This window comes from Corynebacterium mucifaciens, assembly GCF_012396315.1.
GTDB lineage: Bacteria > Actinomycetota > Actinomycetes > Mycobacteriales > Mycobacteriaceae > Corynebacterium > Corynebacterium mucifaciens.
Map to the genome: position 1 here is coordinate 57,506 of NZ_JAAXPF010000005.1, position 56,995 is coordinate 114,500.

A 56,995-nucleotide genomic window follows, 5' to 3' on the forward strand; every position below is an offset into this window, starting at 1 on the left:
CGAGCGCGTCATGTTGTCGCGCAGGTAGTCGAAGCCGAGCTCGTTGTTGGTGCCGTAGGTGATGTCGGCGTCGTACGCCTTCTTGCGCTCCGCCGGGCGCATCTCGGACAGGATCACGCCCACCTCTAAGCCCAGGAAGTGGTGCACACGGCCCATCATCTCCGCGTCGCGTTTGGCCAAGTAATCGTTGACGGTGACAATGTGCACACCCTTGCCGGACAGCGCGTTGAGGTAAGCCGGCAGCACCGAAGTCAGGGTCTTGCCTTCACCCGTCTTCATCTCGGCGACGTTGCCGAAGTGCAGGGCGGCACCACCCATGATCTGCACCTTGTAGTGCTTCTGGCCCAACACGCGCCACGACGCTTCCCTGGCGGTGGCAAACGCGTCGAGCAGGATGTCGTCGAGACTCGCGCCGCCTTCCAGTTGGCCCTTGAACTCGGCAGTCTTGGCCCTGAGCTCCTCGTCGGTCAGCGCGGAGTACTCCTCGTCAAGCGCCATTACCTCATCGGCAATTTTGGCGAGACGCTTGACAGTGCGCCCCTCGCCGGCACGGAGCAGCTTTGACAGTCCAAACACGTGTGCAAAGTCCTTTACTACTGGTTGACAGGGCCAAAGTGGTACAACGGGCCATTGTACGCACGTCAGCGCCGGTGGGAACAACCTCTAAGGCACCTCACAGCAGAACCCGTACCAACGCACGATTGCCCGCCCCGCCCGGGAAAATCTGGGGCGGCGCGGGCAATAGACGCCGGGGCTAGTTGGTCTCGCCCTCCGGCGCGAGCTCAATCAATCCGTAGTCGTACGCGTGGCGGCGGTACACCACAGCCGGGCGGTTGGTCTCCTCGTTGATGAAGAGGTAGAAATCGTGCCCGACCAACTCCATCTCGCTGAGCGCGTCGTCCACACTGCGCGGGGTGTTGGGGTGCACCTTGGAGCGCACGATCTGCCCCGGGACCACGTCGTCGACCTGGCCCTCGTACGGGTCCACGTCGTACTTTCCGGCCTGGTCCGCTGCGCGCTGCTGGGCGGCCTTGGCATCCGCCTCCATCTCAGCAGCCAACACACCGGCGCCCTTTGGCGCGCGGTGGCCGGACAGCGCAATGTTGCGCCGGGCCTTGACCTTGCGCAGGGAGCGCTCCAGCTTGTCTACTGCGGCCTCGAGCGCCGCGTAGAAGTTTTCCTGCTTCGATTCAGCGCGGGCAAGGTGGCCCGATCCGGTCGCCGTGATCTGGATGCGTTCCGCCTCCGATTCGCGCCTGGGGTTCGGCTCGTGCTGCAGCTCCACGTGGAACGACGTCAACGTGGGGTCCAGCTTTTCAATCTTGGCCAGCTTGCTGTTGACCCGTTCCTGGAAGTGCTCCGGGACCTCCACGTTTCTCCCGGTGATGGTCACTCGAGCTTCCGGGCTGAGCGCCTCCCCCTGGCTCGGAGCGGCCGGCGCGGTGGTCTGGTTGCGGTCTGCAGAAGTCATCTGCGTCCTCCCTTGCGGTAGTAGGAACTGCGTCCACTTCCACCATATAACTGGTTATGACCAATTTCAGGCGTTTCGGTGAACCATTACGCCGCCGCTTAGGCGGCGCACAGGGTGACGCACGCCGCTACGTCCGCGCCGCGCGAGATGAGCAGCGCGGTGCTTGCCTGCAGCGTCGCGCCGGTTGTCACCACGTCGTCCACCACCACGATCCGCCCCGCAGGCACCCCGTGTATGCGCACCCGCCCCGCCAGGTTCAACCGGCGCCCGGCCTCGTCCAGCCCGGCCTGGTCAGCGGTGCGCGGGTCGAGGGCCAGCACCGGCGCCACGCGCCTGCCGCTTGCCCGGCACACCTGCTGCACCGGGTCGCCGCCGCGGGCGCGGGCGGAACGGGCCCGGGTGGGGGCGGGAACGAGCACGGTGTCACACGGGATATCGCCGCGCGCTTCCAGATAGCTCAGTGCCGCATTCAGGACGGCACCGATGTGGCGGCGCACCGCCACGTGGTTGCGCTCCTTCATGGCCAGGATGACGCCGCGGTGGGGGTCGGCGTACGGCCCGAGGGCAAAGACCGGCGCGTGCGGCGCGGTCTTTGGAAAGACCCGCTGCGGCGGCGCGGCGAGACTTAGCCGGCACGTGGGGCACAGGAGGTGACCCGGCCGACGGCACCCCGCGCACGCCTGCGGCAGGATAAGCTCCCCCATCTGCGCAAACACATCCCCCATCCGTTCCCCCCTCTCGGACGGCAACTCTAGCGCGAGGTGATCGGCAGCGCCCGCACACCTTCCAGGCCGGGCACCTCGCGCCAAATGGGATTGTCCGCACCGGAGGCCGGTACCTGCAGCAGCGCGTTGGCGTCGGTGACATAGAGCGTGTTCGGCGAGGCCGCCACCGCCACCACCGGCGCGGAAATGTTGCCCGAGGACATGGCCGTCATGGAGGACCCATCCTGCTCCACGCGCATGACCGGGGTGGACGTGGCGGTACCCACCAACAGGGATCCGTCCGGGCGCCACTCCGCGGAGATGACGCTGCCGTCCAACTCCTGCGCGTATTCGTAGACGTTGACAACGGAACGCTCACCGGAAGCTTCCCGCCGCACAATGCCGGTGTAGAGGCTGCCGTCGATCACCATGACCACCCGCGTGCCTGTGCGTGACAGGCGCAGCACCGAAATGTTGCCGTCCACCCCCTCGGGCAGCTCCACCTCGACCTCACCGGTTGTCAGTTTGCCGGTTGCCGCAGATTCGACGGTACGTAGGATTCGGGTGCCGTCGGCAACCGTCCACACCGCGGAGGCATCCGGCTCGAAGGTGGGGCGGGTGAACGTCCCGGCGCGCATGACCTCTTCCCCGGTGCCCCCGAGCATTCCTATGCGGAACACGTCGTCCGCGCCGTCCCCAGGTTTGCCGAAGATCGCGGCCCATTCGCCGTCGGCAATGTCCACCGCGGCCACGTCGTCTGCACTTCCGAGCGCGCCTTCGACCGGCTGCGTCGACCGCTCGTCCACACGCACCACTTTGCCCCCGGCCAGGGCGTACAGCGTGGTTTCGCCGACGGTTTCCACAAGCGGGCTGGCCGCGATGAAGTCGTCGGTGTCCAGGTCCGTGGCGCCGTCGAGAAGCGGCTGCCCGTCCGCCTCCAGCGTGTAGGGGCCGGTCACACCCGCGGTCGCGAGCGTCCAGACCACCTGTGCAGCGAAGCGGGCGCGCTCATCCTCGCTCACCCCCGCGAAACCGGTGAACGTGTAGGCCCCGTCTTGCTCGCCGGTGTAGGAGGCGCTAGACGGCAACGAGCTTGTCAGCGCCGGGAGCAAGCGCTCCGACGGGCCTTCCATGAGCAGCCCGATCAAGTCGCTGGCCAGGGTTTCCCGCTGCGAATGCACCCACCGGCGGTCCGTGACCAGCTCCCGGTCATCCTCGTCGAAGAAGTACAAGTTGTACGGCTGGTACTGGTTGCGCAGCTCGGTGCGCTCGAGGACGACGCCCTCCGGCAGCGAGGAAATCCGCCACTGCCCGTCAACCATCTCCATGTCGATGGTGGCCTCGTACGTGCCGCGCTCCGGTGTGTACGAACCGCCTTGGCGCACCGAGCCCACCACGGACCCGTGCACCGAATAGCTGCGCTGACCCACCGGCGACCCCGGGAGGGTGGTCATGCCGATGCTGTCCACCACGAGCTTCTGCCCGCTGGGATCCCAGGCCGCCGACGCGCCCTCGGTGAGGTAAGCGCGCGCCGCCTCGTAGTCCGCATCGGGCCTGGCGGACGCGGCGTAAAAGTCTCGCAGGAGCAGGTCCGGCGCCTGGTCTTTTTCCGGGCCCGCGGCCTGGGTCTCCGTCTCCACGGGGTTGAAGGAACGGATGACGTGCGGCGCGGAGTTCGTCGGCAGCGACGCGCACCCGGAAAGCGTCGCGGTCGCCGCCACCGTCACGCAGGCGAGCAGTTTACGTGCGTGCATCTGTGTCCTCCTGGGGCACTTGCGTATCGACGTCCTCCGGCTGCCCACCAGCCTGCGCAACCTCGGGCGCCTGGGCGAGCTCCACTCGCGGCGGCTCCAGCGGCAGCGGGGACTGCGTGAAGCCGGCTTCCAGGGTGCGCGGCAGCACCAGACGGAACTGCGAACCCACGCCGAATTCGCCGGCCGCGTCCAGCACTCCGCCGTGCAGCTGCGCATCCTCCCGCGCAATGGCTAGGCCGAGGCCGGTGCCCCCGGAGTGGCGTTTGCGGGACTTGTCCGCGCGCCAGAAACGGTTGAACACCAGCTCGTCCTCACCCGGCTTCAGGCCCACGCCTCGGTCGGTGACCGTAATGGCCACGGCTTCCTCGTTGGAGCGCATGCGCACGGTGACCGGGTTGCCCTCCGAGTGGTCGATGGCGTTGGCGATGAGGTTGCGCACGATCCGCTCGATGCGGCGGGCGTCGCCTTCCAGCGTCTGCGGCTCGTCCGGAATGTCGAAGACGACGTCCACGTCGAGCTCCTCCGCCAAGTAGCGCGTTTGCTGCCACGCGGATTCAACCGGCTGTCGTGCGTCCACGCTCGCCGTGGACAGCTCGGCGACACCCGCGTCGTGGCGCGAAATCTCGAGTAGGTCGTTGAGCAGGGCTTCGAAGCGGTCCAGCTCGCTGATCATCAGCTCTGACGCCCGCCTCGTCGCCGGCTCCAGGGAATCCTCGTTCGCGGCAATCATGTCCGCGGCCATGCGCACCGTGGTCAGCGGCGTGCGGAGCTCGTGGGAGACATCCGAAGTGAACTGGCGCTGCAGTGAGCCGTACTCCTCCAAGTTGCTGATCTGCTTGCTCAGCGCGTCCGCCATGTCGTTGAAGGACATGGCGAGAACGGCCATCTCGTCCTCACCGTCCACCGGCATGCGCTCGCGGAGGTGTCCCGAGGCGAAGCGTTGCGCGGTCCGCGACGCCGAGCGCACCGGCGCGACGATCTGCTGCGAGGCCAGCCACGAGATGCCCATCAGAAGGACCACCACAATCACCGCGGCAGAGGCCAAAATGCCGCGCATAAGCGCAACCGTGGAGGCCTCGCTCTCCATGTTCATGACCAGGTAGAGGCGAAGGTTAGGAATGTCAGAGTTGGTCGGGGTGCCGACAATCAGCGCGTCGTACGCCGAGCCGTCCGGGCGCTCAACCGCGGCGAACTGGTAGGCCACGTTACCGTCCATGACGTAATCGCCCAGCCGCCGGGGGATCTGGTACGCCTCGGGCGATGATGTCACCGAGCCGTTCGCGGCCTCCACCACCAGCACGGGTTCGTAGAAGCTCGCGGAGTCGCCGCTTTCCTGGGCGCGCTGCGTCAACCCGGCGCGCGCAGCGTTCAACCGGGCCTGCAGCGACGCCGACGACCCGGAGTTGGCAAGCTGGTACTCCACGGTGGCTCGAGCCCGCTCGATCTCCACGCTGGCCGTCTCGACCTTCGCCGCGGTAATGCGGTCGGTCACCACCGAGGCGAGCGCCAAGCCGAGCACGGACATCACTACTGCGGAGACAAGCAGCATGGTGCCGACGAAGCGCACCTGCAGCCGAGTAGACCAGGCGTGCCGCACCCGGTCGCGGCCACGACGTATGGCGTCCAGGTGTTACACCTCCGCCTTACCGGTCTTGTAGCCCACGCCACGGACGGTGAGGATGATCTCCGGGTTCTCCGGGTCGTGCTCGATCTTCGAGCGCAGCCGCTGCACGTGCACGTTGACCAGGCGGGTATCGGACGCGTTGCGGTAGCCCCACACGGATTCCAGCAGCTCCTCGCGGGAGTGCACCTGGTTGGGCTTGCGTGCCATCTCAACCAGCAGGTCGAACTCCAGCGGAGTCAGTTGGATTTCCTGGTTGCCGCGCGTGACAGTGTGCTGCGGCACGTCCACCGTCAGATCACCCACTTCAAGCACGTCCGCCGGGGTCTCATCCGTGCGGCGCAGGCGGGCACGGATGCGGGCAACGAGCTCCTTCGGCTTGAAGGGTTTGGTGATGTAGTCGTCCGCGCCCGATTCCAGGCCTAGCACCACGTCCACGGTGTCCGTCTTGGCAGTCAGCATGACAATCGGCACGGCGGACTCTTTCCGGATCTCGCGGCAGATGTCGATGCCGTTCATGCCCGGCAGCATCAAGTCCAGCAGGATGAGGTCTGGGCCGAAGGAATGGAACGTCTGCACCGCTTCCGCCCCGTCGGTGACAGAACTGGTCTGAAAGCCCTCGGCCTCCAGCACAATGGTCAGCATCTCGTTGATCGCCGGATCGTCATCCACCACAAGGATCTTCGGGGCCATGGGTCCTCCTTACTGCATGCCACTACCTGGCTAGTGCACCAGCTCGCTCATTGCCTGCATGATAACCGCCGGATCCGACGCGCGGATCCACCGGCTCACCCAGTTCGCCTCCGCCAACTCCGCGTACGCCTCGAACGTGGCAACCTGCAGCGCCACGTCGCGTTCATAGCGGTCGCGGGTGCGCGACGCGTCGCGCTCCTCACGGGCTGCAGCCCGGTCGCGGGCGACGTCCGGCGGGGTATCCACCAGCACCTGCAGGTCCGGCTGGGGCAGCTCGAGCTTGCCGAATTCGAGGTCGTGCACCCACCGCACGGCAGCCGGGTCCCCAGTACGCGCGCGCGTGTAGGCGGCGTTGGAGGCCACATAGCGGTCCAGAACGATGATCTTGTCGGTGGCGCCGGCGAAGCCGTCGAGAAGCTGTTTCGCCCCATGCCTGTCCAGAGCGAACAGCGTGGCCATTCCGAACGCGGAATCCGCCAGATCGCCCATCCGGCCGTGCAACGCGTCACTGGCAAGCTGCGCGTGCACGGATTCGTCGTAGCGGGGAAACGCGAGCGTCTCCGCGCCGAACCGTTCCTTCACGGCCGCAACCAGCGTGTGCTTGCCCGCCCCGTCAATGCCTTCGACTGCAACAATCATGCGGTTACGCCAGCGCCTCGAGGAACTGCTCCAAGTCAGCGTCCGTGTCAGCCTCCTCGAGCACCGCAGCGGCGGACTCCACGAGCTGCTCGTCCATCTCGTCCGGACGGCGGCGGATAAACGGGTACGCCTCCGCGATCTCGCCGGCGGAAAACGGCGCACCAGCCCAGATCGCAGCGATGGTCGCCGCAGCCTGGCCGTTGAGCAGGTCGTCTTCGGTGGGGTCGTCCTGCTTTGCTGCCAGCAGCACGGCGTCGCGGACCGCCTCGAAGATCTCCTCAAAGTCGAGGTCAGCCAGCTCGTCGAGGAAGTCCGTGTTGGTGTCGACCGTGAAAATCTGCTCGTCCCAAGTACTCACTGCGACGCTCCTTCCGTACATGGTGCGCGAGCAAACGCCCGCGCAAAGTGTTGTCCCCATCTATATACGGCATATCCCCACCCAAGGGCACGACAACGCGCGCCCGGCGGATTCCGCGGGGTTCCGCATTCTCCGATTGCGTGATATAAACGGAGCTGTAGGCGAAACGTTACCAAGTTGTAATGCAACGCACGTCGGACACGATCTGCGGGAGGAGGGGACTGTGGAAGGGACCGCACGCCGCGTAGCCGTGTTTCTCGGTGCAGGCGTATTGCTGGCAGCCCTCGTCGGAGTCACCGTCTGGGCCACCTCCGCGCCGGGGCAGAACAACCGTGCCGGGTTCACAGCCGAAGCGGCCGGGACCGCGGAACCGAGCTCGACGTCCGCGTCGCCGGGCGAAACGAAGCCACCCGGGTCCGCCGACCAGGGCAGCGACGACGACTCGCGCACCAGCCGCCAGCGTGACGGTGAGCCGGGCGACACTCGTGAAGCTGGGCAAACTGTCGCATCCGCGCCGTCGGGCTACAACGCGGCAAGCGACCCCTACCTGCCACCGCACGCCGTAGTGACGCGGGCGCCGCAATCGGGCCAAACCTCCCGCGTGTACCGGCCGTCCAACATCGTCCCGTCCACGGCCCTGCCCACCGCCGCCCAGGGAGGCACCCGTCCTACCGCAGAGCCGGCGCCCGCCAACCGACGACCGAGCACGCAGACCACTTCCCCGCAGACGCCGAGCGGCGGGGCCCAGCCCAGCGCGACCAAGCCGACTGCGCCCGCGACGCCAGCGCCGGAAAGCTCGACAACACAGCCGTCCGAGGCGGAGGAGCCGGTCCTTCCTTCCGCTCCGGATCCGGGAGCCGAGCCCGTGCCGGACGCCACGCAGGAAGCACACCAGGATGGGGCCAACTCCCCCGCAGCACCTCAGGCGCCGTCCGCCCTCCCCGCTGAGCAGCCAACCACCTCAGCACCGGCGCGCGTGGCCGGTAAGGAAGACGTCGCCGGTTACCCGCGCGAAACGCAGGCTGCGACAGCCCGCGACGTCATCGATGGCTTCATCGGCGCGGTGACGCAGTAGCCGGCTACACCGTCGCCACGAAGACTTGGGCGTTCTCGGAGGCGGTGAGGCGTACTGCACCGTTGCTCGCGGGTACCCAGGCGGCGTTTCCCTGGGTGAGGGCGAATCCCCCATCCACGACCTGCCCAGCGGTGCATAGCACGATCGCCGGGCCGTCCTTATCAATAGTGAGCGTCTCACCGCTGGCGAGCTCGTGCATGCTCACCGCGAAATTGTCCACCGGCATCTGGAACTCAACACGGCCGCCGCGCGCAGCGTGTTCGGCCCGCGGGTTCTCAAGCGTCGTGAAATCCAGCACGCGCACGAGCTCTGGCACGTCAACGTGCTTGGTGGTCAAGCCGCCCCGCAGGACGTTGTCGGAGCTCGCCATGACCTCCACCCCGAGGCCCGACAGGTAGGCGTGGAGTTGGCCCGCACGCAGGAACGCGGCTTCCCCCGGCGCGAGTGTGACCAGGTTGAGCAGTAGCGCGGCCAAGACTCCAACGTCGCCCGGGTACGCCTCGTTGAGCTCGAGGTAGAGCGCTGCGGCCTCTACCATCCATTCCGGGTGCTCCCCCTGTGCGACGAGCGCGCGGGCCGAGCCCTCAACCGCCTCGATCAGTCCCACCCGGGACTGCACTGGCAGCGAGATCAGGGTGGTAAACAGCGCGCGAAGGTCGCCGTCGCTGTCCGTGGGCAACAACGCGGCGTAACGGTCGAGTTCCGGGCAGGCGAGCGCCCGAAAATACGCAGCCGTGTCAGCCACCGGGCGGAAGCCGGCAAGCGCGCGAAACGGGGTGAGAGCGACAATCAGCTCCGGCTTCGGGTTCGGGTCCTTGTAGTTCCGGTCCGGGCTATTTAGCGCGATCCCCTGCGCGTTCTCCCGGTCGAAACCCTCTTCCGCCTGCTCGCGCGACGGGTGCGCCTGGATACTCAAGGGCGCGTCCGCGGCGAGGAGTTTGACCAAAAACGGCAGCTGATCACCGTACGCGGCGTGCACACGGGAGCCGAGCGCCGCGGCCGGATCTGCGGCGATGATCTCGTCCAAGCCGGTACCGCCCACCGTCGCCGGGGCCGCGGGGTGCGCACCGAACCACAGCTCCGCCTGCGGCTGCGGGCTCGGCGAGGGCTCGCCGCGAAGGTCTGCGAGCAACGTGTGCGAGCCCCAAGCGTAGGGGCGCAGAGCTCCTTCGAGGTGCTCCATGACTCTCCTTCTACTACTCGGCGGCGGTGTCGGCTGCGTCGGCCGTATCGGCCGTGTCGGCGGAAAGCGCCGTCGCAGCGTACGCCCGGGCCACCAGACGGGCCGCGCGAGCAGCGACGTCGGTGGAGTCCGTCTCCACGGCCTCTACCCGGCTACCTGCCGAAGCCACCGGATCGGCGACCTCGCAGGACCAAACAACGGTTGTCAAACCTACCAGTTCCGAGGGTCCGTCAATGTAGGGGTCGTAAAAGATGTCGTCTGTGGCCGGCGCCGGATGAGCCAGTTGAGCACGCTCGACGGCACCCGGCAGCTCGGCAGCATCCACCGCCGCGGACGGGATGCCGTTTACCGACCACAGCGCCGCCGCCAGTCCCGCGACAGCGCTGCCCGCGCGACCGATACCGGTGTGCAACACTCGGCCGCCGTCGGCGTGGCCACACAGCGTACGTGCCGGGTTGACTGCGGCGTCGCGGTGCGGGGATGCGGCCTCCAGCTCCACGTCCACCTCCGACGCGATGGCGTCGAAGCGTTCTGCGACTTCTGCTGCGGGACGGCGCAACACCGCCAGCACAGCGCCGACAACGGCGCAGGTGCGAAGGGCGGACGTGCCCGCCACGGCGGGCAGCGCGGGGATCACGGTGGTGGCCTGTGGTGCGTCGTCAAGCAACGGCCCCTGCGCCGGTCCTGCGAGGATCGTCTCCGCGCCGCGGTCGGAGGCCGTGATCAGCGCGCGCAGGTCCTCGTCGCGTCCTGCGTTGTCGCCCACGACCACAACGACATCGAGCGGGCCGACATAGGCGGGAAGGACATCGGCAACGACCACCGGCACCTCGAGCGGGCCGGCGAAGGCGCAGAGCGCACGCGCTGCAGCTGCGGCAATCGAGTCCGTAGCCAGCACGACCACGCTGCGCGGCTGCAGGCCTGTCAGCGCGGCCAGCGACTCTGCCGCCTGGCCTACCGCGCGGATCTGGGCGCCTTCGTGCGCGACGTCGAAAAAGAGGGCCTCTTCCCTGGAAATTCCGCTCATACAGCGCGAGCCTACGCGCGGTGCCTTAGGCGCGGATGATGCCGAGGATTTCCTCTGTCAGGGCGTCGACCTCTTCGCGCGTGGGCGCCTCTGCGTTGAGCCGCAGCAGGGGCTCGGTATTGGAGGCGCGCACGTTGAACCACGCTTTCGAGTTCCGCAGCTGGACAGTGACGCCATCGAGGGTGTCCACGGAGTCGGCCCGGTCGCGGAACGCATCCACCACACGCTGGGTCGCCGCAGCTTGGTCGGCCACCTCGGAGTTAATCTCTCCGGAGGCAGCGTAGCGGTCGTAGGCGGCCATCATCTCGCTCAGCGGCGCGTCTTGCTCCGCCAACGCGGCGAGCACGTGCAGCGCAGCCACAAGGCCGGAGTCCGCGTTGAAAAACTCTGCGAAGTAGTAGTGCGCGGAGTGCTCCCCGCCGAACAACGCGGAATGCTCCGCCATCTGCGCCTTGATGTACGAGTGGCCCACGCGCGTGCGGACAGCCTTGCCGCCCTGCTCCTCAATGACTTCCGGCACGGTGCGCGAGGTGATCAAGTTGTGGATGACGGTCGCACCCGGGTTGTCCGCGAGCACGCGGGAGGCAATCAGCGCGGTGATGGCGGACGGGGAAACGGCGTCGCCTCGCTCATCCACCACGAAGCAGCGGTCCGCGTCGCCGTCGAATGCCAAGCCGATGTCCGCGCCTTGCTCGACGGTGAAGCGTTGCAGGTCCACCAGGTTCTTCGGGTCCAGCGGGTTCGCTTCGTGGTTGGGGAAGGTCCCGTCGAGCTCGAAGTACAACGGGCGGATGTCCACGTTGCTCAACTCGCCGAGCACCGCCGGCACGGTCATGCCGGCCATGCCGTTCGCGGCATCCACCGCTACTACGAGCTTGCGGCGCGTCGGAACCGGTACCAGCTCGCGCAGGTAGGTGGCGTATTCGCCGAGGGCGTCGTGCTTCTCGACGACCCCAGGTTCCCCCGCGTACTCCGGCACCCCTTCGACGAGCATGCGGGCGATGTCGCTCAGGCCTGTGTCCGTGGACACTGGGGCGGCGCCCGCGCGGCAGAGCTTAATGCCGTTGTACTTCGCCGGGTTGTGGGAGGCGGTGAACATCGCGCCTGCGCAGCGCCGGGTCCCGGCGACAAAGTAGAGCTCGTCGGTGGACGTCAGCCCCAGAAGCGTCACATTCACGCCTTGGCTAGCAGCACCTTCGGCGAACGCTTTGGACAACGCCGGGGACGACGGGCGCATGTCGTGGCCGACTGCGATGCGGTCTTCCCCCTCGCCGCGCAGGATGCTGGCGAAGGCCGCTCCGGCGGTGCGGACAAAGTCTTCGTCGATGGTCTCCCCCACGACGCCGCGGATGTCGTACGCCTTAATAACGCTCTTCAGCGTGTCCGTTGTGTGCTCAATAGCCATGCGCGCCATCTTATCCCGCCCCTTCGACGCGCCTGGTGCCCCGCCCTAGTCTTCACTCTCCGGGTCAGGGACGACGCGCAGGTGGGAGCGGCGGGCAGCTTTGTGCGCCGCGATCTGCTCCTCCACGCGCTTAGTGCGGTGCACCGGGTGGTTGGAGGTGTCCGGGTTGTTGAAGTCCTTGTCCGCGGAATACTCGATCGGGTCCTGTCCGCTTTCCACCAACCCGGTGGTCACTCGCCCCGCCTCGCGCACCGCCTCCGCGAGCGCGGTGATGTCCGTGGTGTCGTCGTCCGCGGTGTCCGCGTCGTCACCATCAAGCTCGACATGCTCCACGCGCACCAGCTCCCACCCCACTGGAGCGGTGATATGCGCGGAATGGCGCTCGCACAGATCCCACGCGTGAGGGTCCGGGGCGGGTGCGAGCGGGCCGACTACTGCCGTCGAGTCCGCGTACGCGTAAATCAGCGTCGCCACGGCGGGCCGGCCGCACCCTGGGCGGCAACAACGACGGTAAACATTCACGGCGCCAAGTCTAAACCCCATGTTGAGATTTCGGCAGTGCGACGCGGCGCGCCCACGCCACCCCCGGGCGCACGGGCAATAGGCTTGCCTCTCATGACATCGACCGGCCCCTCGCATGTTCAACCGGCCCGCAACCGGCACGGCAGAGGAGTGCGTGGGCCTGTCTTACCGGTGGGCGTGCCGCGCTACCGCACGCGCACGGACGCCTTTGACCAGCTGGTCCTCGACGCGTACGCGCCACTGCACAACCAATTTTTCAACGAGCTTGCCGGGGTCGACTTGGCGGTGGACACGGTGCCCCGCATGCGGCTCAGCCCAGACATGACAGTCCTGCCGGACGAAATCATCGCCGATGGCCCGGTGCCCCTGGGGAGGGTGCTTCAAGCTGGCGTAGACAAGCGGGGCAACCCGACGCGTGCGCGCCTTGTGGTGTTCCGCATGCCCATCGAGCACCGCAGTGCACACACGCAAGAGCGGTCAGAACTCATCACATGGGTTCTGACCGCTCTGGTGGCGAACTACCTCAACCTCGACCCGCGGACGATCGATCCAGACTTTCCCTGGTAGGCCGCGCCGAGTCTGGCCGGTTAGCCGAGCTGCTTTTTCAGGCGGCGGCGCTCCCGGTCCGAAAGCCCACCCCAGATGCCGAAGCGCTCGTCGTGCTCGAGCGCGTACTCCAGGCACTCGTCTCGGACCGCGCAGGCTTGGCAGATCCGCTTGGCCTCGCGGGTGGAACCGCCCTTCTCCGGGAAAAACGCTTCCGGGTCGGTTTGGGCGCACAGCGCCTGGTCCTGCCACTCCTGCTCGACGGCGCCGAACAACTCGTCGAGGGTCATCCCTCCTGCGGCTGCGCCACGGAGGATGGCGTCTGCCTGGTTCTCCACGCCATCACCTTCCTTAGTTGCTTGTCGGACGTAAAAGAGTGGTGCCCGCATTTCCCGTCGAGCGGGCACTGCGGATGACACTGCTGTGATTACACACTGCAGCACTAAATAGCCGCAACCAGAATTTCCCACTCACGGGAACGCGCACCGCATTTCCCACGTCGCTCGTCACACGAGCCACATCTGTCACATGACCGCGCCGTTGGGGGTAAAGAGAGGGGGTACTACATGTAGTAGCGGGCGGGGATTCAGCAACTAATCCCGGGTTTCAGCGTGTCGCTTACGCGTCCGAGGAGAAACGCACTCCCGAGTCTGGGATTTCCACGCCCGGCCACACGCGCATCCCCGCCTGCAGCTCGCACCGGGCGCCAATTCGCGCGCCCTCGCCGATGACACTGTCGATGACGCGTGCGTTCGCCCCGATAGTGGCGCCCGCGGCGATGATGGAGTTGCGCACCATTGCGCCCGGCTCGATGGTGACGCCGTCAAAGATCACGGAGTCGTCCACCCGCGACCCGGCACCGATTTCGCAACCACGGCCCACAGCAGTGCCGCCGATGAGAATCACGCCGTGCGCGACGCCCGCGGAGTCGTCGACAAGCGATTCGCCCGTGCACCCCTGGAGCAGCGGCGAGTACGCGATGCCGCGCACCACGTCCGAGGAACCCTGCACGAAATCATCGGGACGGCCCATGTCGCGCCAGTAGGACGAGTCCACGTGGCCGACCACCTTCGCGCCCGCCGAGAGCAGACCCGGAAACGTCTCGCGCTCGACAGACACCACGCGCCCGGCCGGGATGTTCTCGATCACCGAACGTTTAAACACGTAGCAGCCGGCGTTGATCTGGTCGGTCGGCGGGTCCTCGGTCTTCTCCAAGAACGCCAGCACGTTGCCGTCCTCATCGGTGGGCACGGAGCCGAACGCGCGCGGGTCCGGCACGCGCACCAGGTGCAAGGTCACGTCGGCATCTTTGTCCACGTGCGTGGCGGCAATGGCCGACAAGTCCGCACCGGAGAGCACGTCGCCGTTGAACACCATGGCGTTGTCGTAACGCAGCTTGTCGTAGACGTTGCGGATGGCGCCGCCGGTGCCCAGCGCCTCCTCTTCAACCACGTACTCGATTTCCAGGCCGTACGCGGCGCCGTCGCCGAAGTACTCTTCGAACACCTCAGCCTTATAGGAGGTTCCCAGCACGACGTGGCGCATGCCCGCCTCACGGATTCGCGCAAGCAGGTGCGCCAAGAAGGGGTGTCCGGCCGTGGGCAGCATCGGCTTCGGGGTGGACACCGTAAGCGGGCGCAGGCGCGTACCGCGCCCGCCCACCAAGATCACCGCGTCCATCTCGATGACCGCCTCGTCGGCTTCCTGGGGGGCGCCGCCCTGCTGCGAAGTTGCCATAACCTGTCCTTTTCTTATCGGTGGGATTCGTTTCGGGTGTATTTACGTACCGGCTGGCCGGCGCGGCGCGCGCAGCCCAAGCTGGATTGCGCCCCGTGCCTGTAGCCCCAGCCACAACGCCCACCGCAGAGGTGCTTGCCATGCGTGGGGGTGCCTGTCGCGTTGAAAGCGGTAAGCGGACCTGTGGTGCGCCGGAACCGTCACACGGCGAAACTTGCCAGCCACGTGGCCTTGGTCGTGGTGGATGACTGCCGACGGGCAGTAGAGGTTCTTCCACCCTGCGCGCGCAAGGCGGTCGCCGAAATCGATGTCTTCCAGGTACATGAAGTAGCGCTCGTCGAATCCGCCGATGGCGTCGAACGCGTCCCAGCGCACCAGCAGGCATGCGCCCGAGAGCCACCCGGCGGTGCGCTGCTCGTGCATGTTGGCATTCGCCCGGTACGCGCGGGAGAACGGGTTGCCGGGCCAAATGCCGTAGAGCAATGCATGGCCAATGCCCGTGGCCAGACCTGGGACCTCGCGCGCGCTGGGGTACGTCGATCCGTCCGCCTCCTCGATCCGCGGACCCGCCGCGCCTGCGCGCGAGGCGGCGTCGATGCAGCGGAGTAGCTCATCGATGCTCCCGGGTGCGAACTGGACGTCGGGGTTGACGATGAGGAAGTAGTCGTCTCGGATTGCACCGGTGCGACGGCGCTGCGCCAGCGACGCTGCTGCCGCGTTGATGGCGGCTCCGTAGCCGACGTTTCCCCCGGTGGGGAGAAACTCGACGTTGTCGTGCGACGCCGCCGTGCGCTGCGGCACCCCATCGGTGGAGCCGTTGTCCGCGCAGATGAGGTGGACCGGCTGGGTCGTCGCGGCATCCAGCGAGGCAATGAGTTGCGCCAAGTGCTCGCCGGGCGAGTAGGTCACCGTGACCACGGCCAGCGGCGCGCCAGATGCCGTTGCGTTGGGAAAGTCTGCGTTCACAATGGCTGGGATCATACCCACCAAAACGGCCGGAACCGGTGTACGGCACAGCGCGCGAACGGGAGTGGTGCCGGGATGTCGTATACTTCCCCGCGTGACTGACCCCAGCCGGCGCGCCCGCGACATCCAGGCGGCACCGTCGCGAACGCGCGACGTGTCGCAGTCCGGCCACCCGGTGGTAAAAGGGGTACTCGCTGCGCTTTCCGCCGCCGCGATCGCGCTGTCCGGCATCGGTTACTTCGCCGTCGGCCGCCTCGGCGGGCAGCTGTCCGCCTCCGAACTCGATGTGGGACGAGCCAAGGGCAAGGACGACGCGCTCGACGGCGCGGTGGACATCCTGCTCGTCGGCTCGGACTCGCGCACGGACGCGCAAGGCAACCCGCTGAGCGAGGAAGAGCTTGAGCGCCTGAACGCTGGCGTGGCCGACGGCGAAATTAATACCGACACGATCATGGTCATCCGCATCCCGGAAGACGGCTCCAAGGCAACCGCAGTCTCCATCCCGCGCGACACATATGTCCACGACGAGACCCACGGCAACCTCAAAATCAACGGTGTCTACGGGGCGTACGCCGCCGACAAGCGCGAGGAGCTGGTTGAGGAAGAGGGGATGTCCGAGGGGCAGGAACTGGAGCAGCAAGTCGCTCGCGCTGGTCAGGAGGGCCTGATCGACGCGGTCGCAGACCTCACCGGAGTCCAGGTGGACCACTTCGCGCAGGTCGGCCTGCTCGGCTTCGTTCTGCTTACCGACGCCGTCGGCGGCGTGACCGTGTGCTTGAACGAGGCAGTGGACGAGCCGCTCTCCGGCGCCCGTTTCCCCGCCGGCGTGCAAACCCTGAACGGCACGCAGGCGCTGTCGTTTGTCCGGCAGCGACACGATCTTCCGCGCGGCGATCTCGACCGCATTGTCCGCCAGCAGGTGTTCATGGCGTCGCTGGTGCGCAACACGCTCTCCGCGGGCACGCTGACCAACCCGTCGCGTCTGCGCGAATTGTCCAATGCGGCGGAACGCTCCGTCACTTTGGACAAAGACTGGGACGTCGTCCGCTTCGCGCAGCAGCTTTCGGGCCTCGCCGGGGACAACGTCACCTTCACCACCATCCCGGTCACCTCGGTCAACGGCGTTGGCGACTACGGCGAGTCCATCGTGACCGTCGATGTTGCCCAGGTGCAGCAATTCATGGGGGACATTGTGCAGCCCGCAGAGGACGTGAAGGACACTGCGGACGAGAACACGACCGGGGATACCGAGACGTCCTCCTCCCCCACCGCGGACGCGTCCGCGCTACGCGGCCGCCAGGTGACCGTGCTCAACGCCGGTGGCGTCCCGGGGCAAGCCGGCCGCGTGGGGCAGGAACTGGGTAAGGACGGCATCACCGTGGACGAGGTCGCCAACGCGATGGAGGGCCTGTACTCCCAGAGCCAGGTGGTCGCCCCCGACCCCGAAGACCCAGCCGCTCAGGAGCTTGCGCGCCTGCTCGGCGGAGTGCCTGTGGTAGCCAACGGCACGCTGGACCAGGACGCGCTTGTTGTCGTCGTGGCCGAGGATTACGCCGGGCCAGGCAAGCTCTCTGCGGAGGAGACGGACGCGGAGGCGCCCGTGGGCACGCCGGGCGAGGACTTCGGCGCAACGCAGGCTGCGCCGGAGATCACCGCTGACGGCGACAGCCCGCGGTGCGTGAATTAGGCCCAAGCCGGGCGCAGCACCGCACCCTCCCTGCCATGAATATATTTCACAGTATTTTTCTCATTGCCCGGAAATTTATACATGTGCTGCGGTAAAACCGTAGTGCATGACCCCATCGACGCGGCCCAAGCCGACAAAAGACACTGACCCTCCCGAGAAAACAGGCGCGGCAGACCGCGTCCTCAACGGCATTGAAAGGGTGGGCAACAAGCTCCCCGAGCCGTTCACCCTCTTCCTCATCCTTTTCCTTCTCACCGCCATCCTCTCCACCATCATGGCGTGGTCCGGGGCGCAGGTGCAGGTCCCGGGTTCGGACGAGGTCCGGCCCATCCACGGCTTCTTCACCAAAGAGGGGCTGGCCTGGTTCACCGTCAACCTGGGTAAGAACTACGTCGGCTTCCCGCCGCTGGTCTACGTGCTGCCCATCATCCTCGCGGTGGGTATCGCGGAGCGCTCCGGCATGCTCTCGGCGTTGATCCGCCGGTTGTTCGGCTCCGCAAACACAACCGTCCTGCCGTACGCGGTGGGTGTGATCGGCGTGTCCGCGTCCCTTATCGCTGACCCGGCCTTCATCGTTATCCCTCCGCTGGCAGCCATGGTGTTCAAGGCCGCGGGACGCCACCCTGTTGCTGGCCTCCTCGGCGGTTTCGCCTCCGTCGGCGCCGGCTACGCCACTTCGATCCTGCCCGGCTCTCTCGATGCCCTGTTCGCCGGCATCACCAACTCCGTCATGGAGGCCCTCCCCAGCTTGGAAGCGAACGAGGTCACCGTTGTTTCCAACTACTGGTTCAACATTGCCTCCGCGTCCATCCTCGGCTTCTTGGCGGGCTTCATCATCGACAAGGTGCTTGAGCCGCGCCTGAACAAGCTCGGCGTGCCCACCGAAGTCGCCGAGGGTCAGGACGCGCCGGACCTCGATATCGACGGCAACGAAATCACTGCGGAGCTCACCCCGGCTGAGAAGCGCGGCCTGACCGCCACGCTCTGGGCGACGCTCCTCCTCACCATCGTCGGCACGATCGCCGTGCTCGTGCCCGGCTCACCGTGGCGCAACGAGGAGGGCAACTTCCTCCCAGACTCGCCGCTGATGCAATCCACCGTGTTTATCGTGGTGCTCTACTTCGTGGTGATGGGCTTGGTGTACGGCATCGCAGCCGGCACGGTGAAGAGCGTTCCCGATGTCACCGAAATGATGGGGTCCGCCATCAAGGAGATGACCGGCTTCCTCGTCCTCGCGTTCATCCTCGGCCAGTTCATCGCACTGTTCAACTGGTCCGGCATCGGCACGTGGACTGCAGTGAAGGGCGCGGAGGCACTCGAATCCGCTGGCATCGGCGGCTTCGGCGCCATCCTGGCGTTTGTCATCCTCGCGTCCTGCCTCAACATGCTCATCATCTCCGGTTCGGCCCTGTGGACGCTGATGGCCGCGGTCTTCGTGCCCATGTTTGCGCTGATCGGTTTCGACCCGGCATTCATCCAGGCCGCGTACCGCGTGGGCGACTCCGCAACGCAGATCATCACCCCGCTCAACCCGTACCTCATTGTCATCCTCACCCAGCTGCGCCGCTACGAGCCCAAGGCCGGCATCGGCACGCTCATGTCGCGTCTCATCGTGTTCTCGGTGGCATTCTGGCTGTTCTGGCTGGCGCTGCTGTTCATTTGGTACCAGTTCGACCTGCCGCTGGGCCCGGGCGCGTCAATCATGCTTGCCCAGTAGCGTCCTCCGCTTCGGACAACAACGCCTCCACGGAGACTGCTCCCCCGGCGGCATCGAACTCGGCACGGGCGTCGGCAAGCAATTGCGGATCATTGAGTACATCCGCGATGACCTGGCCGAGGCCCACCGCCGAGTCCACCACCCCGTCGATCGCTGCCGGAGTGATCGCGGCGTCGGCGAAAGCAACGGTGTGCAGCGCGGTGCCCTCCGGGGCGATCTTCAACAACGGGTGGATGCCCGGCACGAGTTGGGAGACGTTGCCGAAGTCCGTCGATGCCGCCTGCGAGTCCGGCAGGATACCGCCGGGCAGTACGCGGCGACCGCGGGCCTGCTGGGTGGCACCCCAGCGCGCAGCCAGGGTTTCGTTATTACGCACCGGAAGCGACATCGGGTGGTTGTCCCAGTCCACCTCCACGCCAGTACCAGTCATAAGGGCCGCGCCGGTGAGGATGTCGTCGATACGCTTGCTCAAATCCATCAACGTGTCGGTGTAGAGAGAGCGAACATAGATGTTCAGCGTCGCTTCTTCCGGGATGATCGAGGCGCGCGCCCCGCCGTCGGCGATAATCGCGTGCAGACGGTCCGACGGAGGCATTTGCTGACGCAGAAGCCCGAACGCCTGGTACGCGAGCGTCGCGGCGTCCAGCGCGTTGCGGCCCATGTACGGCTGCATCGACGCGTGCGCGGCGACACCTGAAAATGTGGCCGTGAGCGAGCGCCGCCCCGTCCAAGCGTGGGAAACAAGGTCGTAGCTAAACGGGTGGATCATCACAGCGCAGTCCACACCTTCGAGCATGCCGCCCCAGATCATGCACTCCTTGCCGGTGTGCCCCTCCTCGGCCGGCGTGCCAAGAAAGACTATGCGGCCGGAACCGGAACCGACTGCGCCGAGAAAGCCACCCACACCGGACGCCGCGATCACGTTGTGACCGCAGGCATGCCCGATGCCGGGTAGCGCGTCGTACTCGGACATCACCGCGACGGTGGGATGCACTGCCGGGTCGAAGTCGTCGCTTTGCCACTGCGCCCGCAGCGCGGTGCCCACACCGTGGGCGCCGCGTATGACCTCGAAGCCGTGTGTTTCCAGCACCTCCGCAATGACCTGCTGAGCATGGAACTCTTTAAACGCCTCCTCCGGATTGGCGTGCAGGTCGCGCATGATGTGCTCCAGATCCGCCCGAGCGATGCTGACCCGCTTTTCCACGCCTGCCCAGACTGCTTCGCGTTCCGGATACCCCGGCTCGACGGCGAATTCGGGGGCTGCGGCGCCGATTTGCTCGTCGACAATCGCGTCCATGCGGTTAAGAAACGCCGGGTTCGGTGGGGTCGGTTCGGTCGGGCGGGTGGGATGCACGGGGCTCACTCTCCGTTCTGCCATATTTTCTGTCACTCGAATGGCATTTCTTTTAAACCCTACTGCACGCAAAGTGTGACTGGTACAACATACATACATGAGCACACCGAAGATCACACGTAAAGGCGACAGCCGGAGCCCTGAACGGGATACCGGAGCGCCCACCACGACCAGCACAAAAGACCCCGACACCAGCGCTGACGGCAGCCCGCCGGAGAAGAAAACCGCCTTGGACCGCATCCTCGGCGGCGTGGAAGCGGTGGGCAACAAACTGCCCGAGCCCTTCACCCTCTTCCTCATCCTGTTCCTGTTCACGGCCGTCGTCTCAACGGTGATGGCGTACTTCGGTGCCGAGGTCGAAGTTCCCGGTGAGGACGAAAAGGTTGTGATCAAGGGCTTCTTCACCGGTGAAGGTCTTGCCTGGTTCACCACCACCCTCGGTGAGAACTACCTCGGCTTCCCACCCTTGGTCACCGTGCTGCCGATCATGCTCGCCGTTGGCGTCTCCGAGCGCTCCGGTATGCTCTCCGCACTAATCCGCAAACTGTTCGGATCTGCGAACCGTTCGATCCTGCCCTACGCGGTCGGCCTGATCGGCGTGACCGGATCGATCATGGCGGACGCCGCTTTCGTGGTCATCCCGCCGCTGGCCGCCATGGTCTTCAAGGCCGCCGGGCGCCACCCGGTCGCGGGCCTGCTCGGTGGCTTCGCAGCCGTGGGCGCCGGCTACTCCACCGCGCTCGTGCCCACTTCGCTCGACGCCCTGTTCGCTGGCATCACCAACGCCGTGATGGAAACCCTGCCGAACATGGACGTCACCGAGGTCAACCCGATCTCGAACTACTACTTCAACATCGCCGCCTCCATCGTGCTGGGCCTGATCTGCGGCCTAATCATCGATAAGGTGCTCGAACCTCGCATGCACAAACTCGACGTGCCACAGGACATGGTCGAAGGCGACGACGGCATGAACCGCGATGCCGACGGCAACGAAATTTCCGTTGACCTGACCGACAAGGAACTCCGCGGCCTGAAGTGGGCCGGCGTCGCCACAATCATCGTCACCGCGGTCATCCTCGTCGCGGTGCTGGTGCCGGATTCACCCTGGCGCAACGAGGAAGGCGCGTTCCTGCCGAAGTCTCCGCTGCTGCAGTCGATCGTCTTCATCGTCTTCACCTACTTTTCGGTCCTCGGCATCGCCTACGGCAAGGCTGCGGGCACGGTAAACAGCATCAAAGACATCGTGGACATGATGACCAAGGCCATGGGCGACATGGTCGGCTTCCTGGTGCTGGCGTTCATCCTCGGCCAGTTCATCTCGCTGTTCAGCTGGTCCGGCATCGGCACCTTCTCGGCTGTCAAGGGAGCAGCCCTCTTGGAATCGGCGGGCATCACCGGCTTCGCCGCCATCCTTGCGTTCATCATCCTCGCGTCCTGCCTGAACCTGCTGGTCATCTCCGGTTCCTCGATGTGGACGCTCATGGCGTCGGTGTTCGTGCCCATGTTCGCGCTCATCGGTTTCGAGCCGTCGTTCACCCAGGCCGCATTCCGTGTTGGCGACTCCGCCACCCAGATCATCACCCCGCTGAACCCGTACATCATCGTGGTCCTCACCCTGCTGCGTCGCTACGAGCCGAAGGCCGGCCTGGGCACCTTGATGTCGCGCTTGATCGTCTTTGTCATCCCGTTCTGGATCTCATGGGCCATCTTGCTGTTCATCTGGTACATCTTCGATCTACCGCTCGGCCCCGGCTCGGCAATCTTCCTGTAGTGCCTACACTGGGTGGGCATGAACATGCTTGGTCCCCTGCTCTCCGCCGATCCCGCGACCCCGCGCTTCACTATTTACGACGACGCGCGGGGTATCCGCATGGATTTCTCCGCCCAAACGCTGGACAACTGGGCCAGCAAAGTGGCCAACATGCTCGACGAGGAGTTCGACCTCTCCCCCGACGCCAGCATCGTCATTGACCTTCCGGTGTCTTGGCAGGCCGCCGTCATTGCGGTGGGCACGTTCAACTCCTCGCGCACTCCGCTTATCGACGACCCCGCCACCGCCCCCGACATCGTTTTCACCACTCCAGAGCGCGCCGATAAGTGGACGTCCGCCGCCGAGTGCGTACTCGTCTCCGACGACCCGTTCGGCCGCGGCATCGTCGAAGCCGGAGGCACCCTTCCCCCGGGCACCGTCGACTTCGGCCCCACGGTGCGCTTTTACGGCGACGCATACTTCGGCATCAGCCCAGAGTTGTCCACGTTTGCCGAAGACGGCATCGAAGCCGAGCGCTACCTCGTCCAGGGTTGGCAGGGCACCGACGGTTTCCGCACCGTCGTGCTCGCCCCGCTGGCCGCTGGCGGCTCCGTCGTCGCGGTCACTGGGCTTGCCTCCGCCGACCGACTAAGAGAGATCACGGACGCCGAGAAAGTCACCCGCGTTATCGAACAGCAGTGATCGTTACACCTGCGCAGGTGGGCTAAACCGTGGCGGACTAAACCCGATGTCGCGCACCCTGACCCGCCGCGCTACCGCGCTGGCACTCGCCCCCTCCCTGGTTATTGCAACCTCCGCCCCGACCCACGTTGGAACCGCCACTGATACCACCCAGAACGTCACTGGCCCGGGCGGCATCGAATTCTCCCAGGACTAGGTGGACAACGCGCTGCGCTTCCTCGCCGTCATCCTTTGCGCGGGCGCGATCGTGGCCACCCTCGGCGCCGCCGGCCTCTACTTCGCTGGCCCGCACTTCGGCATCGAACTGCCGGGCCTGCCCCGCTAGTTCCCCGCTCGTGGGGCGTTTTAAGGCTTTGCAGGGCCGTGGCCACCGCGCCGAGTCAACAACCCAGCTAGCGGTTGAAGATGCGGCGCACGAGTCGTCGATAAGCAACGCGCGCGATGGAGTGCGGTAACGCGAACACCTCGCGGGCGTAGTTCTTGGTGCGCGACGTCGTCGGGGTCGGCGCCGCCACCATCCGTACAGGAATACCCAGGTGCCAGGCCCACACCCGCGTGCGCGGAACGTGAAACCCGCTGGTCACGACCGTTAAGTGCCCCGCCCCGGGAAACAACGCCCGGGAGCGCTCCAAGTTTTCGTTGGTGGACCGCGCGTACGGCTCCGCCACCACCGACGTTTCCGGCACCCCATGGGCCACCAACCACGCGGCCATCACGCCAGCCTCCCCGTAGCCGGAGACGACGAACGGCCGCGGGTCCGCCCGCCACGCCTCGAGGGCCGTGCGCAGGCGGCTTTCGAGCATGCGGGACGGGCGCCCGTCGATCACCCGCGCGCCCAAGACGACGATCGGGTTACTCACCCATCAGACGCCGGCGCAGCGCCTCGTCCTTGCGCTCCACTTCCTGCGCCATGCGCGCTTGGTAGTCCGCCATCGCGCGCTGCACAGACGGGTCGGCGGCGCCGATGATGCGCGCGGCCAGCAGCCCAGCGTTCTTCGCGCCGCCAATAGACACGGTGGCCACCGGAACGCCACCCGGCATCTGCACGATGGATAGCAGCGAATCCAAGCCGTCGAGCGTGTCCAGAGCCCGCGGGATGCCAATCACCGGCAGCGGGGTCGCCGCGGCCACCATGCCCGGCAGGTGTGCGGCGCCACCGGCGCAGGCGATGATCACCTGCAGGTCGCGGGTGTGCGCCTCTTTGGCGTACGCCAGCATCTTGTCCGGCGTGCGGTGCGCGGAAACCACGCCCACCTCGAACGCGATGCCGAACTCGGCGAGGATCTCCGCGGCCGGGGCGACAGTGTCCCAGTCCGAGTCCGAGCCCATGATGATGCCGACAGCAGGTTGCGCCATAGCTTTAGTCCTTCCAGGTTGCGTGGATGATGTAGTGCGCTGCGTCTTCCGCCACGGCAAGCGCCTCGTCGACACTGTCCGCGGACACGTTAACGTGGCCCATCTTGCGCCCGGGGCGGTGGTCCTTGCCGTAGAGGTGCACCTTGGCCTGCGGGTACTTGCGCATCACTTCCACCACCCGCTCTGCCATCGGGGTGTCCGGGTCTTCCTCGCCGCCGAGCGTGTTCACCATCACCGTCGCGGGCGCGAGCGTGTCGACGCCGCCTAACGGCCAATCCAGCACCGCGCGGAGGTGCTGCTCGAACTGCGAGGTCACACACCCATTTTGGGTCCAGTGCCCGGTGTTGTGGGGGCGCATGGCCAGCTCGTTGACGGAGACTTCCGGGCCGTTTTCACCGTCGTACTCGAACAGCTCCACGGCGAGGACGCCGGTGACGTCGAGGCCCTCCGCCACCCGCACAGCGAGGTCCTGGCAGCGCTGCGCAAGCTCGGGCGACATCCCCGGCGCAGGGGCGATGGCGACGCGGCAGATACCGCCGTCTTGGCGGGACTCCACCACCGGCCAAGCGCGCACCTCGCCGGAACGGTTGCGCGCCACCATCGCGGAGAGCTCGCGGGTGAACGCCACCTTCTTTTCCGCCATCAGCGGCAGGTCGCGGCCCAGCAGGTCTTCCACCAGTGCAGCGCACTCCTCGCGGGAGGACGGAAACCACACGCCGTGGCCGTCGTAACCCCCGCGGGTTGCTTTCAGGCAGACCTGGCCGCCGGTCTGCTCCCAAAACGCCTCTGCGTCAGCGACGGATTCGATGGCGCCGAACGCCGGCACCGGCAGGCCAGCCTCGGACAGCCGCTTGCGCTGTTCGAGCTTGTCCTGGGCGTAGAGCAACGCATCGGGGCGGGGTTCGACGGCTACGCCTTCGTCGATAAGCATCTGCGCGTACTCGTTGGGGACATGCTCGTGGTCGAAGGTGACGGCGTCGGCGCCGTCCACGATCGCGCGCAGGTCCTCGAGCTTGGTGTAATCGCCGAGGCGCACGTCGCCGAAGACCTGCGCGGCCGAGGCGTCGTCACTGGCGGCGAGCACGCGTGTCTCCACGCCGAGCTCGATCGCTTCCGTCTGCATCATTCGTGCCAACTGGCCGTCGCCGATCACGGCGACGACGGGCATCCCATAGGCGTTACTCACGCAGCACACTGTAGTCTCCGCACCGGCTACCATCGCAGCCATGTCTGCAACCATCGCCCGCCACCCCATCTTCCAGAATTCGCTGATGACCGCGCTGCTGGACGGCATCTACGACGGCGAGCTGACCATCGGCGACATTTTGAGCAAGGGCAACTTCGGCCTGGGCACCTTCGACGCCCTCGACGGCGAGATGCTCATCCTGGACGGGGTGTGCCACCAGCTCACCTCGGACGGTAAGGCCCGCGTGGCCGACCTCGAGCAGCGCACCCCGTTTACGGTGGTGACCAACTTCGTGCCCCGCCTGTGCTTCGACGCGCCAAAGGCCATGGTCCGCTCAGAGCTGGCCAAGTTCATCGACGACGCCGAGCCCAGCCACAACTTCTTCACCGCCGTGAAGATCACCGGCCGCTTCAAGGAAGTCCGCGTGCGCACCGTGACCAAGCAGGAAAAGCCCTACCCGCCGATGTCGGAGGCGGTCTCGGACGACGCGGAGCACGTCTTCAACGACGTCGACGGCGTCATCGGGGGTTTCCGCACCCCGGCGTACGCGAAGGGCATCGGCGTGCCAGGCTGCCACGTGCACTTCATCAACGACGACCACTCGCGCGGGGGCCACGTGCTGGACTACACGGTGGACGAGGCAGTCATCGAGCTGTGCCCGGGCACCGACATGGACTTGCACCTGCCGGTCACCGCGGAATTTCTTGGTGGGAGGCTTTCCCCCGAAGACCTCGACGAGCAGCTGCACACCACCGAGGTGAAGGGGTAACTACCGCGGAGCGCCGAGTGCCCGCTGCAGGGTCTTTTCCACTGCGCGCGCCTTACCCACCTGCGCAAAGCGGATTGGCTGGGAGAAGCCGTACACCGCGACGTTCAGCCCGCCGTGGTCGCGGCGCACCGAGTGGATCTGGCGCAGCGGGATGGAATCTACCCCGCGCTTGCCGCGGGCCAAGATCCGCTTGTCGGTGACGATGAATCGGCGCCGCCGGGACGCCACCAGGGGCCCGACGAACCGCCACAGCGCGAGCAGCGCCCAGACCAGCACCGTGGCGTTGCGCACCGCCGGGTCGATGTATGGGGTCACATCCATCCAGCCGATGGCCATCCACGCCACGCCGGTGATCAGCACCAGCTCAAGCAGCGGGATGGTCAGCGAGGACAGCGGCGCGCAAACGTCGGCGAGGACAACCTCATCCCCGCCGACGCGAAACGCTGCTTTTCCGGACATCACCAGGCAGGGTACTGCACGCCTACGAGGTCGGCCGCAGGTGGTGAACGTCGCCGACGGCGTACGCAACGCCGTCAATAAGCACTTCGCCCTCGTCGTTAACCCCTGTGACGGTGCCGGTGACGGTCTCCTCGCCCTCGCGCATCTCTAGGCGCACCCGCTGACCAATGGTGGTGCACACGGCACGGTAATCCTCCAGCAGCTGTGGGTCGCCGTCGCGCCACTGCGCAAGCCGCTGCCCCATCGCGAGCAGAATGTCCGCGGTGAAGTCGTCGAAATCGACCTCGATCCCCTCGAGATTGAGCGCGGTGGCGGTGTCTACCGGCAGATCCTCGGCGCGCATGGCCACGTTGATGCCGATGCCCACGATGACCCGGGGCATGTCCAGCGCGGAGAGGATTCCGGCGATCTTCTTCCCGCCGATCTGCACGTCGTTGGGCCACTTCAGCTGCGCCCGCGGCACGACATCAGTGACGGCGAGGCCCGGCGCGAGAGACAGCAGCCCGAACGGCGGCGGGGTCTCGCCCACTTCAACCACCATGCTCATGGCTAGCTGCGCCCCCTTCGGCGAGACCCACTGCCGGTCCAGCCGCCCTTTGCCGGCAGTCTGCTCGTCTGCGATGAGCACGGTCCCCGGCTCGCCGTCCTTGAGTAGGTCGGCGTTGGTGGACCCGGTGGATTCGACCCACCGCACGTCTGGCCAGTACTCCGCCACCGCGTCTTGAATTGCCTGAATGTCGCGCACAGTCATGCGTTCGAGCATATTGCTTCTCGACGATCGCTTCGCCCCCAGCCCATGTTGTCCATTCGTCCAACCTACGGCCGCCGGGCGGGCCTATCCTCGGGGCAGTCCATGACCCCGAAAGAAAAGGTAGTCCGGCATGTCTGAACCGAACCAGACCCCGTCCACCAACGCCGCGTCTCCCGCAGGCGACACCGCACCCGGCACACCGGGTGGCATCACCCCCGGTGTGGAGCAGCCCGAAGGCGCTGTGAACCCGCCGCAGGACACTGACGCCCAGCAAGCCCCGGCCCCGGTTACCCCCACCGGCTGCCCCTTCCACGTTGGCGCTGCCGCAGGCGCTGACGCTAGCTCCAACCCTGACCCCCGCGCTCAGCAGGGCGAGTACCTCACCACCGCACAGGGCGCGCGACTGAGCGAGACCTCCAAGTCGCTGCGCGCCGGCGAGCGCGGCCCGCTGCTCATGCAGGACCACCACTTCCGCGAGAAGATCACCCACTTCGACCACGAGCGCATTCCGGAGCGCGTCGTGCACGCCCGCGGCGTGGGTGCGCACGGCGTGTTCGTCGCAAACGGCAACGCCTCCAAGATTTCCAAGGCTGCCGTGTTTAAGAAGGACAAGGAGACCCCGGTCTTTGTCCGCTTCTCCACCGTGCTGGGCTCCCGCGGCTCCGCCGACTCGGTGCGCGACACCCGCGGTTTTGCCACCAAGTTCTACACCGAAGAGGGCACCTGGGACTTGGTTGGCAACAACATCCCGGTCTTCTTCATCCAGGACGGCATCAAGTTCCCGGACGTGATCCACGCCGGCAAGCCGCACCCTGACCGCGAGATCCCGCAGGCGCAGTCCGCGCACGACACGTTCTGGGACTTCGTGGGCCTGCACACCGAGGCCACCCACCACACGCTGTGGAACATGTCTGACCGCGGCATCCCGCGCTCGCTGCGCATGATGGAGGGCTTCGGCATCCACACCTTCCGCTTCATCAACGACGCTGGCGAGACCACGTTGGTGAAGTTCCACTGGAAGCCGAAGTTCGGCGTGCACTCCCAGGTGTGGGAGGAAGCGCAGATCACCGGCGGCATGGACCCGGACTTCCACCGCCGCGACCTGTACGACGCCATTGAGGCCGGCGCGTTCCCGCAGTGGGACCTCGGCGTGCAGGTCTTCCCCGACACCGGGGACCAGATGTTCGAGGGCATCGACCTGCTCGACCCGACCAAGATCGTGCCGGAAGAACTCGCCCCGGTGCAGATCATCGGCACCATGACGCTGAACAAGAACCCGCGCAACTACTTCGAGGAGACCGAGCAGGTGGCATTCCACCCCGGACACCTCGTGCCGGGCATCGACGTCACCGCCGACCCGCTGCTGCAGGGCCGCCTGTTCTCCTACCTGGACACGCAGATTTCGCGTCTGGGCGGGCCGAACTTCGCCCAGCTGCCCATCAACCGCCCGCAGGCGCCGGTCAACGACAACCTGCGCGACGGCATGCACCAGGTCGGCTCCCACACCGGCGTGGCGCCGTACAAGCCGAACTCGCTCGACGGCGGTAACCCGGCCGAGGCGACCGTGGACGAGGGCGCGCTCATCGACGTCCCCGTGGCAGTCTCCGGCACCATTACCCGCGAGCAGCCCGCCTCCTTCGATGACCACTTCTCCCAGGCCCGCCTCTTCTACATCTCCCTGTCTGAGGTGGAGCAGGCTCACCTCGCGGACGCAGTCTCCTTCGAGCTGGGCAAGTGCTACGAGGAGGCCGTGAAGGTGCGCTACCTCGATGTCCTCGCGCACGTAGACCAGGATCTGGCTGAGACGGTTGCCGACAACCTCGGTCTGCCGCACCCGGCCGCACAGGAGATCGCGGACGTGCAGCCGTCCCCGGCACTGTCCCAGGTGGGCAAGACCTGGCCGATCGACGGCCGCCAGGTGGGCATCCTCATCTCCACCGACCTGGATGAAGCTTCCGCGCAGGCAGTGGGAGCCCTCGTTGACGAGCTGTTCGCCGCCGGCACCACCCCGCTGCTGGTCGCGGAGAAGGGCGGCGCCGTCACGCTCGGCGGCCGCGACGTGTCCATCTCGCGCACGTACCTGACCGCAAGCTCCATCGAGTTCGACGCTGCAGTGGTGGTTAACCCGCCGGCGAAGACCGAAGTGAACACCATCCTGGGCGAGCTCGAACGCCACAAGAAGGCCATCGTGGTCGTCGGCGAGGCGGGCAAGCAGGCACTGGACGGCGCACGTGTGCCGGCTGACCAGCCGGGCATCGTCGCCGTCGACGCGGCCGACGCCGCTGCCGCCCCGGTGAAGGAGCTGCTGGCCTCCCACCGCGTCTGGGAGCGCTAAACCCACCCCGGTGGTTGCCGCTCCTACACAGCGGCAACCACCTGACGGAGCTCCTCGTGCAAGTGCGCCATTTGCGGGGAGTCCTCCAAACCCCACTGCGCGTTACGGCGCGCGGTGACCGCGCTGCGGTGGGCGAGCTCGTTGAGCTCGTGCCCGCTGTGCCCGCGGACCCAGCGAACCGAAACCTGCACGCCGCTGTGGCGCACTCGGTCGAGGCGGCGGAGGCACTTGACCTCTTCCGGCCCGCAGCCAGGGCGCTGGGTCTGCGCCCCGCGCAGCACGATATTCAGGTTGCGCGCAGCCTTCTGCGAATCCGTAAGCACCTCCACACTGGCTACATTGCCGCGCACCGTGGAAAGCGCGAGCTCGATCGCCGCAAACTCCCCCTCCAGCACTTTGGACGTTGCCACCTGGGAGGTTGTGATGCGGCCGGATGTGCTCACCGCCGCGATGCCCACAACATTGGAGCACTTCTGCTTCGAGGCATCGGTGGCGATGGTGAGGTGCGCCGCCTCCTCCGGCGCTTTCTGCTGCTCCGCCTTGCGGTAGAGGGTCTCCTGCATGAGCGCGAAGCTCGCGCGGCACGTCTCCCACGTGCTGGACAGGCGACCGGTCGCCGTCGAGGGGAACTCGATGCCGCGAAACTCCGGGTCCAGTTGCGCGACCTCACGCAGCTCCGCCGGCAGGCCGTAGATCTCGAGGCCGCCATCCTCGTGCGCCCACACTGTCTTCAACGTTCGAAGGAGGGCGCGGTGCACGTCCGCCTCATCACAGGCGGGCTCCGCAGCCATCACGATGGTGCGGCCGTTGACCGCTGCGGCGATGTCCACGCATGGTGTCTCACCGGTCAGTCGCGCAACGTAGTGGATGGCTGCGACTGGTTTACAGGAAGTACGGGCGAACATGGCGGGTGTCGGGCGGCTGGTCATGGGAGCTCCTTGCGGTCGGTTAGTCGGTACATTGAGCACGTTACGAAGCGTGCCGACACGGGCCTTGTCGTTTTCGAACACACATGCACCCTTTCCCGGAGCTCGAAACAACTACCCTGGCTGCTATGACTGCATTCGACGTAATTGTGGTGGGCGCAGGCCTGTCCGGCCTCACCGCGGCAAAGGTTCTGGCCGAGGTCGGCCGGAGTGTCCTGGTCGTGGAGAAAGAGGACACGGTGGGTGGCCGCGTGCGCACTGAGACGGTGGACGGCTACCTGATCGACCGCGGGTTCCAGCTGATCAACCCCGCCTACCCGGCGCTGCGCGCCGAGGTCGACTTGGAGGCGCTCGACCTCAAACCGTTCGGCCACGGCGTGCAAGTCTCCACGCAGCAGGGGCTGAAAACGCTGGCAAACCCCCTGCGCCATCCCCTCTTGCTCCCGCAGACGCTGGCGAGCGGGCTGGTAAACGCCGGCGACGTCGCCGGCGTTGCCCGATTTGTCGCCTCCACCCCTAGGAGCGGTGCGGCGCTCGGAGCTGAGCTCGATCGCCTCGGCGTGACGGGCGCAATCCGCACCAAGGTGCTCGCGCCATTCCTTCCCGGCGTCGTCGCCGACGACCCGGACGCGGTGGACGCCGCGATCGGCCAGTTCCTCCTCACCACGTTCGCGCTCGGGCGCCCGTCGGTGCCCTCCCGCGGCGCGCAGGCGCTGTCCAACCAGCTCGCGGCGGCGGCAAAGCGCGCGGGCGCTGAGATTCGCACCGGCACCGAGGCCACGGTCCGCGACGGAGCGGTGGACACGCCGGAGGGGACAATTACGGCCCGCGACATCGTCGTCGCCACAGCCCCGCAAGATAACGGCAAGACCACCCGCGGGCTGACCACCTGGTGGTTCCGCGCAGACGAGGCGCCGACCGAGAGCCCGTTCGTGCGCATCGACGCCACACGTTCCGGCCCCGTCGTCAACACCGCGGTGATGACCAACATCGCGCCGAGCTACTCGCCGGACGGCTCGGCGTTGATTCAGGCATCGGCGCTGCACAACCCGGCGGTCACGGACACCGACGTCACCGCCCACCTGTCTGCGCTGTGGGGCACGGACGCCACCAAGTGGGACCTTGTCGCCCGCACCGACGTCGAGCACTCGCTCCCGTCGCAGCGGCCAGGCGACCTCGGTGCCCACGACGCGGGCCGCGCCGGCGACTACACCGTGGGCGGCTCGCTCAACGGCGCAGTGCGCTCCGGGCGGGCGGCGGCGCAGGCGGTTCTCGGGTAGACCGAAACGTTGGCGGCGGAGCCGTCGATAAGCATTGCGGTACACACGGAATCTAGACTGAGGCGTTATGAGTTCATCCAAACCCGACATGACCACGACCGCAGGCCGCATCGAGGACCTGCGCAACCGCCTGGAAGAGGCGCAGGCCCCGGTCGGTCAGGACGCGATCGACGCAGTGCACGAGGCAGGGGGCGCGACCGCCCGCGAGCGGGTGCTGCAGCTTGTGGACGACGGCACGTTCGTGGAAACCGACGCGCTGGCCAAGCACCGGGTCGAGGCGTACAAGATGGACAAGTCGAAGCCGTCGACCGACGGCGTGGTTACGGGCTACGGACTTATCGACGGTCGGCGGGTATGCGTGTTCTCCCAGGACCCGACGATCTTCGACGGCCAGATCGGCGAGGTGTACGCCGACAAGATCCTCAAGATCTACGACCTGGCCACGAAGACCGGCGTACCGCTGATTGGCATCTACGACTCCACTGGCCCCCGGTGGAAAGAGGGCATTGTTACCGCGCACATGCAGGCGCAGATCCTGCGCGCCGCCACCCGCGCTTCCGGCCTGATCCCGCAGATCGCGGTTGTGGCCGGCGATGCCGCGGCACTCGCCGCAGTAACCGCCCCGCTGGCAGACATCACTGTCATGGCCGAGGGCGCGTCGCTGCATGTGACCTCACCGGACATTGTGAGCAAGGTGTCCGCAGCAGAGACCACCGCGGCAGAGCTGGGCGGCAGCGCGGTCCACGCGAACGAGACTGGGCTGGCCCAGCTGACTGCGGCCACCGACGCCGACGCGGTCGAGCTGGCGCGCGCCGTGGTGAGCTACCTGCCGCTAAACAACAAAGCCACCTCGCCTTTGGGCGCGGAGGCCGCTGCTGCTGACACCGACCTGGACACGTTCATCCCGGACGACGACAACCAGCCGTACGACGTCGCCGACATCATCGGCGCAGTCACCGACGGGGACTTCCTCGAGCTCTCGCCCGGTTTCGCGGCTTCGGTGGTCACGGGGTTCGCGCACGTGGGCGGGCGTGCTGTCGGTGTCGTGGCGACACAGCCGAGCGTGCTGGCCGGCTGCCTCACCCGCGGCGCCGCGCGGAAGGCCGCCCGCTTCATCCGCACCTGCGACGCGTTCAACTTGCCCATCGTGCAGTTCGTGGACTCGCCGGGGTTCGTGCCGTCCGTGGAGGAGGAGCGCTCCGGCGCCGCCGCCGGTGCCGCCGCGCTCGCCTACGCCTTCGCGGAAGCACAGGTGGGCACGATCACCGTGGTCACCCGCAAGGCGTTCGGCCCCGCCTACGCCCTGCTGGGCTCCAAGGGCCTGGGAGCGGACCTGGTGTTCGCGTGGCCGACGGCACAGATCGCGCTTGCCGACGCCACCACCGCCGCCGAAGCCATCGGCACCGACGAGGCCGCCTACGCCGAGGAGAACCTCAACCCGTACGTGGCCACCGAACGCGGCCTGGTGGACGCGGTCATCGAGCCGTCCGCCACCCGCGCCCGCGTGCTCGAGGGCCTGCGCCTTTTGGAGCGCAAGGTGGCCTACCCGGCGCAGAAGAAGCACGGCAACATCCCGCTGTAAGGAGGCTGACGTGGATATTCAGGTACTCAAGGGCAATCCCACCGAGGCGGAGCTCGCCGCGCTCTCCCAGGTGCTGGAACAGCTCCAGCGCGAGCGCAAACTCGCCGGCGTGCGGCCCGACGCCAACCTCTGGGGCGCTGCGCACCCGGCCACAGCGTTTAACCCGCACGCGTTCGACTCGGCGGCGTACTTCTGATGCGGCTCGTCCTGGCGTCGCAGTCGCCGTCGCGGCGCATGCTGCTCGAGCAAGGTGGTGTGGAGCCGGTGCTGCGGCCCGCCCACATCGACGAGGAGGCGTTGATCGCATCGCTTATCGACGCCCCTCCGGCCACCACCGTCGCCACCCTCGCCCGGGCCAAGGCCGAAACCGCTATCGCCGAATTTCCCGACGACGTGGTGGTGGGCTGCGACTCGATGCTGCTACTCGACGGCGCGCTGCTGGGCAAGCCCCACACCGTTGAGGAGACGGTGCGCCGCTGGAAGGCGCAGCGGGGCAAAGACGCGCAGCTGCTCACCGGCCACGCCGTGTGGTTCGGCGGCGAGTGGGTCGAGGACACCGTTGCCACCACCATCCGCTTCGGCGAGGTGTCGGACGCAGACATCGAGGCCTACGCCCGCTCCGGGCAGCCCCTCGAGTGCGCCGGCGCGTTCACGCTGGAGGCGCTGGGCAGCTGGTTCATCGACTCCATCGCAGGTGACCCCACCAGCGTCATCGGCCTGTCCATGCCGTTGCTGCGTCGCTGCCTCTACCGCTTCGGGCTGGACGCCTCCGATTTCTGGGCGTAGGGCACGTTCGGCCCCGGCGCGCGGGTAGCCTGGCGGCCATGGAAATCAACGACATGCTCGCGCCCAAACCCATCGAACTCCCGGCAGACCCGGCGGAGGGCAACGACCTCTTGGCGGATGACACCGCGCTCGCCCACCCCGACTCCCCCGCGGTGTGGGCCGCCCGCGCCGAGCGGGAACTTGACGGTGGCGACCTGCTCGTCGCCTACGCGTACGCCCGCACCGGCTACCACCGCTCTCTGGACCGGCTTCGCGCCAACGGCTGGAAGGGCTGGGGCCCGGTGCCGGCCTCCCACGAGCCGAACCGCGGCGTGCTCAAGGCCATCGCGATGCTGGCCCTGGCCTCGAAGGCGATCGGCGACCAGGCGGAGTACGACCGCTGCCGCCAAATGCTCTCCGACGCGGACCCGGCAAGCGTGGCCGAGCTGTTGGACTGACAGGCCGATGGCCCCTACAACCACATCGTCTAGCGGTGGCGAGACGACCGCTAGACGATCCCGCGCGGAGACACACATTTTCCCAGGTGGTATTGAACACGGTTACCAATACGACGCAGACCGTCTAGCGGGCCAACCTGGCTGCTAGACGGTCTGCCTGTTTCGCCCTATGCGCGCCTCGTGCGTTGAATGACTGCTGGACTAGCGGAGCTCGTCGATAAGCAGACGCCCGCTAGGCGTGCTTCTCCTCCACGCGCTTGATTGCCTCTTCGGCCACCTTCTCCTGGATGCCCATGTCCAGCTCGGAGGTGAAGCCGACGCAGGAGCAGTTGATTTCGCCGAGGACGTAGGTGTCTTCGCCGGTCTCGTCGTCGTCGGCGAGCATGAAGTCTGCGGTCCAGATCAGCGGAATGTCGTCGTCACCGAGCTTTTCGGCGATGACTGGGCGGGCCTCGGCGAACATCTTCAGAAGCTCCGGGCGCTCTTCCGGCTTTTGGTAGGTGTACTTCGCGCCGGAGAACAGCGTCGCGGAGAACGCGTCGCCGCCGTCGGCCGGCTTTTTGTGCACGATGAACACCGGGTCCGGCCCCACAAGCAGGATGCGGATTTCGCCTTCGACGATGCGCGGCATGAAGCGCATGTCAACGAGCATGCCGTTGTCGCCCTCGATGTACTGGTCGCAGAAATCCATGAACTCGCCGAGCTCGCGCTCATCGGTGTGGTTGTCCACCGCCTCGGTGCACTTGAGCTTGGTGTCCAGCGGCAGCGCGGTGCCCGGCTCGACGGACTCTGCCAAGGACTTGTCGGCCAGACGCACGCGCCAGATGCCGGAGCCGGTGGAGCCGCGGTTTTGCTTCAGCACCCGCTCGCCGTAGGACAGCGACGTGGGGAAGGTGTCGTGAAAGTCGTCGACGTCGTAGTACGCGGCGGTGTCGTCCGGCACCAGGTTGGTCCCGTTCAGCTTGACCAGGGCGTCTTTCGCGCCGTAGGCAATCATCTCCTCCGGGGTAGACATGCCCACCAGGCCAGCGTCGGACAGGCGGGTCAGCAAGTCGAAATAGCCCTTCTCACCGCCCGGGATGTTGCCCGGGTTCACGCGGGAGATGTACGCGTCGAAGTTTTCAGAGACGTAGGCGAACAGGTCGTCCGCCCATTCGGGGCGGAAGTAGACAACCTCGGAGTCCCAGCCTTTGTCCTTGATCGCGTTCACGATCGGCATGGTGTCTTTGCGGTGGCCGTCGAAAGACTTGTCGGAGCCGCCCTCGACCTCGAAGACAACAATTGCCTTGTGCACAGTAGGTCCCTTTCAGAATCGAAGCCCCGCATGTTGGGGCGTATCGCACCGGCGGGGCAAAGTTGATGGTCAGAACAAACTGGCCACGACCTGTGTGTTCTCGCCGACGACTGTAACCCGGGGGCGTGATTCCCACCGGGCGGGCGACGCGATAGTGCGCAAGGTCACATCTTTGCGTGTTTCGTCCGGATGCATCGAGTGCGCGGCAGCCGTATCTGTATCGTTAACGGTGGTTTGTTAACGGTGGTTTGTTACCCGCCGTCAGGTGGCGTGTTCGCGCGAGAAAGCTGCGCGGATGCGGGCGAAAAAGAAAGGTTGCCGGCATGGGCATCGAGCTCGACAACACCCCCCAGTTCCAGGAGTACGCGCACCCGGAGAAGTTTGTCACGGCCGCGTGGCTGTCTGCGCGTCTGGGCGTTCCGGGGCTGAAAGTTGTGGAGAGCGACGAGGACGCGTTCCTCTACGACATCGGCCACATCCCGGGCGCGGTGCGCATTGACTGGAAGCGGGATCTGAATGACCCGCTGGTGCGCGACTTCATCGACGGCGAAGCATTCGCCGCCCTCATGCGTTCGCGCGGCATCAGCCGCGACGACACGGTGGTGGTCTACGGCGACTCCTCCAACTGGTGGGCGGCCTACACCGCGTGGGTGTTTGAGCTGTTCGGCCACCCGGATGTCCGCCTGCTCGACGGCGGCCGCGACGCGTGGATGGGCGAGGAGCGCGACACCTCCTTCGTCGTGCCGGAGTACCCGGCCACCGATTACCCGGTGGTGGAGCGCCAGGACGCTCCCTTCCGCGCGTTTGCGGCGGACTTGCTGGAGCACAAGCCGGCCCAGCTTATCGACGCACGTCCCGCTTCCGCCTACCTGGGCGAGGACACGCACTCCGAATCCATCGCCGCCCCTTCCCTGCGGCAGGGGCACATCCCGGGGGCGGTGAACGTGCCGTGGGGCCGGTCCGTCTTCCCCAACGCCCGCTTCCGCCCGCTGGTCGACATCAGGGCCATTTACGAGCACTTCGACAAGGACGCGGAGACGGTGGTGTACTGCCAGCTCGGCGAGAGCTCATCGCACACGTGGTACGTGCTCAAGCACATTCTCGGGTTCACCAACGTGGCGCTCTACGACGGCTCGTGGGCGGAGTGGGGCAACATGGTCCGGATGCCCATTGCTAAGGGCCAAGCGAAGGGAGACTAGGCGCGCTAAGGCCGGGGAGCTGTAACATGGTGCGACGTTTGACCGACGTTTGTAACGGTTTCTTTCTCCGATTGAAGGACGGGATAGCTTCGTGCCTACCACTGCAGCGACCACTGACCTCACCCACAGCGTGACCAAAGTGCTGGTGGCTAACCGCGGCGAGATCGCCGTGCGTGTCATCCGCGCCTGCCTGGATGAGGGGCTGGCGTCTGTCGCCGTGTACGCCGAACCCGACGCGGACGCGCCGTTTGTCCAACTCGCCGACGAGGCCTTCGCGCTGGGCGGTGAGACCGCCGCCGAGAGCTACCTGGACATGGACAAGGTGATTGCGGCTGCGAAGAAATCCGGGGCGGACGCGGTCCACCCCGGCTACGGCTTCCTCTCCGAAAACGCGGAGTTTGCCCAGAAGGTCATCGACGCCGGTCTCACCTGGATCGGCCCCTCCCCCGCATCCATCGCCGCCCTCGGCGACAAGGTCACTGCCCGCCACATCGCGGAAACCGCGCAGGCCCCGATGGCACCGGGCACCAAGGACCCTGTCTCGGGCGCTGACGAGGTTATCGCCTTCGCCGACGAGCACGGCCTGCCCGTTGCCATCAAGGCGGCGTTCGGCGGCGGCGGCCGCGGTATGAAGGTGGCCTACACCCGCGAGGAGATCCCGGAGCTCTACGAATCCGCCACGCGCGAGGCCACAGCCGCGTTCGGTCGCGGCGAGTGCTTCGTGGAGCGCTACCTGGACAAGGCCCGCCACGTGGAGGCCCAGGTGCTGGCGGATCAGCACGGCAACGTCGTCGTCGTGGGCACCCGAGATTGCTCGTTACAGCGCCGCTTTCAAAAGCTCGTGGAGGAGGCGCCGGCACCGTTCCTTACTGACGAGCAGCGCGAGCGCATCCACGCCTCCGCGAAGGCCATCTGCCGCGAGGCCGGTTACTACGGCGCGGGCACGGTGGAATACCTCGTTGGCGCGGACGGCCTGATTTCCTTCCTGGAGGTCAATACCCGCCTGCAGGTCGAGCACCCCGTCACCGAAGAAACCACCGGCATTGACCTGGTACGGGAGCAGTTCCGCATCGCCCGCGGTGAGGCATTGCGTATCGACGGCGATCCCGTCCCCCGCGGCCACGCCATCGAGTTCCGCATCAACGGTGAAGACGCGGCCGCAAACTTCATGCCCACCCCCGGTACGGTGACCGCCTACGCGGAGCCGGCCGGCCCCGGCGTGCGCGTGGATTCGGGCGTGCGCGCAGGTTCTGTGGTCGGTGGCCAATTTGACTCCATGCTGGCCAAGCTCATCGTCACAGGCAGCACCCGCCAGGAAGCCATCGAGCGTGCCCGCCGCGCTCTCGGCGAGTACGTGGTGGCCGGCTTTCCCACCGTGATCCCGTTCCACCAGGCCGTGGTGAATAACCCTGCGTTCATTGGCGACGCGGACGGCTTCGACGTCTATACCCGGTGGATCGAGGAGGAATGGGACGGCGAACTGCCGGCAGCCCCCGCCGGTGCCGACGCCGACACCGGCACCGCATCGGAGGCGCCCGCGCGCCGCACGTTTACCGTGGAGGTGGACGGTCGCCGCATCGAGGTCGCCCTGCCGCAGGAGCTCGTCGCCGCAGGCCCGGCGAAGCGTAAGCCGAAGAAGCGCCAGGCTAGCAGGGCCTCCATCTCCGGCGACGCCGTCGCCTCCCCCATGCAGGCCACGGTAATCAAGGTCAACGTCGAAGAGGGTGCCGAGGTCGCGGAGGGCGACGTGTTGGTGGTTCTGGAAGCCATGAAGATGGAAAACCCGGTCAAGGCCCACAAGGCCGGCACCGTCACTGGGCTGGCCATCGAGGCTGGCGGGCAGGTGAACAAGGGCGTCGTGCTCATGGAGCTCAAATAGGCTTCCGCTCAACGCGGTAGGCGTCGGCAGGCGCATGCGTCGAAACGACTCGACGGGTTAACGTGGTGCGCATGGATTACACACCTGAGTTCCACTTGCGCGAAGCCACGGAGTCCGACCGCACCTACTTGCGGAGGCTGAACTACCTCACCGACGTCTTCGGCGACGAGGGCGCCGACGTGGGCGACAGCGAACGCGAAGGCGCCGAGACGTACGTGGGCCAATGGGACCCGGAACGCGAAAGCGGCATCGTGGCGTTCGACCAGTTCGACGTGCCTGCGGGCGGGGTGTGGTTGCGCTACTGGCAGTCGCCTGACGACGGCCACGCGAACCTCTCCCCCGACATCCCCGAAATCGCCATCGCGGTGGAGAACCGCTACGCCGGCCACAGGTTGGCGGTAAAACTACTGCAGGCAGCCGTGGACCTAGCAACGCGCCAGGGAGCACCAAAGGTGGCGCTGTGGGTGGACCCTGACAACGAACGGGCGCGCCACCGCTACGAGTCCTTTGGCTTCAGAGACGTGGCGGGCCACGACAATGTCATGGCCGTCGACGTGGAGGACTTCAGCGCGGATAACAACTAGTGGCGCGAATCGTCTAGTAGCCACCACAAGCTGCTATACGATCACGCCGTTATTGATAATTCGTTCCAACATCACCTGGGCAAACGCGCACCCGGTACCCGGACCGTATAGCAAACACCGCGCGGCCACTAGACGGTCCGCGCGGTGTTGCGTGAGAGCGGTTTAGGCGATGACCACCACGAGGTCGCCACCTTCCACCTTGGTGGGCTGGCTGAACGCGATGCGTTCGACCTTGCCGTCCTTGGTGGCGGAGATCGCGGCCTCCATCTTCATGGCCTCGATGGTCGCGACCGGGTCGCCGGCCTTGACTTCGTCGCCCTCCTTCACCGTCACGGTGACGGCGCCAGCGAACGGCGCTGCGACGTGGCCGGGGTTGGAAGAGTCGGCCTTCTCCACCTCGGCGACGGAAGACTCCGCGGACTCGTCGCGCACGGTGATCGGGCGGACCTGGCCGTTGACGGTGAGGATGACCTGGCGCATGCCCTTCTCGTCCGGCTCGCTCACGGCGTCGAGGCTGACCACGAGCGGCGGGCGGTTCTCGTCGATCTCGCCGTACCAGATCATCGTCTCCTCGCCCTCTTCGAGGCCGTAGAAGAACGCCTTGTCACCCAGCTGATCGGTGATGCCGTAGGTGCGCAGGTGCTCCTGGTACTCGGCGTACTGCTTCGGGAAGAGCAGCTGGTCCAGGGCCGCGCGGCGGGTGGCGTGGTCCTCGGACGCCAGGTCCCCGGCAAGCTCGTCCGGCACCTGGACGGTGTGGTCGACCTCGGAGCGGTTCGCCAGCGCCTTCTCGCGCAGCAGCGGCCAACCACCCGGAGGCGTACCAAGCTCGCCCTGCAGGAAGCCGATGACGGATTCGGGGATGTCGTACTTGCGCGGGTTCTCGGCGAACTCCTCCGGGCTGACACCCTGGCCCACCAACTGCAGCGCCAAGTCGCCGACGACCTTGGACGACGGGGTGACCTTGGTCGGGCGGCCCAGGATCTCGTTCACGCCGGCGTAGTAGTCCTCGATGAGCTCGAAGCGGTCCTCCAAGCCTAGAGCCTTTGCCTGGGTGCGCAGGTTAGACAGCTGGCCGCCTGGGATCTCGTGCTTGTACACGCGGCCAGTTGGGCCCGGGATGCCGGACTCGAACGGCGCGTACACCTGGCGCACGGCCTCCCAGTAGGGCTCCATGTCGAAGACGGACTGCAGGTCGATGCCGGTGTCGCGCTCGGTGTTGGCGAATGCCGCGACCAACGCGGACATGGACGGCTGAGAGGTGGTGCCAGCCAGCGGCGCGGAAGCGACGTCCACCACGTCGGCGCCGGCGTTCGCCGCGGCCAGGTAGGTGGCCAGCTGGCCGCCCGCAGTGTCGTGCGTGTGCACGTGCACCGGCAGGTCGAAGCGCTCGCGCAGCGCGCCAACCAGCTTGGCGGCGGCAGCCGGGCGCATGAGGCCAGCCATGTCCTTGATGGCCAGCACGTGGGCACCGGCCTCGACGATCTCCTCGGCGAGGTTGAGGTAGTAATCCAGCGTGTAGAGGTCTTCGTTCGGGTCGAGCAGGTTGCCGGAGTACGCCATGGCTACCTCGGCGACGGTGGTGTTGGTCTCCAGCACCGCGTCGATGGCCGGGCGCATCTGCGAGACGTCGTTCAGGGCGTCGAAGATGCGGAAGATGTCGATGCCGGAGGTGGCCGCCTCCTGCACGAACGCCTTGGTCACCGAGTCCGGGTACGGGGTGTAGCCAACGGTGTTGCGCCCGCGAAGCAGCATCTGGATGTTCACGTTCGGCATGACCTCGCGGATTTCGTCCAGGCGCATCCACGGGGACTCGTGCAAGAAGCGCATGCCCACGTCGAAAGTTGCGCCGCCCCACGCCTCCACGGAGGTCAGCTGCGGGGTCAGGTGGCCCACGTGCTTCGCCGCCGCCACGAGGGTGTTGGTGCGCACGCGGGTAGCCAGCAGGGACTGGTGCGCGTCGCGGAACGTGGTCTCGGTGACGCCGAGGGCGGTCTGGTTGCGCAGCTTCTCCGCCCACTTCTTCGGGCCGAGATCCAAAAGCTCGTCGCGGGAGCCGCGCGGCAGGTCGCCGTAGGTGTTCTCCGGCAGCTTTTTGGACGGTCGGATGTTGGTCGGGCGCGGGCCGTTGGGCTGGTTCACCGTCACGGACGCGAGGTAGTTAAGGATCTTGCCTGCGTCGTCGGCTGCCGCGGGCGCCTCCAGCAGGTGCGGGTGGTCGGCGATGAAGCCGGTGTTGATGCGCTCGTGGCGGAACTCCGGCTCGCTGAGCAGGGCGCGCAGGAACCCGATGTTGGTGGACAAGCCGTTGATGGTGAACTCGTTGAGGGCGCGCAGGGCGCGGTCCACTGCCACCTGGAAGTTGCGGCCGCGGCAGGTCATCTTCACCAGCAGCGAGTCGAAGTTCGGGGTGATCGTGGTGCCCACGGCGACGTTGCCGTCGAGACGCACGCCCGCTCCGCCCGGGGACTGGTAGCCGGTGACTACGCCGGAGTCGGGGCGGAAGCCGTTGGCCGGGTCCTCGGTGGTGATGCGGCATTGCAGCGCAGCGCCGTTGAGCTCGATGAGGTCCTGGGTGAGGTGGACATCTTCCAGCGAAGCGCCAGCTGCGATGTACATCTGGTTCTTCACGATGTCGATGCCGGTGACTTCCTCCGTCACCGTGTGCTCCACCTGCACGCGCGGGTTCATCTCGATGAAGACGTGGTTGCCGGCCTCGTCCACGAGGAATTCGACGGTGCCGGCGCCCTCGTAGTTGATTTCCTTGCAGAAGTTCACCGCGTCCTGGCAGATGCGCTCACGCTGCTCTTCGGTGATGTGCTGGGCCGGGGCGATCTCCACAACCTTCTGGTGGCGGCGCTGCACGGAGCAGTCGCGCTCGAAGAGGTGGACCACGTTGCCGTAAGAGTCGGCCATGATCTGCACCTCGATGTGCTGCGGGTTGATCACCGCGCGCTCGATGTAGACGTTCGGGTCGCCGAACGCGGCTTCCGCCTCGCGGGAGGCCTCCGCAGCAAGCCTCTCGACGTCCTCCGGCTTCTCAATGAAGCGCATGCCACGGCCGCCACCGCCAGCGACGGCCTTGACGAACACGGGGAACTCGAACTCCTTGGCGTACTCCGCCAGCTGCTTCGGGTCTGCGGACGGCTCAGAGTCCTTCAGCACCGGCAGGCCAGCCCGCTCCGCGGCGTGGACCGCGGCCGACTTATCGCCGGTGAGGTCGAGGGTCTCCGGCGATGGGCCGATGAACTTGATGCCGCTGTCGCGGCACGCGCGGGCGAGCTCGGCGCGCTCGGAGAGGAACCCGTAGCCGGGGTACACCGCATCCGCGCCGGTCTTCTTTGCCGCCCGGATGATTTCGTCGATGTCCAGGTAGGCCTTCACCGGCTGGCCCGGCTCGCCGATCTGGACTGCCTCGTCAGCGAACGGGCGGTGGAAGGAGTTGCGGTCTTCGCGGGGATAGACGGCAACCGTCTTCGCGCCGGTCTCAAACGCTGCTCGGAACGCACGAACGGCGATCTCGCCGCGGTTTGCCACCAGGATCTTGTTAAAGCCGGGTAGGTCGTGCAGAGGAAGATTGTCCGGGTTCATCGGGCTCCTTTCGCAAAGGGGTTTGCGGTCATAAGGTTACGGGCAGTTTAATACAGATCACATCTTTTCCGGGCCGCTTCGGGGGAAAGCGTGGGGGTACAAAACGCGGGCCACCGTTCACGGCGACCCGCGTTTTCGGGGGTTGGGGTGCGCTCTAGCGCTCCACGTGGCGTTCGTCCGGGCCGTTGTAGGCGGACAGCGGGCGGATGAGCGAGTTGTTCTCAAACTGCTCGATGATGTGCGCGGTCCAGCCCGTGATACGCGACATCACGAACAGCGGGGTGAAGAACTCGATATCGAAACCGAGAATGTAGTACGCGGGCCCCGAGGGGAAATCCAGGTTCGGGCGGATGTGGATGGAGGTGTTGTCGTACATGGTCTTCGCCATGATGTCGTACATCTCCACCCACTTCTGCGCGTCCTTTTCCGGGTGCTCCGCCGCGAGCTTCTTAAAGGCGGCTTCCATGGTGGGCACGCGGGAGTCGCCATTTTTGTACACGCGGTGGCCGAAGCCCATGACGAGCTCCTTGTTCTTCAGCTTGTCCAGGCACCACTGCTCCGCCTTCGCTGGGTCGCCGATCTCTTCCATGTGGTGCATGACAAACTCGTTGGCGCCGCCGTGCAGCGGGCCCTTGAGCGCGCCGATAGCGCCGGTGATGGCGGACCAGCCGTCGGACATGGTGGAGGCGATGGTGCGGGCGGTGAACGTCGAGGCGTTAAAGGAGTGCTCGGCATAGAGGATCATCGTCTTCTCAAACGCCTCGATGTCGCTCGGGATGTTGGCGGGGGAATTCTCCTCGTCGCCGAAAACCATCCAGAGGAAGTTCTCGGAAAAGCCCTTTTCCTTGCTCGGCGCGATGTAGTCCTTGCCCTGCCGGCGGCGGATATCCGTGGCCACGATCGTGGGCAGTTTGGCCAGGAGCTTGCGGCCGATGGACTGCAAGTGGGCTGAGTCCGTGGTGAACTTCTCCGGGTCCTCCGCACCCAGGTAGGACACTGCGGTGCGCAGCACGTCCATCGGGTGGCAGTCCTTCGGCATGAAGTTGATCACCTGGATCAGTTCTTCATCGATGTCGCGGTTTTCCATGCAGCCGCCGCGGAACTCCGCCAGCTGCTCGTCGTTCGGAAGCTCGCCGTTCCACAGCAGGTAGGCCACTTCCTCGAAAGTGCAGTGCTCTGCCAGTTCCTGGACCGGGTAGCCGCGGTAGAGCAGCGAGTTGGTCTCCGGATTCACCTTGGACACGGCGGTGTAGTCTGCGACGACGCCGTTGAGGCCCTTGCGGATGTCTTGCTCGGTCATGGTGGATCTCTCCTTGTTGGGTTTGGGGGGGTGTGGGGCCTACTTCTCAAAGGTGGAGCTGTAGGTGTCCTTGGAATAGGTGAAAACGGACTGGTCGAACTGGTTGTACTCCTCGTACCGGACGAGTTCGTAGAGCCGGGAGCGGTGCTGCATCTTGTCCAGCCACGGCACCTGGGTGCCGGTTTCGGCCATGTCGCGCAGCATCTCCTCGGTCTGGCCCATGGCGATGCGGAAGGTGGTCACTGGCCAGATCACCGCGTTGTAGCCGAGGTCTTTCAGTTGTTTGGCGCTCAGCAGCTCGGTTTTGCCGAACTCGGTCATGTTCGCGAGCAGAGGCGTATCGACGGCCTCACGGAACTTGGCAAAGTCCGCCTCGGAGTACAGCGCCTCGGTGAAGATGAGGTCGGCGCCGGCGTCCGCGTAGGCCTTGGCGCGCTCGATGGCCTCGTCGATGCCCTCGATGCCGGCGGCGTCGGTGCGCGCGCAGATGACAAAGTCGTCGTCCTGGCGCTCGCGCACTGCGGCGGTGATGCGGCGCACCATCAGGTCGGTGGGCACGACTTCCTTGCCGTCGAGGTGGCCGCAGCGCTTCGGGTTGACCTGGTCTTCCAGGTGCAACGCGGCTAAGCCTGCGGCCTCGAATTCGGCGACGGTGCGGGCGGCGGACATCGGCTCGCCGAAGCCGGTGTCCGCGTCGATGAGCACGGGCAGGTTAGTGGCGCGGGCGATCTGGCCGCCGCGGTTGGCCACCTCGCTCAGGGTGGTCAGGCCGATGTCCGGCAGGCCCAGGTCGTTGGCCACCACGGCACCGGAGACGTAGACGCCGGAGAAGGCACCGATGTCCTCGATCAGCCGGGCGGTGAGGGGGTTGAAAGCGCCAGGCAGGGTGGTAATTGCCTCCCCTGCGAGCGAGCGGCGCAGCGCCTTGCGGCGTTGGCTCGGGGTTGTTTCAGGTGCGAACATTAGAAGATGCCTCCCGGGATTGTGTCGGCGACGGCCAACGTTGCGTCGTTGACGCGGATATTCAGCTCGGTCAGGTCGGTGAGGTTTTCCAGGTCCTGCGCGGCGGCGAGGAAGCGGTCTTGCTCCTGCGTATCGACGATGCCTTCGGCGAGCGTGCGGAATTTGGCGACGTAGTTCTCGCGCACGAACGGGCGGGCGCCGAGCGGGTGGGCATCCGCCACGGCCATCTCGTCCTCGATGACGGTGCCGTCGTTGAAGGTGATCACCGCACGCGCGCCGAACGCCTTCTCGTGAGGGTCGGTCGAGTGGTAGCGGCGGGTCCACCCGGGGTCCTCCACCGTGGAGATCTTGTGCCACAGCTCCACCGTTTCGGGGCGGTTCGCGCGCTGCGGGGTGTAGGAATCCACGTGGTGCCACGCGCCGTCTTCAAGCGCGACCGCGAACATGTACATGATGGAGTGGTCGAGGGTCTCGCGGGAGGCGGACGGGTCCATCTTCTGCGGGTCGTTCGCACCGGTGCCGATGACGTAGTGGGTGTGGTGCGAGGTGTGCAGCACGATGGAGGCGATGTCGGCGGTGGTCTTGCCTGCGTCCGCGATGGTCTGCTTCATGCGGCGCGCGAGGTCGATCGGCGCCTGCGCCTGGTATTCGGCTGAGTGCTCCTTGGTGTAGGTATCCAAGACCGCCCGCTTCGGCTCGCCGTCGCCCGGCAGCGGGACGAAGTACGTGCGCTCCGGCGAGTGCAGCATCCACGCGATCACGCCGTCCTCGCCTTCCCAGATCGGAGCCGGCGCGCCCTCGCCGCGCATCGCGCGGTCCACGGCTTCGATGGCCATCTTGCCGGCAAACGCTGGGGCGGACGCCTTCCAGGAGGAGATCAGGCCCTTGCGGGACTGCCGCGTCGCGGTGGTCGTGTGTAGGGCCTGGCCTACCGCCTGGTAAATGGTGTCCACGTCCAGGCCGAGCATGGTGCCGATGCCGGCGGCGGCGGAGGGGCCGAGGTGCGCGACGTGGTCGATCTTGAACTCGTGCAGGGAGATGCCCTTGACCAGGTTGACCTGGATTTCGTAGCCGGTGGCGATGCCGCGGATGAGCGCCTTGCCGTCCAGGCCCTTGTGCTGGGCCACCGCCAGGATCGGAGGGATGTTGTCGCCCGGGTGCGAGTACTCGGCGGCGAGGAACGTGTCGTGGTAGTCCAGCTCGCGCACCGCTGTGCCGTTGGCGAACGCGACCCACTCCGCGGAGTAGGTGCCGTCCTCGCCGAAGATGAGCGAGCCGTTGTTGTCGGCTGGGTGCGCCTTTGCCATGGCGCGGGCCACAGCTACGGGGCGGCGGTTGTAGGAGGCGACGGCGACCGAGGCGTTATCGATGACGCGGTTGATGATCATCTCGCGCGTCTCTTCCGGCACCTCCACCGGGTCGGCGGCGACTCTGGCGATCTTGTACGCCAAATGCTCCTCTATCGGAAAATCCTCGGCGGACTTGTGTGTGCGAACTTCGTGGTTGATCATGCGTCTCTCCTTGGCGAACCGGCCATGATGGTGCGCCTCATAGTAGGGGCACAAATGTGTTACAGGTCATAGCTACGTTTGCGGAATGTTGCGTCCACGGAAGCTGTAGATTGCGAAGTGTTGTAAAACTGCAGCTCATCCAAGGCATCGAGGAGGCGAAAAGGCGGTGGCGAAGCTCTATGCGGGGGGACAGATCCGGACGCTGCGCACAGCACGCGGGCTCACGCAGGCAGATATGGCACGCGCCCTGGACCTCTCTACGAGCTACCTCAACCAGCTAGAAAACGACCAGCGCCCGCTCACCGCCTCGGTGCTTGTGCAGTTGACCACCGTCTTCGGCGTGGACGCGGCCTTTTTCTCCGGCGACGCGGAGCGCCGTACCGCCGCGGAATTGGCAGAACTCATCCCGGACATCTCCGAGCGGGACCTCGCCGCCTTCGCCCGCTCGTACCCCGCCATCGCCGACGGAGTGCGCAGCATCCCCGCCCGCCTACGCGGCGACTCCCCCAACCCATACGAGGCCACCCGGAACTTCTTCCAGAAGCACGGCAACTACTTCCACGGGCTCGACACCGCCGCCGAGGCGCTGGCCGCCAACCTCGGCGGCCGCCAGATGCGGCTCACTCGTCTCGCCGCTGCGCTGGACAGGGACTTCGGCTACCCGGTCCGCTTCAATCAGCAGGTCCAGGGGCGAAGCGTCGTCGATACGCAGCCGCGCCAAATCAGGCTGCGCGCGGGTCTGACTGAGGCGCAGCAATGCTTCGAGCTCGCATACCACTACGGCACGCTGTCGGCGTCCGAGGAGATCTCGGAGCTAACTGTGCCTATCGACGACCCTTCGGCCCGCACCGTGACCGCCCACGGCCTCGCGCAGTACTACGCCGCGGCCGTGACCATGCCGTACGCGGAGGTTCTCGCCGCCGCCAAAGAGACGCGCTACGACATCGACGTGGTTTCCGCCCGCTTCGGCACCGGCTTTGAATCCACCTGCCAGCGCCTAGGCACCCTGCAGCGGCACGGGGCGCAGGGCGTGCCGTTCGTGTTCATCCGCACCGACCGCGCGGGCAACGTGTCCAAGCGCCAGGCCACTGCGTCGTTCCACTTCTCTAGCTCCGGCGGGACGTGTCCGCTCTGGGTGGTGCACCGCGCCTTCGAGACCCCCAACCGGGTGACGCGGCAGGTCTCCTCCACCCCCGACGGCCGGACGCACCTATGGGTGGCGCGCATGGTGCAGGGCCCGGCTGTGGGTTTCGGGCTCCCCCGGCGCGAGCACGCAGTCGCGCTTGGGTGCGACGCGGCGCACGCGCACGAGCTGATTTACGCCGACGGGCTCGATGTGGACCCGGCGTCGGCAACGCCGATCGGACCGGGGTGCGCCGCCTGCCCGCGCACAAACTGCCCGCAGCGGGCGTTCCCTGCCTGGTAGCGCCTAATCCAGGTCGGAGTGGGTGATCAGGCGGCGCGCGGCCTCAGTGATGGAGCCGGACAGCGACGGGTACACCGCCATCGAGTTGGCCAACTGTGTGACGGTGAGGTTGTTCGTCACCGCAATGGTCAGGGACAAGATCAGCTCGGATGCGGTCGGCGCGACAATCACGCCGCCGAGCACCTGGCCGGATCCCTTACGGGCGAAGATCTTGACAAAGCCGTACTGCAGCGAGCGCATCTTCGCGCGCGGGTTGGTGGCCAGCGGCAGCTTGTAAATATCCGCTTCGATCTCGCCGTCGCGGATCTGCTGCTCTGTCACGCCCACCGCCGCAATTTCCGGACGGGTGAACACCGCGTTGCCCACCGTCTTCAAGCGGATGGGGCTCACGCCCTCGCCCAGCGCGTGGTCGACGGCAGTGCGGCCCTGCTGCGCCGCGACGGACGCCAGCGGCATGAGGTCGGTGCAGTCTCCAGCGGCGTAGATGCCGGCAACGTTGGTGCGCGAGACCCGGTCGACGTGGATGTGGCCGGACGGGGTGACGTCCACGCCCGCGGCCTCGAGGTTCAGGTCCGCGGTGTTGGGGACGGAGCCGATGGACATCATTACGTGCGAGCCCTCGATGGCGCGGCCGTCGGTGGTGTGGACGATGACGGCGTCGCCGGTATTTTCCACGCGCTCAACGCGGGCGTCCTTTTCTAGCTGCACACCGCGGGTCGCCAGCACGTCCTCGAGCACGTCGGCGGCATCCGCGTCGTCGTGAGGCAGGATGCGGTCGCGGGAGGCGACCATGGTCACCTTGACCCCCAGCTCGGCGAATGCGGAGACGAACTCAGCGCCGGTCACACCGGAGCCAACCACGATGAGGTGGGAGGGAAGCTCCTTCAGGTCGTACATTTGCCGCCAGTTGAGGATGCGCTCGCCGTCCGGCTCCGCACCTTTGAGTACGCGTGGGCTCGCGCCGACGGAGACCAGCACCATGTTGCAGATGATCGTCTCACTCGTACCGTCCGCCAGCTCGACCTCGATGCTGTGGGTGGTGTGGCCGGTCTGCTCTTTGCCAAAGCGAGCGCGCCCCTCGATGAAGCGCACACCGCTGCGCTCCAGCTGGGCCCGGATGTCACCGGACTGCTCCCCCGCGAGCGACTGCACTCGCTCGTTGAGCGCCAAGAGCGACAATTTCGCGTCGCCCAAGGCGTGGCTCAGCCCCATATCGTCGGCTCGACGGAGGTCGTTTTTGATGTTCGCGCCCGCGATAAAGCTCTTGGAGGGAACGACGTCCTTGCGGATCGCTGACCCGCCCGCACCGCTGTCTTCAATGATCGTGATGTCCGCACCGTACTTGGATGCCATCAGCGCGGCCTCGTAACCGCCGGGGCCACCACCGATGATGACGATCTTCTTGGACAAAACAGCTCTCCTCGTGGGTTGTGTGACGGGGTCCAAACAACGCCACAGTGTACCCAGACGCGGCCTAGTCTTCGCCCGGGTGGAAGTACTTTTCCACGATAGACCCGAACAAACGCACCCCCACCCCGATGGCTCGCTCGTCCACATTGAGGTTGCCCTGGTGCAGGTCGTGGTGCTCACCCTCGCCACTCCAGGCGCCCAAGCGCATCATCGCCCCCGGGATGTGCTCCAGGTACCAGGAGAAGTCCTCTCCGCCGCTGGACTGCGGCGCCGCGACCACGGAGTGAGGGTCCACGGCTCGGGCGGCTTGGACTGCCAAGGCGGTGGCCGCGTCGTCGTTGAGCACAGGCGGGACGCCCCGGATGTAGTCCAGGTGGTAGGTACAGCCGGTGGGTGCGACCACGAGGTCGATGAGGTCGGTGAGCAGGTCCTCGATCTCGCGCCAGGTGGCGATGTCGGCGGTTCGGACAGTGCCCTCGAGCACGCCGAGTTTGGGGATGGCGTTAGCGGCGTCGCCCGCTTCCGCGTGGCCGAAAACCAGCACCGTGCCGGTACGCGGGTCCACCCGGCGCGACAGCAGCGCCGGGAGCTGAGTGATGAGCGCACCCATGGCGTAGACCACGTCGGCGGTGAGCTGCGGGCGGGATGTGTGCCCGCCGGGGCCCTGGACCTCGATGCGGATCACGTCGGAGGCGGAGGTGATGGCCCCGGTGCGCACGCCGATCTCCCCGACCCTGATGTGGGGCTCAGCGTGCACCGCGTAGATGGCGGCGACGTTGTCGAGCGCGCCCCATTTAATGACGTCCAGCGCCCCGCCGCCCATGACTTCCTCGGCCGGCTGGAAGATCACGCGCACGGGGTGGCGCAAATCCACCGTGGACAGGGCGCACGCGAGCCCGAGCGCGACGGTGGTGTGAACGTCATGGCCGCACGAGTGGGACACCCCGGGGTTCGCGGAGGCGAAACTCAGCCCCGTCTGCTCCGGCACCCGCAGCGCGTCGATGTCCGCGCGAAACGCCAGCCGCTTGCCTTCCGCCGGGCCGAGATCCACGTAGAGGCCGGTTCCCGGAAAGAGCACCGGGGACAGGCCGTAGCTCTGCAGCGTCTCGGTGAGGAACTCGGTGGTTTCCACTTCCTCGTTGGACAGCTCCGGGTGCGAGTGGATGTGGCGCCGCCAGCCAATCACACGCTCCTGATTCTCAGCGAACCAGCGATCTACCGCAGCGGCGATTCCGGCGTGTTCCACGTGCGCTCCCCTTATTGGTCAGTCTCAGACATCCTCTTTCGCTGCAACGAGTGTACGCCCACGACCCCGAAAGTAGACAAAGCGGTGCGGAACAAGTTATTATACTGCTGTCTATGACTTCAACCCGAATTGTTGCGACTGTAGCCGCCACCGCCGTCGCCCTGACCAGCCTGACGGCCTGCAGCGGCACCAACGAGCCCGGCAACCAGAGCACCGCGGTATCCACAGAGACGGTAGCTTCCTCCGAAACTGTGACGAGTGAACAAACGAGCGCCCCCGCACCTACCGGCGCAGGCGCCGCCAACACTAAAGACTTGCCTCGGGCAGTCACTCGGTACACCGATGAGGCCCGTGCTGAGATGGCCGAGGACGGCCTGGCCGAGGCAGACGTGCAGGCCGTGTTGGACGCAGCCCACGCTGGGGACGCGGAGGTCGAGTGGGATGACGACGGATACTGGGAACTCGGGTGGCAAGACATCGACGTCGACATCACCCCGGACGGCCTGGTGCGCGAGGCCGACCGGTAACCCGAAAGCCGTTTAGAACGCCGGCGTGTCGCTCGGCGCGCCGCGGCGCAGGTACGTGTCGCGGAAGCGGGCCGTATCGCGGGGGCTCCGCGGCCACTGGAACCGGATCGGCGCAGGTGCATCCGCGTCCACCAGCAGGAAGCAACCGTCAACATGGTCCGCCGCGCCGGGCAGCAGCGCGGCCGGCGGGACCTGCAGGGCCGAGGCCAGCCGGTAGCACGTGCTCAAGGTGGGGTCGGCCACCTTGGAGTTGTAGTCGTTGCGCTCCAAGTTCGAGATCAGCGAGCGCGACACGCCCGCGAGCTCCGCCAAGCGCGACTGGCTCAAGCCCCGCATTAGCCGGATAGCACGCACGCGCTCCCCTAGCCCCAGCGCGTAGCTCGCCCAGTGCGATTGCGGCAATACGTCCCCCATGCGTTCCCCCAAGATATCCCCGTGCGCCGTACGCTTCCCACAGCATGCGGCTTGTTACGCCACGCAATGTAGCGCGGGATGAGCGGGCGCGCCACCGGAGGAACGTCGTCAGGCTTACAGCTCGATGTTGCGGGGGCCGTAGAGGCGGTCACCGGCGTCGCCGAGACCAGGGACGATGTAGGCGTCCTCGTTCAGAGAGGGGTCTACCGTGGCCGTCACCAAACGCACCGGGCCGCCGTGAGCTTCGAGTTTGTCCACGCCCGGCTGTGCGCTAACCATGCAGATGCATGTGATGTCGTCAGCGCCGCGCCCCACCAAGAGGTCGATGGCGTGGATAAGCGAGCCGCCGGTGGCGAGCATCGGGTCCACGAGGAACACTGGCCGGCCCGAAAGATCGTCCGGCAGCGCTTCCATGTACGGCACCGGTTCGTGGGTCTTCTCGTCGCGCGCCAAGCCAATGAAGCCGACTTGCGCGTCCGGGATCATCGAGAGCGCGGGGTCGATCATGCCCAGGCCAGCGCGGATGATCGGCACAATGATCGGCGGGGTGGCAAGACGCGTGCCCCGCGCGGTGGCTACCGGGGTGTCAGTGTCGAACTCCTCCACCTCAAGGCCGCGCGCCGCTTCGTAGATCAGCATCGCACCCAGGTCCGCGAGCGCCGCGCGAAACGCCGCGTTATCCGAACGCTTGTCGCGCATGATGGTCAGCCGCGACGCAGCAAGGGGATGGTTGACAACCTGAATATCCATGCGGTTCATGCTAGTTCACGCCTGGGCGCGCCAGCGTTTTTCCGCGTCGCGGAACCGCACCGGGGTTTTGCGCGTCCAATGGCCATGACTGTTTTTCACATTGACCCCACCGCCGTGTCCGCGATGACCGACTCCCTGCGTGCCGACGCTGCGCGATTGCAATTGCTTGACGACGTCAACGTGCCCGACCTCTGGCCCCTCGGCGAATTCAGCGCCGCGCTGAGCCAGGCCATTACAAAAGCCAACACCGACGCGGAGGCGCTGCGCGCTGAAGCCAACCGCATCGCCGCGGCCATGGACCTTGCCGTCGATGCCGCCGTGGCGGTCGACGACCGCACGTGCCGGAAGCTGGAGGCGTCGCTATGAAAAACGCTGGCACGGCACTCGAGATGCTGGGGCGCTTCACCGGCCCCGCGGATGTGACCGGCAACCGCACGCTCGACTTTGGCCTGGACGTGCTCGGCACCGCCGGCACGCTGTCGACATTGCTGCCCGTCGACCTTCCCACCCTGCCGGGATTCCGCATGCCGGATTTCAAGGACTTCAATCCGCTGGCCCAGGTGGCCAACGCGTCGGGTACGTCCCGCGCCGACGCCGCAACCGCACTCGCGGGGTACCGCGCGACAATCAGCGACAGCCTGCTGCGCGGCAGCGCGCGGATTAGCACGGCGGCCTTCGAACTCTCGTCCATCGCCGCAGGCCTTGTCCGCAATGCCATGGCCGCGCCCGCTGTCGCCGCTTCACCCGCGGGCCCTCTCGGCGCCACCGCGTTTGTCGCCGGGCTGATCGCCGACGCACTCAACAACGCAATGCAGGTGTTAGAAGCATTGGAGAAGGACCTGCACGCAATTGCGGGCGCGCTCACCGCGGAAACGTCCGCCGCGATGGGGCGCGCCGTACCGGGCCCGGGGCCGATCACGGAAAAGGCGCACGGGGACCTGCAGCGCCTCGCATCCATGACCGTCGCGCCAGCCCCTGCCGCACCGGCCCCGGAGCCGCCGGCGACACGACCCGCGGCCGCCGTCGCCGCGCCACCACCGCCAGCGCCTGTGCAGGCCTCCGCGCCGCCGCCGGAACCGACACCGGCGCAGGCGCCCGGCTCCCCGGTCGGTGCAGCCGCCGTCGCGGCTGCGAAGAGCCAGCTCGGCACGCCGTACGTGTGGGGCGGCGCCGCGCCGGGTGGCTTCGATTGCTCCGGGCTGACCTCGTGGGCCTACAAACAGGCGGGGCTGGACATCCCGCGCGTGGCCGCGGACCAGACCGTGGGCAGGCAGGTGTCCTACGACGAACTGCAGCCGGGCGACCTGGTGCTGTGGTCCGGCCACGCCGCCATGTACGCGGGTGACGGCATGATGATTGAGGCTGGTGACCCAGTGCAGATGAACCCGGTGCGCACGGAGAACCTGGGCATGAGCTTCCGTGGATTCTGGAGGCCGACCGGCTAGAGTTTGCCGCATGACTACGCGCGCGATTGTCCCAGTCAAGCTCTCCCTGACCGAGGGCGATTTCTACACCCTTTGGGCCCCCACGTGGAGGGAGAAGGGCAGCGAGTGGCAAGCATTCTTGGGCAACGACCAGTCCGTCCTGGCCTTCCACTCCCCCGAGGAGCTGTCGGCGTACGTATCATCCACCAACACCCACGACTTGGTGGACCACCCGAAGTGGGAGCAGTTCCGGGCCCAGGGAGACGACCGCGTGGTGCCGGACGAGAAGCACTACTACGACATCATCGGTGCGCCGGAGTTCTTGGCGGGCCGTCCGAGCCACGAAAACGTCGCCAGCCTGTCGCGCGTGTTCCAGATCGCCCGCTCGCTTGCCGACGTCGCTTCCGCGGAGCAGGCGCAGATCTTCTTCGCCTCCCACTCGATCTTGAGCAACGTCTCCCGCGGCTCCGAGCACTACACGGGCGACACCGGCTTGTCCGAGTGGTCCGGCGTCGGACGCGTCGTGCTGGCCAACTGGCAAGACGTGGTCGCATCGCTGGACCAGGCGGTCAGGGTCGTAGACACCAGTGAACTCGACGCGGACCGCGTTGCCGCCGCCGGCACCGCCATCACCGCCGCAGCCGAGGCCCGCGCCGCCGCCGACGAGCAAGCACGCGTAGACGAGGAGGCTCGCGCCGCTGCGCAGGACCCGTACGACTCCTCCGCGTGGGGCCGCGCCGGCATCGACCCGGTGAAGATCACCATCCAGGGCCAAAGCGTGTACACCCTGCGCACCTACCTGAACAGCTCGCCGGTGTTCCTGGGCAAGTACGGCGAGATCTTCACCTTCCCGTCCACCAAGCACCTGGGGCGCTGGTTGCTGGAGAACAGCGACCACGACCTCGCGGGCGTGTCCACCTGGCAAGACCTCATCGACACCGCCAACGCGGGCGAGCTCACAGTCGAGGTCCATCCGGACAACTCGCACTCCTTCAACGGCATCGCCGACGACATTGCCAACGGCACCGACTCGGTTGACGTGAAGCAGATGGCCAAGGCCTACGAGCTCCTCGCGGACGCGGCGGACTGGGCGGGCGACGATTCGCTCAATTCCCTGCTGCTGGCTAACCCGCGCATGCAGGACTACCTGGCGTACATGCTCGGCTCCACCGAGGCCGCGGGGTACGTGCCGTCCGCGCCGTTTACGGATAAGGCGGAGACCTGGACCGAGATGGAAAACCAGCTGATTAAGCGCTTCTCCAAGTTCTAAACCCCGCCGGGGCGCTGGTGGGGCCAAACGCTCCGGGGTCGCGGTGCCCCGATATGCCCGACAATCGTGCCACCTTTACAATTCGCAGCTATGGCAGTGGACCAGGTCGACCCGCTCATCAGCTCCATCTATCACTGGATGGACGTTTCAGGAGTACTGCTGATGGGCATCATCGGCGGCACGATGGCGCGCCAGCTCGGTTACGACATCGTCGGCTTTTTCTTCATCGCCATGCTCTCCGCCCTGGGCGGCGGCATGTTGCGCGACGTGCTGATTAACCAGGGCACCGTCGCCGCGATGAGCCAACCCGAGTACCTCATCTTGGCGTTCACCGGCGCGCTGATCGCCCGGTTCACGTACTTCAAGGGACGCGCCTGGGAGTTTCTCCAGTCCCACGGCGACGCGCTCGTGTCTGCGCTGTGGGCCTCCACCGGCGCGTCGAAGGCCATTCAGTACGGCCTGCCTGTACTGCCCACCATCATGATGGGCGTGTTTACCGCTACCGGCGGCGGCATGATCCGCGACGTGGTCACCGGCCGCGAGCCAAGCGTCTTCGGCGGCAATCAGCCCACGGTGATCCCGGCGGTCGCCTGCGCGGTGATCACGCTGCTGGGCAACGCCACCGGCTATTTGGCGCTGGCGATGATCGTGGGCCCCGTGGTCAGCTTCGCCATGTTCCTGTTCGGTTACTACGGCAACTGGCGCATCTCCACCGACTCCGACTTCGCGCCCGTGAACACGACGGTCAACGCCACCGCATCGCAGGTCGCTCACTTGGCGCGCAAGGCCGAAGACAAGTCCCGCGCGGTCGCCCGCGAGCTCGAGCCCACGCGGGTGCGCTCGTGGCGCCACCGCCAGATGGAAAAGGCGCTGCAGCGCCGCATCGAGGCTGAGATCCGAAAGGGTAAGCGCCCGGCTGAGGCGATGAGCGACGCCGACGATTTCCTCACCGAGTTCACCTCCCAGTTCCCCGCCATCGACGCAGAGATGCTGGCCGCCGCAGGCGCCTCGGCACCGGAGACCACCGATGACGAGGGGCTCTTCGACGGCATCGGCGTGGACCTCACCGGCGACTCGTACGACGACGAAGGCGCCGAGCCGGACCCGGCCGAGACGGAGGCGATGAACGCGGACATGCTGGACATCATCCTGTCGGACGACGCGTTGACCGACGAGCTCATCGAGCGCCTCTCCGCGCGCTACAAACAAAAGGATGCGTAGGTGAAGCGCGCGGTGGCAGCTGCGGCGGCGCTGAGCTTCTGCGTATCGACGCCAGCGTTCGCCCAAGACACCGAAACACCTACAGCAACACCGTCAGAGGCCGGCCCGACCGTGGGCTACTACGACGACGGCGGCAACTGGATCCCGCCGAGCCGGGGCCGCGCGCCCGAGACGGACCACTGCCCGCAGGCAACCTGGCCGCCGGAGC

The 56,995-nt window shown here is 66.6% G+C and carries 56 protein-coding genes (2 of these 56 cut by a window edge); 25 read left to right on the forward strand and 31 right to left on the reverse strand.

All coding sequences use genetic code 11. From position 1 onward, the window contains the following. The 8 genes from secA to HF989_RS05760 form a co-directional block, all read right to left on the reverse strand. Positions 1–576 carry the start of a preprotein translocase subunit SecA gene (secA, locus tag HF989_RS05725; RefSeq protein WP_168684711.1) on the reverse strand. It extends 1,968 nt beyond the left edge of the window, so 576 of the gene's 2,544 nt are visible here — the first part of the coding sequence; the start codon lies at positions 574–576; the stop codon falls past the left edge of the window. Between the two features lie 178 nt (positions 577–754). Continuing rightward, positions 755–1,471, reverse strand: a complete 717-nt coding sequence (gene hpf, locus HF989_RS05730) for a ribosome hibernation-promoting factor, HPF/YfiA family (RefSeq protein WP_168684713.1) — start codon at positions 1,469–1,471, stop codon at positions 755–757. Positions 1,472–1,569: 98 nt separating this feature from the next. Continuing rightward, positions 1,570–2,196, reverse strand: a complete 627-nt coding sequence (locus HF989_RS05735) for a ComF family protein (protein ID WP_168684715.1) — start codon at positions 2,194–2,196, stop codon at positions 1,570–1,572. Between the two features lie 26 nt (positions 2,197–2,222). After that, entirely contained in the window at positions 2,223–3,929 is a 1,707-nt protein-coding gene (gene lpqB / locus HF989_RS05740; protein WP_168684717.1) for an MtrAB system accessory lipoprotein LpqB, read from the reverse strand. Further along, positions 3,916–5,526, reverse strand: coding sequence for an MtrAB system histidine kinase MtrB (mtrB, locus tag HF989_RS05745; RefSeq protein ID WP_343033557.1), 1,611 nt, complete (start codon positions 5,524–5,526; stop codon positions 3,916–3,918). The genes lpqB and mtrB overlap by 14 nt, the downstream gene beginning before the upstream one ends. Positions 5,527–5,559: 33 nt before the next feature. Beyond that, entirely contained in the window at positions 5,560–6,243 is a 684-nt protein-coding gene (gene mtrA / locus HF989_RS05750) for an MtrAB system response regulator MtrA (protein WP_168684719.1), read from the reverse strand. A gap of 30 nt (positions 6,244–6,273) precedes the next feature. Continuing rightward, entirely contained in the window at positions 6,274–6,882 is a 609-nt protein-coding gene (locus HF989_RS05755) for a dTMP kinase (protein WP_168684721.1), read from the reverse strand. Between the two features lie 4 nt (positions 6,883–6,886). Then, positions 6,887–7,240, reverse strand: coding sequence for a DUF4259 domain-containing protein (locus HF989_RS05760; RefSeq protein ID WP_168684723.1), 354 nt, complete (start codon positions 7,238–7,240; stop codon positions 6,887–6,889). A 223-nt stretch (positions 7,241–7,463) separates the two neighbouring features. Between HF989_RS05760 and HF989_RS05765 the strand changes: the two genes are divergently transcribed. Next, positions 7,464–8,315, forward strand: coding sequence for a hypothetical protein (locus tag HF989_RS05765; protein ID WP_168684725.1), 852 nt, complete (start codon positions 7,464–7,466; stop codon positions 8,313–8,315). A 4-nt stretch (positions 8,316–8,319) separates the two neighbouring features. On the opposite strand, the gene manA is transcribed toward HF989_RS05765, so the two are convergent. Genes manA through HF989_RS05785 form a run of 4 tightly spaced genes read right to left on the reverse strand, consistent with a single transcriptional unit; the run spans position 8,320 to position 12,473 of the window. Then, complete coding sequence (gene manA / locus HF989_RS05770; protein WP_168684726.1) at positions 8,320–9,498, reverse strand: mannose-6-phosphate isomerase, class I; 1,179 nt, start codon at positions 9,496–9,498, stop codon at positions 8,320–8,322. Positions 9,499–9,511: 13 nt separating this feature from the next. Beyond that, positions 9,512–10,525 (reverse strand): hypothetical protein, encoded by a 1,014-nt coding sequence (locus HF989_RS05775; RefSeq protein WP_168684727.1) that lies wholly within the window; start codon positions 10,523–10,525, stop codon positions 9,512–9,514. A 25-nt stretch (positions 10,526–10,550) separates the two neighbouring features. Then, on the reverse strand, positions 10,551–11,930 hold the full coding sequence (locus tag HF989_RS05780; protein WP_168684728.1) for a phosphomannomutase/phosphoglucomutase: 1,380 nt from the start codon (positions 11,928–11,930) through the stop codon (positions 10,551–10,553). A gap of 45 nt (positions 11,931–11,975) precedes the next feature. After that, complete coding sequence (locus HF989_RS05785) at positions 11,976–12,473, reverse strand: DUF3499 domain-containing protein (protein ID WP_168684729.1); 498 nt, start codon at positions 12,471–12,473, stop codon at positions 11,976–11,978. A gap of 72 nt (positions 12,474–12,545) precedes the next feature. On the opposite strand from HF989_RS05785, the gene HF989_RS05790 reads away from it, so the two are divergent. Continuing rightward, entirely contained in the window at positions 12,546–13,019 is a 474-nt protein-coding gene (locus tag HF989_RS05790) for a metallopeptidase family protein (protein WP_168684730.1), read from the forward strand. A gap of 20 nt (positions 13,020–13,039) precedes the next feature. Here HF989_RS05790 and HF989_RS05795 read toward each other — a convergent pair whose 3' ends face one another. From HF989_RS05795 to HF989_RS05805, 3 genes are all read right to left on the reverse strand, one after another. Further along, complete coding sequence (locus HF989_RS05795; RefSeq protein WP_201773350.1) at positions 13,040–13,288, reverse strand: WhiB family transcriptional regulator; 249 nt, start codon at positions 13,286–13,288, stop codon at positions 13,040–13,042. Between the two features lie 328 nt (positions 13,289–13,616). Further along, positions 13,617–14,735: a mannose-1-phosphate guanylyltransferase gene (gene manB, locus HF989_RS05800; RefSeq protein ID WP_168684731.1), complete on the reverse strand. Its 1,119-nt coding sequence runs from the start codon at positions 14,733–14,735 to the stop codon at positions 13,617–13,619. Between the two features lie 42 nt (positions 14,736–14,777). After that, positions 14,778–15,716 carry a glycosyltransferase family 2 protein gene (locus tag HF989_RS05805; RefSeq protein ID WP_168684732.1) on the reverse strand — a complete coding sequence of 313 codons (939 nt, stop codon included), beginning with the start codon at positions 15,714–15,716 and terminating at the stop codon, positions 14,778–14,780. A gap of 79 nt (positions 15,717–15,795) precedes the next feature. Here HF989_RS05805 and HF989_RS05810 point away from each other — a divergent pair, with 79 nt between their 5' ends. Together HF989_RS05810 and HF989_RS05815 are read left to right on the forward strand one after the other, a co-directional pair. After that, complete coding sequence (locus HF989_RS05810) at positions 15,796–17,388, forward strand: LCP family glycopolymer transferase (RefSeq protein WP_168684733.1); 1,593 nt, start codon at positions 15,796–15,798, stop codon at positions 17,386–17,388. Positions 17,389–17,494: 106 nt separating this feature from the next. Then, positions 17,495–19,105 (forward strand): AbgT family transporter, encoded by a 1,611-nt coding sequence (locus tag HF989_RS05815; RefSeq protein ID WP_168684735.1) that lies wholly within the window; start codon positions 17,495–17,497, stop codon positions 19,103–19,105. Here HF989_RS05815 and HF989_RS05820 read toward each other — a convergent pair. Then, entirely contained in the window at positions 19,089–20,483 is a 1,395-nt protein-coding gene (locus tag HF989_RS05820; RefSeq protein WP_246233822.1) for a M20 family metallopeptidase, read from the reverse strand. The genes HF989_RS05815 and HF989_RS05820 overlap by 17 nt on opposite strands. A 73-nt stretch (positions 20,484–20,556) precedes the next feature. Here HF989_RS05820 and HF989_RS05825 point away from each other — a divergent pair, with 73 nt between their 5' ends. Genes HF989_RS05825 through HF989_RS10835 form a run of 4 tightly spaced genes read left to right on the forward strand, consistent with a single transcriptional unit; the run spans position 20,557 to position 23,236 of the window. Further along, positions 20,557–22,230: an AbgT family transporter gene (locus HF989_RS05825; protein WP_168684737.1), complete on the forward strand. Its 1,674-nt coding sequence runs from the start codon at positions 20,557–20,559 to the stop codon at positions 22,228–22,230. 18 nt (positions 22,231–22,248) lie between these two features. After that, positions 22,249–22,911 (forward strand): TIGR03089 family protein, encoded by a 663-nt coding sequence (locus HF989_RS05830; RefSeq protein WP_168684738.1) that lies wholly within the window; start codon positions 22,249–22,251, stop codon positions 22,909–22,911. Positions 22,912–22,957: 46 nt separating this feature from the next. Continuing rightward, positions 22,958–23,107: a hypothetical protein gene (locus HF989_RS05835; protein ID WP_168684740.1), complete on the forward strand. Its 150-nt coding sequence runs from the start codon at positions 22,958–22,960 to the stop codon at positions 23,105–23,107. Further along, entirely contained in the window at positions 23,108–23,236 is a 129-nt protein-coding gene (locus HF989_RS10835; RefSeq protein ID WP_281351341.1) for a hypothetical protein, read from the forward strand. Between the two features lie 67 nt (positions 23,237–23,303). Here HF989_RS10835 and HF989_RS05840 read toward each other — a convergent pair whose 3' ends face one another. Genes HF989_RS05840 through HF989_RS05850 form a run of 3 tightly spaced genes read right to left on the reverse strand, consistent with a single transcriptional unit; the run spans position 23,304 to position 25,486 of the window. Continuing rightward, positions 23,304–23,771, reverse strand: coding sequence for an ElyC/SanA/YdcF family protein (locus HF989_RS05840; protein ID WP_168684742.1), 468 nt, complete (start codon positions 23,769–23,771; stop codon positions 23,304–23,306). Beyond that, on the reverse strand, positions 23,764–24,267 hold the full coding sequence (gene purE / locus HF989_RS05845) for a 5-(carboxyamino)imidazole ribonucleotide mutase (RefSeq protein WP_168684744.1): 504 nt from the start codon (positions 24,265–24,267) through the stop codon (positions 23,764–23,766). Before purE ends, HF989_RS05840 begins: the two co-directional genes overlap by 8 nt. Before the next feature lie 4 nt (positions 24,268–24,271). After that, positions 24,272–25,486, reverse strand: a complete 1,215-nt coding sequence (locus tag HF989_RS05850; RefSeq protein ID WP_425482992.1) for a 5-(carboxyamino)imidazole ribonucleotide synthase — start codon at positions 25,484–25,486, stop codon at positions 24,272–24,274. A 7-nt stretch (positions 25,487–25,493) separates the two neighbouring features. Here HF989_RS05850 and budA point away from each other — a divergent pair, with 7 nt between their 5' ends. Then, positions 25,494–26,222: an acetolactate decarboxylase gene (gene budA, locus HF989_RS05855; RefSeq protein WP_168684745.1), complete on the forward strand. Its 729-nt coding sequence runs from the start codon at positions 25,494–25,496 to the stop codon at positions 26,220–26,222. Here the strand turns inward: budA and HF989_RS05860 are convergent, their stop codons facing one another. Together HF989_RS05860 and HF989_RS05865 are read right to left on the reverse strand one after the other, a co-directional pair. Beyond that, positions 26,223–26,681: a hypothetical protein gene (locus tag HF989_RS05860; RefSeq protein WP_168684748.1), complete on the reverse strand. Its 459-nt coding sequence runs from the start codon at positions 26,679–26,681 to the stop codon at positions 26,223–26,225. A gap of 22 nt (positions 26,682–26,703) precedes the next feature. Continuing rightward, entirely contained in the window at positions 26,704–27,432 is a 729-nt protein-coding gene (locus HF989_RS05865) for a biotin--[acetyl-CoA-carboxylase] ligase (RefSeq protein ID WP_246233823.1), read from the reverse strand. Between the two features lie 130 nt (positions 27,433–27,562). Here HF989_RS05865 and HF989_RS05870 point away from each other — a divergent pair, with 130 nt between their 5' ends. Continuing rightward, positions 27,563–29,767: a catalase gene (locus HF989_RS05870; RefSeq protein WP_168684752.1), complete on the forward strand. Its 2,205-nt coding sequence runs from the start codon at positions 27,563–27,565 to the stop codon at positions 29,765–29,767. A gap of 23 nt (positions 29,768–29,790) precedes the next feature. Here HF989_RS05870 and HF989_RS05875 read toward each other — a convergent pair whose 3' ends face one another. Continuing rightward, complete coding sequence (locus HF989_RS05875; protein ID WP_168684754.1) at positions 29,791–30,696, reverse strand: RNase H family protein; 906 nt, start codon at positions 30,694–30,696, stop codon at positions 29,791–29,793. Positions 30,697–30,821: 125 nt separating this feature from the next. Between HF989_RS05875 and HF989_RS05880 the strand changes: the two genes are divergently transcribed. From HF989_RS05880 to HF989_RS05900, 5 genes are all read left to right on the forward strand, one after another. Next, positions 30,822–31,973, forward strand: a complete 1,152-nt coding sequence (locus HF989_RS05880) for an FAD-dependent oxidoreductase (RefSeq protein ID WP_168684756.1) — start codon at positions 30,822–30,824, stop codon at positions 31,971–31,973. 67 nt (positions 31,974–32,040) lie between these two features. Further along, on the forward strand, positions 32,041–33,555 hold the full coding sequence (locus tag HF989_RS05885; RefSeq protein ID WP_168684757.1) for an acyl-CoA carboxylase subunit beta: 1,515 nt from the start codon (positions 32,041–32,043) through the stop codon (positions 33,553–33,555). A 10-nt stretch (positions 33,556–33,565) separates the two neighbouring features. Beyond that, entirely contained in the window at positions 33,566–33,751 is a 186-nt protein-coding gene (locus HF989_RS05890) for an acyl-CoA carboxylase epsilon subunit (RefSeq protein ID WP_168684759.1), read from the forward strand. Then, entirely contained in the window at positions 33,751–34,341 is a 591-nt protein-coding gene (locus tag HF989_RS05895) for a Maf family protein (RefSeq protein WP_168684761.1), read from the forward strand. The genes HF989_RS05890 and HF989_RS05895 overlap by 1 nt, the downstream gene beginning before the upstream one ends. A 38-nt stretch (positions 34,342–34,379) precedes the next feature. Next, positions 34,380–34,778 (forward strand): DUF3151 domain-containing protein, encoded by a 399-nt coding sequence (locus HF989_RS05900; protein ID WP_168684763.1) that lies wholly within the window; start codon positions 34,380–34,382, stop codon positions 34,776–34,778. A 232-nt stretch (positions 34,779–35,010) separates the two neighbouring features. Here HF989_RS05900 and HF989_RS05905 read toward each other — a convergent pair whose 3' ends face one another. Next, a complete protein-coding gene (locus HF989_RS05905; RefSeq protein WP_168684765.1) occupies positions 35,011–36,072 on the reverse strand; it encodes a Cj0069 family protein in 1,062 nt (353 codons plus the stop codon). A gap of 323 nt (positions 36,073–36,395) precedes the next feature. Between HF989_RS05905 and HF989_RS05910 the strand changes: the two genes are divergently transcribed. The 3 genes from HF989_RS05910 (at position 36,396) to HF989_RS05920 (ending at position 39,734) form a co-directional block, all read left to right on the forward strand. Continuing rightward, positions 36,396–37,271, forward strand: coding sequence for a sulfurtransferase (locus tag HF989_RS05910; protein WP_168684767.1), 876 nt, complete (start codon positions 36,396–36,398; stop codon positions 37,269–37,271). Between the two features lie 91 nt (positions 37,272–37,362). Further along, positions 37,363–39,150 (forward strand): ATP-binding protein, encoded by a 1,788-nt coding sequence (locus HF989_RS05915; RefSeq protein ID WP_343033559.1) that lies wholly within the window; start codon positions 37,363–37,365, stop codon positions 39,148–39,150. A gap of 71 nt (positions 39,151–39,221) precedes the next feature. Beyond that, the gene (locus tag HF989_RS05920; protein WP_168684769.1) at positions 39,222–39,734 is read left to right on the forward strand and encodes a GNAT family N-acetyltransferase; all 513 of its coding nucleotides are present in this window, start codon (positions 39,222–39,224) and stop codon (positions 39,732–39,734) included. 162 nt (positions 39,735–39,896) lie between these two features. On the opposite strand, the gene HF989_RS05925 is transcribed toward HF989_RS05920, so the two are convergent. The 4 genes from HF989_RS05925 to prpD form a co-directional block, all read right to left on the reverse strand. Beyond that, a complete protein-coding gene (locus HF989_RS05925; RefSeq protein WP_168684771.1) occupies positions 39,897–43,325 on the reverse strand; it encodes a pyruvate carboxylase in 3,429 nt (1,142 codons plus the stop codon). A gap of 154 nt (positions 43,326–43,479) precedes the next feature. Continuing rightward, positions 43,480–44,625, reverse strand: coding sequence for a bifunctional 2-methylcitrate synthase/citrate synthase (locus tag HF989_RS05930; protein WP_168684774.1), 1,146 nt, complete (start codon positions 44,623–44,625; stop codon positions 43,480–43,482). A gap of 39 nt (positions 44,626–44,664) precedes the next feature. Next, a complete protein-coding gene (gene prpB, locus HF989_RS05935) occupies positions 44,665–45,588 on the reverse strand; it encodes a methylisocitrate lyase (protein ID WP_168684775.1) in 924 nt (307 codons plus the stop codon). Further along, positions 45,588–47,099 carry a 2-methylcitrate dehydratase PrpD gene (gene prpD / locus HF989_RS05940; RefSeq protein ID WP_168684777.1) on the reverse strand — a complete coding sequence of 504 codons (1,512 nt, stop codon included), beginning with the start codon at positions 47,097–47,099 and terminating at the stop codon, positions 45,588–45,590. Before prpD ends, prpB begins: the two co-directional genes overlap by 1 nt. A 166-nt stretch (positions 47,100–47,265) precedes the next feature. On the opposite strand from prpD, the gene HF989_RS10895 reads away from it, so the two are divergent. Continuing rightward, the gene (locus HF989_RS10895; RefSeq protein ID WP_168684779.1) at positions 47,266–48,525 is read left to right on the forward strand and encodes a short-chain fatty acyl-CoA regulator family protein; all 1,260 of its coding nucleotides are present in this window, start codon (positions 47,266–47,268) and stop codon (positions 48,523–48,525) included. 3 nt (positions 48,526–48,528) lie between these two features. Here HF989_RS10895 and HF989_RS05950 read toward each other — a convergent pair whose 3' ends face one another. Beyond that, positions 48,529–49,935, reverse strand: a complete 1,407-nt coding sequence (locus HF989_RS05950; RefSeq protein ID WP_168684781.1) for an NAD(P)H-quinone dehydrogenase — start codon at positions 49,933–49,935, stop codon at positions 48,529–48,531. Positions 49,936–49,999: 64 nt separating this feature from the next. Next, a complete protein-coding gene (locus HF989_RS05955) occupies positions 50,000–51,181 on the reverse strand; it encodes an amidohydrolase (protein WP_168684783.1) in 1,182 nt (393 codons plus the stop codon). 113 nt (positions 51,182–51,294) lie between these two features. On the opposite strand from HF989_RS05955, the gene HF989_RS05960 reads away from it, so the two are divergent. Then, entirely contained in the window at positions 51,295–51,708 is a 414-nt protein-coding gene (locus HF989_RS05960) for a hypothetical protein (protein WP_168684785.1), read from the forward strand. Between the two features lie 12 nt (positions 51,709–51,720). Here HF989_RS05960 and HF989_RS05965 read toward each other — a convergent pair whose 3' ends face one another. Together HF989_RS05965 and upp are read right to left on the reverse strand one after the other, a co-directional pair. Beyond that, entirely contained in the window at positions 51,721–52,122 is a 402-nt protein-coding gene (locus tag HF989_RS05965; protein ID WP_168684787.1) for a helix-turn-helix transcriptional regulator, read from the reverse strand. 114 nt (positions 52,123–52,236) lie between these two features. Continuing rightward, the gene (upp, locus tag HF989_RS05970; protein WP_168684789.1) at positions 52,237–52,872 is read right to left on the reverse strand and encodes a uracil phosphoribosyltransferase; all 636 of its coding nucleotides are present in this window, start codon (positions 52,870–52,872) and stop codon (positions 52,237–52,239) included. Positions 52,873–52,956: 84 nt separating this feature from the next. Between upp and HF989_RS05975 the strand changes: the two genes are divergently transcribed. The 5 genes from HF989_RS05975 to HF989_RS05995 all read left to right on the forward strand — a co-directional run. Continuing rightward, positions 52,957–53,238 (forward strand): hypothetical protein, encoded by a 282-nt coding sequence (locus HF989_RS05975; RefSeq protein ID WP_168684791.1) that lies wholly within the window; start codon positions 52,957–52,959, stop codon positions 53,236–53,238. Further along, positions 53,235–54,317: a C40 family peptidase gene (locus HF989_RS05980; protein ID WP_246233824.1), complete on the forward strand. Its 1,083-nt coding sequence runs from the start codon at positions 53,235–53,237 to the stop codon at positions 54,315–54,317. The genes HF989_RS05975 and HF989_RS05980 overlap by 4 nt, the downstream gene beginning before the upstream one ends. A 10-nt stretch (positions 54,318–54,327) precedes the next feature. Then, on the forward strand, positions 54,328–55,566 hold the full coding sequence (locus tag HF989_RS05985; protein ID WP_168684793.1) for a hypothetical protein: 1,239 nt from the start codon (positions 54,328–54,330) through the stop codon (positions 55,564–55,566). Positions 55,567–55,656: 90 nt separating this feature from the next. Beyond that, positions 55,657–56,787, forward strand: coding sequence for a TRIC cation channel family protein (locus HF989_RS05990; protein ID WP_210729053.1), 1,131 nt, complete (start codon positions 55,657–55,659; stop codon positions 56,785–56,787). After that, positions 56,788–56,995, forward strand: partial view of a serine hydrolase gene (locus HF989_RS05995; RefSeq protein WP_168684795.1) — the 5' portion only. Its footprint extends 1,040 nt past the window's final position; only the first 208 of its 1,248 coding nucleotides appear in the window; the start codon lies at positions 56,788–56,790; the stop codon falls past the right edge of the window.

Coding starts and splice junctions, on each gene's coding strand:
- hpf (WP_168684713.1), bottom strand. CDS start 1,471: ATGACTTCTGCAGACCGCAACCAGACCACCGCGCCGGCCGCTCCGAGC.
- HF989_RS05735 (WP_168684715.1), bottom strand. CDS start 2,196: ATGGGGGATGTGTTTGCGCAGATGGGGGAGCTTATCCTGCCGCAGGCG.
- lpqB (WP_168684717.1), bottom strand. CDS start 3,929: ATGCACGCACGTAAACTGCTCGCCTGCGTGACGGTGGCGGCGACCGCG.
- mtrA (WP_168684719.1), bottom strand. CDS start 6,243: ATGGCCCCGAAGATCCTTGTGGTGGATGACGATCCGGCGATCAACGAG.
- HF989_RS05755 (WP_168684721.1), bottom strand. CDS start 6,882: ATGATTGTTGCAGTCGAAGGCATTGACGGGGCGGGCAAGCACACGCTG.
- manA (WP_168684726.1), bottom strand. CDS start 9,498: ATGGAGCACCTCGAAGGAGCTCTGCGCCCCTACGCTTGGGGCTCGCAC.
- HF989_RS05775 (WP_168684727.1), bottom strand. CDS start 10,525: ATGAGCGGAATTTCCAGGGAAGAGGCCCTCTTTTTCGACGTCGCGCAC.
- HF989_RS05780 (WP_168684728.1), bottom strand. CDS start 11,930: ATGGCTATTGAGCACACAACGGACACGCTGAAGAGCGTTATTAAGGCG.
- HF989_RS05785 (WP_168684729.1), bottom strand. CDS start 12,473: ATGGGGTTTAGACTTGGCGCCGTGAATGTTTACCGTCGTTGTTGCCGC.
- HF989_RS05790 (WP_168684730.1), top strand. CDS start 12,546: ATGACATCGACCGGCCCCTCGCATGTTCAACCGGCCCGCAACCGGCAC.
- HF989_RS05795 (WP_201773350.1), bottom strand. CDS start 13,288: ATGACCCTCGACGAGTTGTTCGGCGCCGTCGAGCAGGAGTGGCAGGAC.
- manB (WP_168684731.1), bottom strand. CDS start 14,735: ATGGCAACTTCGCAGCAGGGCGGCGCCCCCCAGGAAGCCGACGAGGCG.
- HF989_RS05805 (WP_168684732.1), bottom strand. CDS start 15,716: ATGATCCCAGCCATTGTGAACGCAGACTTTCCCAACGCAACGGCATCT.
- HF989_RS05815 (WP_168684735.1), top strand. CDS start 17,495: ATGACCCCATCGACGCGGCCCAAGCCGACAAAAGACACTGACCCTCCC.
- HF989_RS05820 (WP_246233822.1), bottom strand. CDS start 20,483: ATGGCAGAACGGAGAGTGAGCCCCGTGCATCCCACCCGCCCGACCGAA.
- HF989_RS05825 (WP_168684737.1), top strand. CDS start 20,557: ATGAGCACACCGAAGATCACACGTAAAGGCGACAGCCGGAGCCCTGAA.
- HF989_RS05830 (WP_168684738.1), top strand. CDS start 22,249: ATGAACATGCTTGGTCCCCTGCTCTCCGCCGATCCCGCGACCCCGCGC.
- HF989_RS05835 (WP_168684740.1), top strand. CDS start 22,958: ATGTCGCGCACCCTGACCCGCCGCGCTACCGCGCTGGCACTCGCCCCC.
- purE (WP_168684744.1), bottom strand. CDS start 24,267: ATGGCGCAACCTGCTGTCGGCATCATCATGGGCTCGGACTCGGACTGG.
- HF989_RS05850 (WP_425482992.1), bottom strand. CDS start 25,486: ATGGTAGCCGGTGCGGAGACTACAGTGTGCTGCGTGAGTAACGCCTAT.
- budA (WP_168684745.1), top strand. CDS start 25,494: ATGTCTGCAACCATCGCCCGCCACCCCATCTTCCAGAATTCGCTGATG.
- HF989_RS05860 (WP_168684748.1), bottom strand. CDS start 26,681: ATGTCCGGAAAAGCAGCGTTTCGCGTCGGCGGGGATGAGGTTGTCCTC.
- HF989_RS05865 (WP_246233823.1), bottom strand. CDS start 27,432: ATGACTGTGCGCGACATTCAGGCAATTCAAGACGCGGTGGCGGAGTAC.
- HF989_RS05870 (WP_168684752.1), top strand. CDS start 27,563: ATGTCTGAACCGAACCAGACCCCGTCCACCAACGCCGCGTCTCCCGCA.
- HF989_RS05875 (WP_168684754.1), bottom strand. CDS start 30,696: ATGACCAGCCGCCCGACACCCGCCATGTTCGCCCGTACTTCCTGTAAA.
- HF989_RS05880 (WP_168684756.1), top strand. CDS start 30,822: ATGACTGCATTCGACGTAATTGTGGTGGGCGCAGGCCTGTCCGGCCTC.
- HF989_RS05885 (WP_168684757.1), top strand. CDS start 32,041: ATGAGTTCATCCAAACCCGACATGACCACGACCGCAGGCCGCATCGAG.
- HF989_RS05895 (WP_168684761.1), top strand. CDS start 33,751: ATGCGGCTCGTCCTGGCGTCGCAGTCGCCGTCGCGGCGCATGCTGCTC.
- HF989_RS05900 (WP_168684763.1), top strand. CDS start 34,380: ATGGAAATCAACGACATGCTCGCGCCCAAACCCATCGAACTCCCGGCA.
- HF989_RS05910 (WP_168684767.1), top strand. CDS start 36,396: ATGGGCATCGAGCTCGACAACACCCCCCAGTTCCAGGAGTACGCGCAC.
- HF989_RS05920 (WP_168684769.1), top strand. CDS start 39,222: ATGGATTACACACCTGAGTTCCACTTGCGCGAAGCCACGGAGTCCGAC.
- HF989_RS05925 (WP_168684771.1), bottom strand. CDS start 43,325: ATGAACCCGGACAATCTTCCTCTGCACGACCTACCCGGCTTTAACAAG.
- HF989_RS05930 (WP_168684774.1), bottom strand. CDS start 44,625: ATGACCGAGCAAGACATCCGCAAGGGCCTCAACGGCGTCGTCGCAGAC.
- prpB (WP_168684775.1), bottom strand. CDS start 45,588: ATGTTCGCACCTGAAACAACCCCGAGCCAACGCCGCAAGGCGCTGCGC.
- prpD (WP_168684777.1), bottom strand. CDS start 47,099: ATGATCAACCACGAAGTTCGCACACACAAGTCCGCCGAGGATTTTCCG.
- HF989_RS05960 (WP_168684785.1), top strand. CDS start 51,295: ATGACTTCAACCCGAATTGTTGCGACTGTAGCCGCCACCGCCGTCGCC.
- HF989_RS05965 (WP_168684787.1), bottom strand. CDS start 52,122: ATGGGGGACGTATTGCCGCAATCGCACTGGGCGAGCTACGCGCTGGGG.
- upp (WP_168684789.1), bottom strand. CDS start 52,872: ATGGATATTCAGGTTGTCAACCATCCCCTTGCTGCGTCGCGGCTGACC.
- HF989_RS05975 (WP_168684791.1), top strand. CDS start 52,957: ATGACTGTTTTTCACATTGACCCCACCGCCGTGTCCGCGATGACCGAC.
- HF989_RS05980 (WP_246233824.1), top strand. CDS start 53,235: ATGAAAAACGCTGGCACGGCACTCGAGATGCTGGGGCGCTTCACCGGC.
- HF989_RS05985 (WP_168684793.1), top strand. CDS start 54,328: ATGACTACGCGCGCGATTGTCCCAGTCAAGCTCTCCCTGACCGAGGGC.
- HF989_RS05990 (WP_210729053.1), top strand. CDS start 55,657: ATGGCAGTGGACCAGGTCGACCCGCTCATCAGCTCCATCTATCACTGG.